Origin of the sequence: Fibrobacter sp. UBA7003 (assembly GCA_002449765.1) — a bacterium.
In the GTDB taxonomy this organism is placed as follows: Bacteria; Fibrobacterota; Fibrobacteria; order Fibrobacterales; family Fibrobacteraceae; genus Fibrobacter.
In genome coordinates this window covers 1-57,671 of record DJXN01000002.1, presented here as the reverse complement: position 1 = coordinate 57,671, position 57,671 = coordinate 1, and the positions used below count along the sequence as shown (strand labels likewise).

Here is a 57,671-nt window from a genome sequence, read left to right as displayed (position 1 = left end):
CGGCCATTATCGCAAGCATCGCTACAACTGTCTTTCCGCAGCCGACGTCGCCCTGCAAAAGCGCGTGGAACTGCTTTTTGCCGTTGAGCCCCGCGACAATCGTGTCGAGAGCCTCTTCCTGTCCGCGCGTGAGCGAGAACGGCAACCTTGCTTTTGCGGCCATTACCGTCCCGAGGTCGATTTGGCGCTCGTGACCGCGCAGTTTCTGGTTCTCGCGGCGCTTGACCATGCGCAGGCAGAACGGCAGTAGCTCGAGTACCTTGAGTTCGCGTTTCGCCTTGTAGATCGATGGGAAATCCTGCGGCTGGTGCAGCGTGCGGAGATTCGCCATGACGGGCGCGAAATGCAGGTAGTCGGTCAGTTCCCTGGGGCATAGCCCGGAGAGCGTGAGTCCCGGGAAGTTGAAAACCGTCTTGTAGAGACCGCGGAAGAACTTCTGTTCCATCCGGGCTTCGCGGCAGGCTTCGCTGATGGGGTAGATGGGCTGGATGCAGCCGTTGAATTCTTCTCCTTCGTCGATAGGCTGCAGGTCGGGATGCGTTATTTGCAGTCCGCGGTATTCACCGACCTGGCCCGTGACGAGCCAGCGGGTGCCGTTCTTGATTTTCCTGGCCCAGAAACTCGTGCCTCGGAAAAAAAGCAACTGGATTTCGCCGGAGCCGTCGGTGAGGGTGGCGATAAATCTGGAACTGCGCCCCCGCACGATTCCGGAACGGCTGATGGTGCCGATAAGCACGACCTTTTCGCCCGGATGGCAGTTGCCGATGGTTGAAACCTTGGTCTGGTCGAGGTAGGTGCGCGGTATATTGTAGAGGAGGTCCGCGATGGAGACTAGCCCCGATTTACGGAGAGCCTCGACGCGTTTGGGGCCGAGTCCTGGAAGCTGTGAAATTTCCATGGGTGGAGCCTTCTTGCTTGCGCGTTACTCGCTCTCGGCGGGGCCGGAATCCGGAAGGCTTTCTCCTTTTTCGGCACGGAGTTTCGCCTTTTCGCGGGCTGTCTTGCCGATAAGGTTCGTGTTCTTCCAGGTGAAGAGCCTGACTTCTTTGCCCTGGTCGTCGTACATCTTGACGCCCTTCGTGTCGATGGCGGCGATGAGCGCCTGCGTCTTCTTGACAAGGTCGTTCGCGCGGTCGACGAGGTCCTTCGTGTTCAGGAGCTTGTCCACGGCGGGGGTGCTCTCGATGGTTGCGATAATCTGTTCGGCCTTCTTCGTGCCTTCGGTGATGGCGTGGATGGCGCTGTCGGCCTGCGCAATTTTCTCGTTGAGGGCGTCCGTCGTCACCTTGACGGTCGTGTCCACCTGGTTTGCCATGTCGGCTACGGAATTCGCCGCTTGGTTCAGCTGTCCTACAAGCTGTTTGATGGCGGGGGAGAGCTTGTCGAGAGTCTTGTCGGCATTGTCGAGGATCCCTTCGGTCGTCTGCATCACGGTCTCGTAGATTTCCTTTACGGACTTGTGGGTGGAGTCGCCCTCGGTAATGAGCGTGATGACCTCGCGCACGTGGTTAAGCTGTTCGTTGACGTCTTCCATGTAGCGGAGCGCCTCGGCGATGCCGGGCTCGAAGTTGCCCTGGTGGATAAAGTCTTCGGGGAGGACCTTGCCGTTCTTGTTCGGGACGATTTCGAGCCTGCGCTGGCCCATGATGGCGTAGTTCACGTTGTTGAACTTCGTGCCCTCGCGGATGGTGCGGGGCTCGTCGAACTTGATTTCCACGCGGGCGCGGTCGCCCATCCAGGTCACCTTACCGATGGTGCCCACGGTGTAGCCGCGGATGACCACCGGGTCTTCGGGCTGTAGCGACCCGAGTTCCTTGAAGTCGACGTAGGCCTTGTAGGTGACCTTTTCGTGTGCCTCGAACATGCCGTAGGCGATGCCCGCGAACAGCCCGAGTAGGGCGAGTAGCGAAAAGTAGCCGATAGCCTTGTCCGAAATTTTCATGTGGTGAAATTTAACAAAAAAACGAGAAAAAGGCGCGATTCGCGCCCGAAAAAACATATATTCCTATGTAGTGAGGTGTGCTCTATGGGTCCAGGAAAATGTCTTTGGCGTTCAGTTTCGATTTTGGCTTTCGCGTGCACGGTTGCCTTTGCCGAGGAATCCCCGCGCGATACCTTCGGCATCGAGAAGTTCTATCCCACGAAGTCGGGTACTGTCGAATGGAATTCGGCGCATTGGGCGAACGGCCATGCGCGCGGTATCGAATGGGATGGCGATGCCGACGATCCGCTGGAATGGACGGACAACCGTAGCGCGGGCGACGCGTCTCCCTTCTTCAAGATAGACGGCAAGGGTGTCATGCAGATGATGAGTTCCGGCCCGCGGTTCCACATCAACAGTCAGACGTCTCGGGCCGCAAAGAAGCAGTTCTATCGCGACGTGGAGTTTACCGCCTACTACCGCAGGGGCGAGGCTTCCGCAAACGGCCCCGACTACGGCGGCATGGTGATCGGCGTGCGGAGTGGCGCGCTTGGGCATGCGAGCGGCGGGGGCAACAACTGCGACGCGAGTACTTACTACGCACGCTTCCGGCACGATGGCAAGTGGGATTTCGAGAAGGAATGGAAACACCCCGGCAGCTACTACCAGAGCGAGGGCGTGATGGGCAAGCAGACGCCTCTCTGGGGCGGCGCGAAGCTCCCGACGGGGCGCTGGATCGGCATGAAGTTTATTGTGTACAACATAACGGATGCATCCGTGAAGCTCGAACTCTACATCGATTCCACCTCGAACGGCGAGCCCGCTAACGCGAAATGGGAGAAGGTCGGCGAGGCGCTCGACGAGGGGAAGGACTGGTCCGGGGCTTCGGGCGGGGCCGCGAAAATCGACGGCTGCAAGGATTATAACGGTCTCGAGGACGCCCTCGCGCCTATCGTCGAGGGCGGGGGAATAGCCCTGATGCGCACCGACGGCAACCAGAGCAACGTGGTCCAGGGCGAATATAAATATGTAAGTATCCGCGAAATCGACCCGGAGGGCTCGTTCGGGGATGGTCCGACCTCCATCCGCCGTTCCCCCTACACGTACAGGGGCGTTTTTCCCTCGAAAGCGGCCAAGTTCGACCTCAAGGGCCGGTCCGTGTTGACAAAAAGGCCTCGTTTTCTATATTTGCCGCACCGATTTTAGTCGGAACCCTCCCGGAGCCAATGTCGGTAGCCGGGCGATAGACCAAAGGGACTCATTATGAGACAATACGAAACGATGGTTATCATCGACGCTATGATCTCTGACGACGCCATCAACGCTGAAGTCGAGAACATCGGTGCCATGATCACCAACGGCGGCGGTGAAATTCTCCGTCGCGACGACTGGGGCAAGCGCAAGCTCGCCTACACCATCAACAAGCGCCAGCACGGCTACTACGTGATTTTCTACTACAAGGCCGAAGCCTCTGTGGTGGCGAACATGGAAGCTGCCCTCAAGCTGAACGAGAACGCTCTCCGCTGGATGACCCTCGCTGATTATCCGATGAGCGAAATCGTCTACAACCAGGATATGGCTCAGTCCACCGAGGAAATCATCCCGGTCGACGCAGAAGAAGGGGAGGCTGAATAATGGCTTTTGAAGACAAGAAACAGGCTCCGCGTATCCGCCGCAAGAAGACTTGCTGGTTCACGGAAAACAATGTCAAGTTCATTGACTACAAGGACGAGAAGACTCTCCGTCGCTTCATCTCTGAACGTGGCAAGATTATCCCGCGTCGCATCTCCGGCACGTCCGCCAAGTACCAGCGTATGCTGAACGAGGCTATCAAGCGCGCCCGCCAGATGGCCATTCTCCCGTTCGTTTCGGACAGCCTGCGCTAAGGAGGAACTAGACTATGGAAATTATTCTTAAAGCCAATGTTCCCCACTTGGGCAAGATGCTCGACGTCGTGAAGGTGAAGGACGGCTATGCCCGTAACTTCCTCTTCCCGCGCAAACTCGCCGTCCGTGCTACCAAGGAAGCCAAGGCCCAGATCGAAAGCAACCGCGCCGCCCTCGAGGCCCAGTTCCAGAAGGAACTCGCCGCCGCCGGTGACGTCGCTGCCAAGCTCTCCCAGGTTTCTGTCAACCTCGAACGCCGCGTCGTGGAAGGCGAACGTCTGTACGGTTCTGTGACCGCTGCCGACATCGCCGATGCCATCACCAAGCAGGGTGTCAAGGTCAGCCGTGCTCAGGTTGCCCTCGAAGAGCCCATCAAGCAGCTCGGTGTCTACACTGTCACCATCAAGGTGTTCAGCGACGTAGAAGCTCAGGTCAAGGTTTGGGTGGTCGCTGAGAAGTAATAATTCTCGCAACTACAAAAACTTTTAAAAGTCGCTCCTGTTATGGGGGCGATTTTTGCTATTTTAAGGCTATATGCGTAAGTTCGCTCTTTCATTTGTGGCCTGCGTGGCCAGTGTCTTTGTGGGCCAGTCCCTTGCCCAGCCCCGCGACCTGTTCGCGGAGTTCGAGGCCGAAAACGAGGCTGCCCAGGAGGTTTCCAGTTCCTCGGTGGTGTTATCCTCGTCGAGTGTCGCCGTTTCTTCTAGCGCGGTTGCCTCGTCTTCCAGCGTACCCGTTTCGCCGTCGAGCGCCCCGCTCTCGTCTTCTGCCGAACAGCCTGCCGCTCCGGCTGATTCTGCTGCCCCCGCGGTTGCCGACACGACCGCCCCCGCTGTGGCGGACACGGCTGCTCCTGCCGATACGGCGGTTGCCGACTCCGCTGCCGGCGATTCCGCGATGCAGATGACTCCCGAGGAGGCATACGCTGCAGAGATGAAGAGGCTTTCCGAAGAGAACCGTATCCGCGATTCGCTTGCTGCCCTCAGCTCCAGCAGTTCCGAACAGCCGGCTCCGGACATCTCTTCCAGTTCCATGAGCCGCCGCGACCTTCTCGGTCCGGTGAAGGTGTCCAAGGTCTACGGCATTGACGAACTCAAGGGCCGTTACAAGAGCCCGCGCAAGGCGCTGTTCATGTCGCTCGTGGTTCCTGGTTCGGGCCAGCTCTACGTGGGCGGGTCCACGTTCACCTATGTCCGCGGTGGCGCCTACCTCGCGCTCGAGGCCGCCCTTTGGACCAGCTGGGGCTATTTCTCGGTCTACAAGTATAACGACCAGGTCGACAAGTACAAGAAGTTCGCGAAGAAGCACTATTCCATTGGCCGCTACGAGGCCGGCATGCGCGAACTTTACGGCCAGCTCTCGGACGAGACGGAAGAATCGCGCTTCGAGACCCGCTACATGAACAGCCGCGAGGCGTTCTGCGAGGCCATCTATGGCGATGCGGGCAACTCGGGATGCTACACGGCGGGAAGGCTCTTCTATAAGGACAAGGCGCATACGGACCGGTTCTCCGTCTCGAACGCGTCGGCGCTGGAAGATGCTTCGCTTGGCGATGAGACCAAGGCGGTGGGCGCATTCTTCGATGCTTCCGCCCTGTTCCAGCAGATTTCTGACAAGACCTATGTGCTCGGCTGGGACGATGTGGAAGACCCGGCGGTGGCCATCAACCTTGGGCTCGAGGACGACGAACTGGAAGACGGAATCGTCCCGCTGGGAAAGTCGTCCAACATGGACAAGTACCGTTCCATGCGCAACAAGGCGAACGACTACGCCGATTTGCAGGTGTGGTTCTTTGGAGGTCTTATCCTCAACCATATTATCTCGGCGGTTGACGCTGCGTTTACGGCCAATGCGCACAACAAGGCGCTCTATTCCGAAGAACTTTCGTGGTACGACCATCTCCACTTCGACAGCTACGTGAACATATTCAACGGACTCGACGTGGGCGTGCAGGCTAGCTGGGGATTCTGATGCGGCTGATCCTGTCGGTTCTCCTGGGAGTCCTCGTTGCCTCGTCTGCCGCTTTTTCGCAGGTCGTGATTTCGGTCGACGAGAGCGTGAGCAAGAACCAGGACAAGAGTCTGTGGTTGGCGTTGGGCGCATCTGCTCTCTTGCCAGGCATGGGCGAACTTTACTTGGGCGAGAAGTCTCTTGTGCGGCCTTTTGTATGGACTGATGCGGCCCTCTGGCTTACGACTTTCGGTTCGTATTTTATTGGCGAAAAATACATCGCTTCGGCGCATTCCTATGCTGTCCGGTATGCGGGACTCACGAGTTCTAGCAAGAAAATCTCGATGCTCAATACGGTGGGCGACTACCGGAGCCGTGGTGGCGTTGCGGGGCAGAATTCCTCGCCCGACATGGACGAGGACTACAACCAGGCGATGATCCGCGCGGGCAAGGATGTCAACAGCGAACTCGACGAGAGCATCCAGTGGGACTGGGGAAGTTCTGACAATCCCGAGACGACGGAACATATCGACGAGTTCAAGAGTCGTTTGCGCCATTACCGTGTTAGCCGCATTATTTTCCAGGTGTCGGTGGGGGCGCTGGTGCTGAACCGCGTCGTCTCCATGCTCGATGCCATGCGCATCTACCGCGCGACGTCCTCCAAATCGTTCACGGAGCGCTTCAAGGTGACCCCCGAGTTCTATGAAGACGGCAGCGGGCTTCTTTTCAATGTGAAATTTTGACCGGGGAATTTCATTTAAATGCAACCATTAGTACCCGATATGCATCTAAATCGCGTGAAAAAGTTTATTGTATTCGTTTTTGTAGCCCTTTTCCTTGCCGCCTGCGGTGGCGAAGATTCCGCTGCGAGCGGTGCGAAGGGTGCTGGTGCTCCGGGCAAGGGCGGCCCGGGCGGGAAAGGCGGACCGGGAGGCAGGCCCGCGCGCGAAATTGCAGTCGAAGGCTATATTGCCGAAGCCCACGAGGGCGGCAAGACGTTCTCTGCGATGGCGACGCTTGAACCCCTCAACAGTGTGGAACTGACCGCGGCAACATCCGGCAGGCTCATGAACCTTTATGCGAAGGACGGCGCCCAGGTGCAGAAGGGCACGCTCCTTGCAAAGATTGACGATTCCGAACTCAGGGCGCAGCTCAAGCAGGCGGAATCGAACAAGCAGCTCGCCCAGCAGAAGTACGACCGCGCGAAGGGGCTCTACGAGAAGGATGGTGCGACGAAGGCCGACATGGAAGCGGCGGAAGCGTCGCTCAAGTCTGCGGAAGCGTCGGTGGAACTCATCAGGGCGCAGATTGCGAAGACCGAAGTTCGTGCCCCGTTCGCTGGCAAGCTCGGCTTTGTGAACGTGTCCGTGGGCGCCTGGCTTACCACGGGGACATCCATTGCAACCCTCAGCGAAGTGAAGAAGTTGAAGGCGAAATTCGCCCTCCCGCAGCGCTATGCATCGGCCCTCAAGCCGGGCGATGCCGTAGAACTCAAGGACGAGGAGCGCAATATTTCTGCAAACGGCAAGGTGAAGGCCCTGGAAGCGGGACTTTCGGAAAGTAGCCGTACCCGCCAGGTGCTGGTGGAAGTCAATAACGCAGGGGGCGAACTCCTTGCGGGTTCTTACGCAAAAGTGAACGTGACTATGCAGGCGGGAGTCGCAAAGAGCATCCCGATTCCGGCCGAGGCGTTCACGCTGGACAAGGACGGCGCCTACGTGTTCGTGGCTACGGGCGGGAAGGCGAAAATCAAGCACGTACAGACCGGGCTCCGCACGCCGATTACGGTCGATGTGACCGGAGGGCTCGACGAGGGCGATACCGTGATTACTTCGGGCCTCATTAGCCTGCGCGAAGGCATTTCTGTGCGCATCCGTGAAATCCGCCACAACGCCGATTACGAAGTGGAGTAAACGCGGATGAGTGTCGCGAACCTTTCCGTACGTCGTCCGGTACTCATGACGGTGATGGCGCTTGTCATCATCCTGCTCGGTGCGTTTGGCGCAAGCAACCTGGGCGTGCGCGAATACCCGAACGTCGACTATCCCTTGATTCAGGTGCGTACCTCGTACCCGGGCGCGAACGCCGCGGTGGTGGAGGCCGAAGTCACCGAAATCTTGGAAGCATCCATCAACAGTGCGTCGGGCATCAAGGCGCTTACCTCCACGAGCCGAGACGGCTTCTCTTTCATCAACATCGAGTTTGAAACGGGAATGGACTTGGAGGCGGCCGCGAACGAAATCCGCGACCGCGTGAGCCGCGTGCGCCGCAGACTCCCTGACGATGTGGACGAGCCGACGGTCTATAAGTCCGATAGCGACAACGACCCGATATTGATGGTGAGCCTCGTGAGCGACAAACTCGACCCGATGGAAGTTTCCGAAATCGCGAACAACTTTGTGAAGGAACGCCTGCAGACCATCAACGGTGTGTCTGAAGTTGCCATCTGGGGCGAAAAGCGCCCGACGGTGCGCCTGTGGATTGACCCGGTGCGCCTGCAAGCTCTTGGCGTTTCGGGAGCCGAGATGTCGGCGGCGCTCAAACGCGGCAACCTGGAACTGCCCTCCGGTTCTATCGAGGGTAGCGAGACGACGCTTTCTATCCGCACGCTGGGCCGCATTCTTGACCCGAAGGCGTTCGAGAACATTGCGGTAAAGACCGCTGCTGACGGTACCGTGATTCGCATCTCCGATGTGGCGGATATCCATTACGAACCGAAGGATACGCGTACCGGGTTCCGCCGCAACGGCAAGAACTCCATCACGCTTGCCCTGATGGCGCAGCCGGGTAGTAACCACGTGGAAATTGCGAACGAGTTCTACAGGCGCGTGGAGGATATCCGCCGCGAGATTCCCGAGGGCGTGCAGGTGCTTTATGGGCGTGATACCTCCATCAACATCCGCGCTTCCATCAAGGAGGTGGTGGAGACCATCTTCATCGCGTTCCTGCTGGTGATTGCGATTATCTTTGCCTTCCTGCGGCAGGCCCGCACGACGCTCATCCCGATGGTGGTGGTGCCGGTGGCCGTTATCGGAAGCTTCTTCGTGCTGTACTTGTGCGGGTTCAGTATCAACGTGCTGACCTTGCTTGCGATGGTCTTGGCGATTGGCCTTGTGGTCGACGACGCCATCGTGATTGTGGAAAATATCTACCACAAGATTGAACGCGGAATGACGCCCAAGCAGGCGGCGGTCGCGGGTACAAACGAAATCTTCTTCGCGGTGATTGCGACATCTGTGGTGCTCATGGCCGTGTTTGTGCCGGTGCTTGCGCTGGGCGGTACTACGGGCTTACTTTTCCGCGAGTTCGTGGCGGTGATGATCGGTACGGTGTTCCTCTCGACGCTCTGTGCGCTCACGCTTTCGCCGATGCTCTGTTCCAAGTTCCTGAGCCGCCAAAAACAGGGCTGGTTCTTCCGCGTTACCGAGCCGTTCTTTGACTGGCTCAACCGCATTTACGCTGTGCTTCTCGGTGGGTTCCTCAAGTTGCGATTCTTGCTTTTCCCGGTAGTGGCGGGCCTCCTGGCTATTGCGTACCTCTGCTTCAACAACATGAGTAGCGAGATGGCCCCGACGGAAGACTCCAACGCGGTCATGGTGAACCTGAACATGCCCGAAGGCGTGACGCTCACGCGCACCAAGCGCATGGCCGATGCCTTTGCCGAAGAAGTCATCGCGCTCATGGATACCAACGAGTATACCGAAATTCAGGCGGGCGCTTGGAACGCGGGCAACTCCAGAATGCGCATATTCCTGAACGCTGACAAGAAGGCGCGCCGCCCGCAGAGCGAAATCGCCCGCAGCATCCAGGTGCTCGGTAATGAGTACCCCGATTTGCGCGTGATGGTTTTTGAACCGCAGAGCATCAGCACGCAGCGCGGTGGACTTCCGGTGCAGTTCGTGTTGCAGGCCCCGAATATCGAGATTCTCCGCACGCTTGTGCCCAAGTTCGAGGAAGAGGCGAGCAAGAGCCCGGTGTTCAGCGTGGTGAACACGAACCTGAGATTCACGAAGCCCGAATTGCATATCGAGATTCTGCGCGACAAGGCGAACGAGGAAGGCGTTTCGGTGAACGACATCGCGCAGGCGGTGCAACTTGCGATAAGCGACCAGAGCTATGGCGAATTTTACAAGGACGGACGCCAGTACGATATCATCGGTGCGGTGGGTTACCAGTACAGGAGCATGCCCGAGAACATCGCGATGCTCACGGTCAAGAACGCGAAGGGCGAACTTGTGAGTCTCGATAACTTCATTACGTTCAGCGAGCAGTCCGCATCGCCGTCGCTCCCGCGATTCAACCGTTTCAGTGCGGCCACCATCCAGGCAGGCCTTGTGCCCGGCAAGACGATTGGCGACGGCGTGGAGGAGATGCGCCGGATTGCGAAGCATTTGCTGAAGGAGTACCCGAGCGTGAGTACCGCATTGAGCGGCTCCTCCAAGGAGTTCGAGGAAAGTTCCAGCGGTCTCTATATCGTGTTCCTGCTTGCGCTTGCGCTTGTGTTCCTGGTGCTTGCGGGGCAATTCGAAAGTTTCCGCGCTCCCTTCGTGATTTTCTTTACGGTGCCTCTCGCACTTGCGGGCGCGCTCGCCTGCCTGTTCATTACCGGCCAGACGCTCAATATCTTTAGCGAGATTGCGCTCATCTTGCTTATCGCGCTCGTGACGAAGAACGGCATATTGATTGTGGAATTTGCAAACCAGATTGCGGCGAATACCGGGTGCTCTAAGCTCGAGGCGGCTCGGCTAGCGGCAGAACGCCGCTTCCGCCCAATCCTGATGACAAGCCTGTCAACAGTATTGGGCGCGGTGCCGCTCATCATGACCGGCACGCCCAGCCGCATCGCGATGGGCATCGCCATTGCGGGTGGCCTCACGTTTGCCACGTTCCTCTCGCTGTTTATTGTGCCTGCGGCCTACAGCTTCTTTGCGGGCAAGGTCGATGCGACCAATACCACCGACGCATCGAAGATGGCATAGGGAAAGCTATTCCTTACAGTCGGTCCTGATCTTGAATGCCATGATGGCGAATGCGCCCGCGACGTTCATGCTCGCCTTGCGGCCTGCCATCGGGATGGTCACCTTCATCGTCGCTTCGGCCATGAGCTCGGGGGCGATTCCCAGTTCTTCGTTTCCGAGGAGGATGAGTCCCTTTTCGGGCCACTTCACATCGTTGATGCTCGGGATGTCTTCGCCGGTTTCGAGCGCGATGATTTCGTAGCCGTTGTCCTTGTGCCACTTGACGCAGTCGAAGGGGGAGTCCCAGCGCTTGATGGGAATCCATTCCTGGCATCCGCGGGCGGCGCTTTTTACCGTCACGTGGTCGGGTCCGCAGCTGTAACCGCTCAGGTGGACTCCTTCGAGCCCAAAACAGTCGGTGCTCCGGATGATGGATCCCACGTTAAAGGCGCTGCGCAAGTTGTGGACGAGCACCGCGAAGGGGAGGGGCTTTTCATTCGGGGTTTCGCGGTCCCCCGGTTCCTGTTCCAGGTAGACGTCGCGTTCGAATCCGAGGCCCGCCCTTGTGCGGAACGTCTTGTACAGGTCAATCATCTGGGCCTGGTTTTTGCCTACGAGACGCTCTGTTTCGGGGAGCTTCATCCATCCGGCGTAGGTCTCGAATTCGCGCCTTGCGCGAGCCACGTCGTCGCCCAGTTGGAGTATGATGACGCGCAGGAGTTCCGCCATGCGTTTTGCCTTGGAGGTCTCCTTCATTGCGAGGAATTTCGGTTCGGTATACATCACGTAAAAAGCTAGAAAAATATGCTGATTTTTCCTTAAAATTTCCTGTTTTTTCTATATTTCCGATGACATGCAGAACACGCAAAAACCACGCGTCCTCATCTCGAACGATGACGGGATAAAAAGCGGCTATATGCTTGCTTTGGCGAATGCTCTTGTGCCCATAGCGGAGGTTTACGTGTTTGCTCCCGAAGAAGAACAGAGCGGTGTCTCGCATGCCTTTACGGTACGTCGCGGGCTCTCGGTAAAAAAGGTGAACCTGGGGAAGGATTGTTCCTCTGTTGAAGCCTATTCGATGTCCGGGACTCCTGCCGATTGTGTGAAATTTGCCCTCGGGCATTTTGCCTCCCATGGTCTTTCTACCGAGGGGGCCGGTCCGGGGCCCTTTGACGTGTGTTTTTCGGGCGTGAACCAGGGTGAAAATTCCGGAGTCTCCTCGCTTTACTCGGGGACGGTTGCCGGTGCGCGCGAGGCTGCCCTCTGGGGGGTTCCTGGCATTGCGCTTTCGCTGCACGGGGTGACGCCGAACATGCTTGAATTTGCAAAGGTGTTTGCGGAGCGGGTCGTCCAAAATCGCCTGTTTGAAAAAATCCCCGCAGGAGTCTTCTGGAACGTGAATTTTCCAAAGGCCACTGCCGAAACATTCAGGGGTTTCAGGGAAGCAAGAATGGCCCTTGGAATGTTTACGGACCACTACTCGCATGAGGGTGGACTTTGGCAACTGGATGGCGACAAGTTGTGGGAAAAACAGCCCGAGGATAGCGACGATTACTTGCTCCATCAGGGCTACGCGACGATTACGCCGCATCGCATCGACCAGACCGATGAAAAAAGTTTAGAAGTGATAAATAAAATGCTTGCCGGGAACGGCTAGGCAATAACTAGAGGATAGAGAATGTCAGAAGAATTGGTTCCAGGATCGCAGTTCAAGAGCCTGATTGAACAGGACATGCAGGATAGCTATCTGCGCTATTCCATGAGCGTGATTGTCGCGCGTGCGCTTCCCGATGCACGAGACGGCTTCAAGCCGGTGCACCGCCGCGTGATGTTCAGCATGCACAAGCTGGGCGTGGTCCCGAACAAGTCGACGGTGAAGAGCGCCCGTATCGTGGGCGATGTCATCGGTAAGTACCACCCGCATGGCGACTCGGCTGTCTACGAGACCTTGGTCCGCATGGCCCAGGACTTCTCGCTGCGCTATCCGCTGGTATTCGGCCAGGGAAACTTCGGCAACATCGACGGTGACGGTGCAGCCGCCATGCGTTACACCGAAGCGAAGATGAACAACGTGGGTGCCCTGATGCTCGAGGATCTCGAAAAGGATACCGTCGACATGGGCCCGAACTTCGACGAAACCCTCGAAGAACCGCTGGTGCTGCCTTCCGCGCTTCCGAACATGCTCGTGAACGGAACGACGGGTATCGCCGTGGGTATGGCGACCTCGATGGCTCCGCACAACCTGCGCGAAATCGCCGCTGCAATCCATGCGGTTGCCGAAAATCCCGAAATCCCGGGCGAAGATCTGCTCCAGTACGTGAAGGGTCCGGACTTCCCGACGGGCGCCATCATCTGCGGTCGTTCCGGTTTCCGCGAAGCTTACCTCACGGGTCATGGCCGCGTGCGCGTGCGCGCCCGTACCGAAATCGAAACCGATTCCAAGGGCAAGCCGCGCATCATTGTGACCGAAATCCCGTACATGGTGAACAAGTCCGAACTCTGCAAGAAGATAGCGGACCTCGTTCGCGAAAAGCGCGTGGACGGCATTACCGACATCCGTGATGAATCGGCGAAGGATGTGCGCATCGTGATTGAACTCAGGCGCGACGCGGTGGGTGAGGTTGTCCTGAATAATTTGTTCAAATACACGCAGTTGCAGACGACCTTCAGCATCTACAACCTCGCGCTCGTGAACAACCTGCCGAAGCTTTTGACCCTCAAGGATCTCGTCCAGATCTATATCGATCACCGCATGGACGTGGTGACCCGTGCTACGCAGTTCGATTTGAACAAGGCGAAGGCTCGCCTGCACATCATCGAGGGACTTCGCATCGCGACCCAGAATATCGACGAGGTCGTGCAGATTATCAAGTCGAGCAAGACGACTGAAATCGCGAAGCAGAGCTTGCAGGATCGCTTTAACCTCGACGAAATCCAGTCGCAGGCGATTGTCGATATGCGACTCTCCCAGCTTACGGGCCTCAACCTCGAAAAGTTGGAAGCGGAATACAACGAACTCATCGCGACGGTTGCCGACTTGGAAGATATCCTTGCCAAGCGCGAACGCCGCATTGCGATTATCCTCAAGCGCCTCGATGAAATTGTCGACAAGTACGGTGACGAACGCCGCACCACGATTGGCGAATCTGTGGACGATAGCGACTACGAAGACCTGATTGCCGAAGAGGAACAGGTGATTACCCTGAGCAAGGAAGGCTACATCAAGCGTCTTCCGATCGATACGTTCAAGGCCCAGAACCGCGGCGGCAAGGGCATCATCGGTGCCACCCTCAAGGAAGAAGACAACGTGGATCAGATTTTCACGGCGTCTACCCACAGCTATCTGCTTGTGTTCACCAACAAGGGGCGCGCCTACTGGACCAAGGTTTATCGCTTGCCCGAAGGCACGCGTAACGGCAAGGGCCGCCCGATAGTTAACTTCGTGGGACTTGTCGAGGGCGAGAAGGTACAGGCGATTGTTCCGGTGCGCAAGTTCGGTGGCTATTTCTGCCTCGTGTTTGCGACCAAGAAGGGCGTTATCAACAAGATGGATTTGACGCTGTTCAGCCGTCCGCGCAAGGCGGGCGTGAACGCCATCAGCCTCGACGAAGGCGACGAACTCGTGAAGGTTCAGCTCGTTGGCATGTCCGAAGAAGAATACAAGGCTTCCTTGAATGCCGGTGAAGGCGACGATAACGCGCCCGAAGCCGAAGTCACCGATGCGCCGGAAGTCGAAGGCGACGACGCCGACGATTTGGAAGCCCGACCGATTCCTAAGGACTTGCTGATGCTTGCGACCCGCAATGGTCAGGCCGTTACATTCCCGATCAGCTGCTTCCGCGCCATGGGCCGCGGCACGCACGGTGTGAAGGGCATTACTTTGGCCGAAGGCGACGAAGTGATTTCTCTCCTGTGGCTCAAGGCCGGCAACAAGATTGTGACCATCACCGAAAATGGCTACGGCAAGCGCAGCGAACCTTCGACCTACCGCATTACCCGTCGCGGTAGCAAGGGTGTGCGCAACTTGAACGTGACCGACAAGGTGGGCGCCGCCGTGTTCGTTGAAAGCGTTGCAGACGACTACGACTTGATCATTACCAGCCGCGAAGGCCAGGTGATTCGAATCAAGGCTGCCGATATCCGCCTCACGGGCCGTAACGCCCAGGGCGTCAAGGCGATTAGCCTCCGCGATGGTGACGTGGTGCAAGATGCGACTGCGCTCCCGAGCGTGGAAGACATCGAGCAGGATAGCGCCGAGGCGAAGGAAACCTTCGATCACGTGGAGGGTGTCGAAGTCGACGACGACTCCGTCGAGAAGGTTGACCCCGCCGATGCCGCTCCCGAAGTTCCCGTCGAAGAATAACTCCGGCAATACATGTAACATATATTAACAAAGGCGCCTCCGGGCGCCTTTTGTCGTGAAATAAGTTTACAAAAACTGCCCGAATTTTGAAAAATTCGGCGTTGAAATTTACAACAACGCTTTGTATATCTTGTGTAAAAGAAAAGAACGTTTTCAATATAAATTACAGTTAAGGGATCGCGTCGATTCTTTATAGGAGTAATTATGATGAAATGTTCTTTGGCCGGTATCGGCCTTGCCATGACGCTGGGGTTAGCGGTATCGGCTTTCGCTGCTGATGCCTGCAACGACAACATGGGTCATACAGGAAACGGCTCACAAGTGAGCGGCAACAGGGTGGGTTCTATCAATGGGACCCCTTGGGGCTTTGAACAGTGGTATCAGGGTGGCAACGCCTCGATGACCTACTACAGCAATGGTACGTTCAAGGCCAACTGGAGTGGTTCTAGCGACTACCTGACTCGCGTGGGCTACCAGTACAACGGCAACGGCATCAGCCACAAAACAAAGAACTTTGCGGTCGACTACAAGTACACCAAGAGCGGTAACGCCCAGTACGGTTACATCGGCGTTTACGGCTGGACCAAGAACCCGGAAACGGAATACTACATCGTGGACGACTGGTTCAGTAAGCCGAGCGAACAGTATGTGGGTGAAAAGTTCGGCGAAATCACGGTGGATGGCGCCAAGTACTCCATCCACGCGTTCCTCCGCCAGCAGGAACCCTCCAAGTCGGGTACTTCTACGTTCGTGCAGTTCTTCAGCATTCGCGAGACTCCGCGTCAGTGTGGCCATATCGACATTTCTGCCCACTTCAAGAAGTGGGATGAACTCTTCACCGGCCAGCAGAAGCAGCTTCGCGGTTCGAAGGGCGGTGGATCTGCTTCGCTCAAGTTCGGTAACGTGACCGAAGTGATGCTCATGACCGAAGCGGGTGGCAATGCTACGGGTTCCGTGGACTACACATACTTTAATATGGTCGACAATGCTACGCCGTCGCCGACTTCTAGCGCCTCGTCGAAGTCTAGTTCCTCCGTGGCAAAGTCTAGCTCTTCTAAGGGTGGGACTGCAGTTTCGGGCACCATCGACGCCTGCAAGGACGCTATGGGCCATGAAGGCCAGAGCAAGACAGACAATGGCCGCAATAACTCAAGCTCTACGGGCAATATCGGCTCCACTGGTTACCATTACGAAATCTGGTACCAGGGTGGCAACAACTCCATGACCTACTACGACAACGGAACCTACACCGCCAAATGGAGCGGCACAAACGATTTCCTTGCCCGCGTAGGCTTCAAGTATGATGAAAAGCAGACTTATGAACAAGTTGGTCCCATCGATGCTTACTACAAGTGGAGCCACCAGGGCAGCGCAGGCGGTTACAACTACATTGGTATCTACGGCTGGACAGTTGACCCGCTCGTAGAATACTACATCGTGGACGACTGGTTCAACAAGCCGGGCGCAAACCTCCTCGGCCAAAGAAAGGGTGAATTCACGGTTGACGGCGATACCTACGAAATTTACCAGAATACCCGCTACAACGCCCCCTCTATCAAGGGCGACCAGACCTTCCCGCAGTACTTCAGCGTGCGTAAGAGTGCCCGTCAGTGTGGCCATATCGACATCACGGCTCACTTCAAGAAGTGGGAATCCCTCGGCATGAAGATGGGCAAGATGTACGAAGCCAAGGTACTCGTAGAAGCGGGTGGTGGAACGGGTTCGTTCGACGTGACCTACTTCAAGATGACCGACGCCAAGCATCCGCTCCCGCAGCCGGAACCGGAATCTAGCTCCAACGTGGCCAAGTCCAGCTCCAGCGGTAGCGCTAAATCCAGTTCTAGCCGTGGCGGGTGGAACTGGGGCCGCAGCAGTAGCAGCACGGATGCTCTCCCGTTCATGACCCAGGCTCTCGCGACTATGGATGGCCAGTTCATGGTGTTCGACATGCAGGGCCGCTCTCTTGGCGCAATTGATGTGCCGGCCGGTTCTACGGTTGCATCTGCCATCAAGGCGAAGTTCAAGAATACGGGCATCTACCTCGTGAAGCAGGGCAAGACCTTCCTCCGCGTGAAGGTGACTCCGTAAAAAACGCTTAATCTTCAGATACTCCTGAACGAGATTCCCTGCGAAAGTGGGGAATTTTCGCTAAAAACGGCAATTTTTTGCTCGTTGCGTGTTGTTTTTTGCAACAACGCCTTTTTGTTGGTTGTATTCCAGTTTAGAGTGTTCTGATATATCTTTAGGGCAGAAACCTAAACATTCAGGAGTTAGAAAATGAATAGGAGTATTGCAAAAATTACGAAGATGGGGATTGCCATAGCCGCAATTATGTCTTCCGTTTCCTGGGGGCAGACCACCCTTAACTGCTCTAATGGCCAATCCCAGAAAATGGGTAGCGGCGCTGGCTATGATTACGAACTCTGGAGCCAGAATGGTGCCGGCAACGCAACTATGACGCTTAACCCGAGCACCGAAAATGGTGGTGCATTCTCCGTTGAATGGAGTGGTACTATCAACATGTTGGCCCGTTCCGGAAAGCGTTGGGGGTCTAACTCCACTGTTACCGTTCAGAATGTGGGTAATATTACCGCCGAATTTGAAGTGGAATGGAGCTCCACCGACAACGTGAAGTATGTCAGTGTCTATGGCTGGGGTTATTACGACCAGCAGGACATTCCCAGTGGTTTCAGCAACGAAATTGAATACTACATTGTCCAGGATCGCGGAAGCTACAATCCTACCCAGGGCGGTAAAAAGTTCGGTTCTGCAGTTATCGATGGTATTAGCTACGATTTCTATACGACCGACCGTATTCAGCAACCTTCTCTTTCGGGTACCAGCACCTTTAAGCAGTATTGGTCCATCCCGTCGAATACGAGCCAGCATCGCACCAAGGGCACCATTTCTATTTCCAAGCACTTCAGCGAATGGGCTAAAGTGGGTATGAAGATGGGTAGACTGTATGAAGTTGCTTCCATGAAGATTGAATCCTACACTGGAAATACGGGCACTGCAAAAGGTCATGCTACCGTTAAGAAGAACCTGCTGAAAATCGGTGGCAGTGCCGATGAACTTGCCCTCAATGTAACTGCATCTCCGGCTGCTGCAGGTACTGTGACAAAGAGCCCGAGCGCTAACTATTATGCTCCCAAGACAACTGTTCAGCTCACCGCCAAAGCCAACGAAGGCTGGAAGTTTGTGGGTTGGGAAGGTGCTGTTACCGGCACTACCGAAACCATTTCTGTAACTATGGACAAGGAAAAGGATGTGGTCGCCAAGTTTGAATTGGTTGGCGAAACCACAGTGAACCTTCTTAAGGATGGTGATTTCCCGAGCAGCAGCGTGATTTCTACAAACCAAGATGCATCTTGGTTCCTAGGTCAGGGTTCAAACTGGGGTAACTCTGCTGCAAAGACTTCTGTTTCTGGTGGCACGGCTACGGTTGACGTTACCACTATTGGTTCAGAACCTTACCAGCCGCAGCTTGTTCAGTACAATCTGGCTCTTGATAAGGACATGACGTACAAGCTGTCCTTTAAGGCTAGCGCTGATGTAGATCGCAAGATTGAAGCTACTTTCCAGCAATCCGTAGACCCCTGGGGTGCATACGCCACTAAGGAATTTGACATCACCACTACGGAAAAGGAATACTCATTCATCTTTACTATGGAAGAAGCTTCTGATGATGCCGCTCAGTTTGCCTTCAACTTGGGACAAGCTACAGGTTCGGTCAAGTTTAGTGACGTCAAGTTGGTCTTCACCACTGCTAAACCGGGTTCCGAAAACGGTCCGGGCGACGATACGACGACTGTTATTGCCCAGCAGCTCCGCATGGACTATGCGCAGACGGTCAGTGTCTTTGACATGCAGGGCAAGTTCATGGGCAAGGTGGAACTCTCTGCGGGCACGTCGCTCAAGGATGCCGTCGCTGCAAAGTTCCAGAAGTCCGGCATCTACATGGTGAAGGGCGCCATGGGCGTCCAGAAGGTCCGTGTGGTGAACCGCTAGTTTATAGCATACTCCCTCTTTCTTTTGAAAATCCCTGCCTTCGGGCGGGGATTTTTAAGATTATGGGGGATGCCTTTTATTTTCAATGATTAGCTATTGACGGCAAGTAAAAAAAAACTTAAATTCAGAATAGCTTTATACCCTTTTCGAAAGAGGCGTGTATGAAAAAAATATCGACTTGTTTCCTGGCGTTGCTGGCGACGCTCGTTTTCGCTGTTGCAGGCTTTGCCTACGATCTCACGGGCGGCGGATACGGCCAGGTCCAGAAGAATCGTCCCTCCATTGCGTTCGTTCTCACCACGTGGGAAAAGAAGGGAATCGCCATTTCCAAGACGACAACCCAGGATACCAAGGTCCAGGGCTCCCGCGAGGAAGCTTCCGAGGATGGATTCGACGGCTCCAGGACCGATATCGAGACGAACAATCGTACCCAGACCGATGTCACGATTGGAGTCTTTACCGAAAATATCTGGAAGAAGATTCCTGACGCCCAGATTGTTGACAAGTTCCAGCAGCAGTTCGTGAAGCAGCAGTTCAACGTGAAGGCTTCCGATCTCGCTCGCAACATCGCGCTTGCGCCCTCGCTTGCCAAGACGGGGGTGGATCCTTCGGATCGTGCTGCCGTTCGCAAGCTTGCCGAGAAGGAGGGCGTGAATTTCGTGGCCCGTGGCGAAGTGGCGGTCATCAGCTACCAGCGCGCATCGGGCAACAAGATCAAGGCTTCGCTGCAGATTGGCGTCGAAGTGGTCAATGTGAATTCCGGTGAGATTGTAGCCACGTTCTCCAATGCGGTGCACACGGTCGCATCTACCATGGAAGTTGCCCGTAACGGCGGCATCAACAAGGCGGCAGTCGTCGCTGCCCGCACTCTTTCCGAACAGGTCCTGGAGGCCTGGATTAGTGCCGCGGACAATGGCTCGCAGTACACGGTCGAACTTCGCAACATGAAGTCGGCCCGCAGCCAGAGGATGCCGTTTGAAAAGGCTCTCAAGGGTATCGCGACGCTCAACTCGCAGACGCAGCCTCAAAAGGATATCGTGACCTACGCCGTGACGTTCAGGGGCTCCAAGAGCGACCTCGGCATGGCGATTCTTGAAGCGATTGGCGACAAGCCCGGCTTCGACGAAAAGTCCTTCGAGGGTCCGAACGACGACGAAGGCAAGATTGTATTTGAATTCCTAAAATAACGGAGTATCCTCAGAATGAAAAAGACATGGCTAGCCCTGCTCTCTGCAGCCACATTTGCTCTCATATCTTGCGCCGCGACAGGTCCGCACGTAGATGCTTTCAACCGTGCCCAGAAGGCGTATAATGATGGCAAGGACGACAAGGCTATCGAAGAGGCTCTCAAGTCCTTGAAAATCAAGCCCGACTATCAGCCTGCTATTGACTTCCTCAACAAGACGTTTGACGATGTGGTTTCTGCGAAGAACGACACGATTGCGATGTTCAAGAAGCGCGATGACCCGAACCCGAAGCGCTGGGACAAGATTGTTCACATGGAAGAACAGAAGGCGGAATACGCAAAGCAGATCAAGCTGATTGCCCGCCGCAACGAGAAAATCAAGTTGAGCGTGGACTTCAACCCGAGGGATCTTAAGGTTGCAAAGGATAGTGCCGCTGCTTCGCACTATGCTGCGGGTCTCGAAAAGATGAACGGCCGTAACAAGTCCGACCAGCAGCAGGCCGCCATCCATTTCCGCAAGGCGTTTACCTACCACGATGATTACGAGGATTCCAAGAGGCTCTATGCGGAATGCAAGAAGCGCGGAACCGTACGTGTGGTCGTGGACCCGTTCAAGAACGACTACAGTGGCCGCATGGACGCAGCCCTTATTTCGGAACTCCAGAAGAACAAGGAAGCTTCCGAGTTCCTGCTGTTCCTCACGCGAGCCGACCTCGATCGCCTGCTCGACGAACAGAACCTGAGTTCTTCGGCAGACTTCCAGGATAGCGAAGGCGAGGAGATGATGGGCAAGCTCCGCAGTGCCGAATACCTCATCGCGGGTTCCATCGAGAAGCACGTCTGTTCCGATGATGAACGCGACGTGGAACGCGATCGCGAAGAGAAAGAAAACACCGCGCGCGTCCAGTATGGCAGCCACCAGGAATGTGAAACTCTGAAGAGCGGCAAGCGCCGTTGCTACAACGTGCCCGACTACAAGACGGTCTATGCGCACATCGTTATCGACTCCCTGACCAAGAAGGCTTCGACTTCCGGCTTTATCCAGATCCTCGATTTCGCGACGGGTGAAATCAAGAAAAAGTCAGACATTCGCGTGGGCGTGCTCTCGTCGGGAATCGTTGCCGGTTGCACGGGTGCGCCTGAAGCGTACAAGCCGGTGTGCAAGCATACGACGATTACGCTCCGCGCTTGCAGCGAGATGAACGACCAGATGACAATCGACTTCGCGCGCAAGTCCGTGAACGAGATTGCGAAATTTACGAAAGAATTCAAAAAGTAACATTGGTTCCGAACAACCTTTTTCTAAATTTTACATTCAACAACAATACCCCCCCTTTAAGGAGAGATCATTATGAAGAAGATGTTCCTGTTCCTTGCTGCCGCAAGCCTTGTTAGCGCGACGGCATTTGCTCAGGATGACTATGACTACGGCGAGGACTACGGTTCTTCAGAATCCGCACCGGCGTCTGAAGACGGCTATACTGACATGGGTAGCAGTGACGAATCGACCTCCGACAATTCCGGTTCTGACGTCGAATACAAGAGCATGGACGACGAGAGCAAGAAGACCAGCCGCACCGAAGGCGAAGGCGGCTCCGTTTTCGATAAGCCCTACAACCTCGGCTGGAATGTCGGTGTCGGTTTTAGCGGCTTCTTCAGCACGGAAGTTTGCATTCCCAATATTCCGGGCTCCTGCGATGACTACGGTGGAGACCTCTTCGGTGGCGCAATGGAGTTCGGTGGATCTTTGAACTACCACTTCAACAACAACCTCAGCTTGATTGCCGAAGCGAACATCGACATTCGCTTCTACATGGCCAACCTCGGTCGGTTCAGCATCTATAATAGCTATGGATATTCCTACGACAGCGACGTGACCTTGGATGCCTTTGTCTTTGGTCTCCAGGTTCCGGTGCTTGCCCGTTACAACTTCACCCCGACCATCTATGCCGAAGCCGGTCTGCAGTTGGAACTCAACCTCGGCACGGGCATCAGCTTCTCCGACGAAGACGGCACGGAAGTGACAGGCATGACGGAAGCGATGATGAAAGACAAGTGGATCTACAATTACTTCGATGCCCAGTCCTTCGTGGCTTCGATTGTCATCGGTGGCGGTACCACGATCGATGTCGGCAAGTTCTATACCGATGTTGGTGTCCGCGTCATCATCGACTTCCTGCCTTACATCAAGCTTGATGACATATTCACCAATTCTGGTTACGAAGAAAGCTCCGCCAAGTCCTGGCAGATCCAGTTCTACATGAACCCCTGGTTCAAGTAATCGGCTAACGATTCAGGAATTCGGCTCCGCTTCGGCGGGGCCTTTTCGTTTGCTGTTGCGATGGTTTTTGCTGCAATAAAAAACACCCTCGCGGGGGCGAGGGTGTAAATATTTGCCTTGAAACGGCCCCTTACTTCTTGTTCTTCTTGGGCGGGTGCGCGGCAATCTTCTTTGTGCCCTTGGCCTTGGCTGCCTTTTCGCCGGCTTCGTAAACGGCCTGTGCCTGACGGAGAGCGTCGGTCGGGTCGATTTCGATAGCTTCGGAAGCTTCGTCCACGAGTTCGGCGAATTCGTCGTACCAGTCAGCGAAGATTTCCACTTCGAGGTGGTCGACGCCCGGAACTGTGAGGCGTGCACCGCAGGCTTCGCCGATGCGGTCGAGGAACTTCGCCATCTGCGGCTTCAACAGCGTGAGGTCGAGTCCGTCGAGGTCCTCGGGTTCAAAGTACACGGCGTCGACATCGCTGTCGTCGTCCTTCGCCTTCTTGCCCTTCTTGCACTTGCAGTCTTCGCCGCAGCACTTGCATTCCACGTTCTCGTTGCCGTAGAGCGCCATGTACTCTTCGTCGTCCATGCCGCTGTCGTAGTAGAACTCGTCGTCTTCGAGGTAGAGTTCTTCCACGAAGATTCCCTTTGCGCCGAGCGTCTTGGCCGCGGCAATGAATTCCTTGAGGTCGCCGCCGAAGTAGCGGGTCGATTCTGCTTCCTCGTTCAGGGTCTGGACGGGAATGGGGGAGAGCTTCTGCTTCTTGAGGTAGTCGCAGATTTCGTCAGTAATGGATTTCTGAATCTTAGCCATGGGGCCTCCTATATGTGATACTTCTTGAGGCTCGGGGCCTTTTCTTCGATAAGCTTCATGATGCGGGCGACAGCGTCGGCGCCGTTGGCCGTGTCCTTCACGCTCACGAGCGGCTGGAACAGCGGGCTGTTGAACAGCGTGCCGAGAGGAATCGGGTTCTTGCGGCAGAACGTGATGTCGATGAAGTCGCGTGCGTCCTTCTGCAGGTTGTGCGCCTTCTCCTTGTCGCCGGCCTGGAAAGCCTTGTAGAGTTCTACGAAGGTCTTCGTGGCCTCGGGGATGTTGCCCGAAGCGCTGATGAGGCCCGTGCCGCCCATTTCGAGGAGGTCGGCGAACAAGCCGTCTTCACCGCTCATCACGGCGAAGTCCTTGCCCTTCGTTTCCTTGATGACGCGCATCGTGTCTTCGTGGAATTTTTCGCCAAAGCCGAATTCAACAGCCTGCTTGAGGCCGATGATGTTCTTGTCTTCGGCAAGCTCGATGAGGGTGTCGGGATGCACGTAGCTGGAGGTGCGGCCCGGAACGTTGTAGATAACGATTTTGGCACCCGTCTCGCTGCTGAGCGTGCGGTAGTGCTTCAGGAGGCCTTCCTGCGGCGGGTTGTTGTAGTAGCCAGTCACGCAGAGGACTGCCACCGGGGCAATCTTCTGCACGTTCTCGATCATTTCGATGGATTCGCGGGTGCAGTTGGAACCGGCACCGGCAATCACGGGCACGCGGCCGTCCACGTAGTCGAGCGTAAACTTGATGACATCGAGGTGCTGCTGCGGAGAGACCGTCGCACTCTGACCCGTGGTCACGGCAGGGAGCACGCCACTTGCGCCGTTTGCAATCACGTCGTCGATCATCTGTCCCATCTTCTTGTAGTCGATGGAGTTGCGAAGGTTCTTGGGATCGTCGTTCTTGAGCGGGGTGAACAACGCGGGGAAAACACCGGTAAGTTGAGAAGCGTTAGTAATCTGCATAGTGCCTTAAATATACTAAAAGGCGAGAGTCGCGGCAAAAGCTATTTTGTTTTTGATATGGATGGCCGCGAAAAAAACTATATTTGTCGCCTGATTACAATAACGGGCTTTTGAACCATGAACGCAGAAATTGAGAAACGCCGCACCTTCGCCATTGTCAGCCACCCGGACGCGGGTAAGACCACTATCACCGAGAAGTTCCTGTGGTACGGGAACGTCATCCGCGAGGCGGGCCACGTGCGCGCGAAGGCCAACCGCAGCTACACCGTGAGTGACTGGATGAAGATTGAACAGCAGCGCGGTATCTCGGTTTCCTCTTCTGTTTTGAATTTCCCGTTCGAAGGTTGCATGTTCAACCTCGTCGATACCCCGGGGCACCAGGACTTCTGTGAAGACACCTACCGCGCCCTGACCGCCGTGGATGCGGCCCTCGTGCTTATCGATAGCGTGAACGGCGTGGAAAAGCAGACTATCAAGCTCATGGACGTGTGCCGCATGCGCCACACCCCGATTATCACGTTCATCAACAAGATGGACCTCGATGGCCGCCATGTGCTCGACCTGCTCGACCAGATTGAAAATGTCTTGCACATCAAGACGGCTCCGTTTACGCTCCCGATTGGCGTGGGTAAGCTTTTCAAGGGCGTCTATTCCATCGCCGAGAATACGTTCCATACCTTCAACAAGGAAGAAGGCCATCAGGAAATTATCCAGATGGAAGGCCCGGACGATCCGCGCCTCGTGGAAATGTGCGGCGAGAACTGGGTGAACCAGTTCAAGGAAGAATACGAGATGGTTACCGGCGGTATGGATCCGTTCGACCACGAGAAGTTCCTGAAGGGCGAGATGTGCCCCGTGTTCTTCGGTTCTGCGGTGAACAACTTCGGTGTGCGTCAGCTTTTGAACGCTTTCGCAAAGCTTGCGCCGCCCCCGATGGTGCGCGAGACCGACAAGCGCCCGGTGAGCCCCGACGAGGATGCCTTCAGCGCATTTGTGTTCAAGATTCAGGCCAACATGGACCCCAAGCACCGCGATCGCACGGCTTTCCTGCGAATTTGTTCGGGAAGCTTTACCCGCGGGGAGAAAGTTTTTCACGTGCGTACCGGTCGCGAAATCCGCCTGGCCGCCCCGACGGCGTTCCTCGCGAAGGACAAGGAAGTCATCGACCACGCCTGGGCGGGCGACATCGTGGGTATCAACGACCCGGGACTGTTCCGCATCGGCGACACGCTCACGGACGGCGAGAAGATGAACTTCACGGGCATTCCTGACTTCGCTCCGGAACACTTCGCCCGCGTTACTTTGTTGAACCCGCTCAAGTCGAAGCAGATGGCGAAGGGCCTTGCCGAATTGAGCGAAGAAGGCGCAACGCAGTTGTACGAACCGCTCAAGTCCGCGATTCCGGTTATCGGCGTGGTGGGCGAGCTGCAGTTCGACGTGCTCAAGTTCCGCCTGCAGAGTGAATACGGCGCCGACGTCTCGCTGGACCGCGTGCCTGCCCACGGAATCCGCTGGGTTTCTGGCCCCGAGAAGGACGTGGGCAAGTTCGCCGAGGAATACGCGATGGACTGCATGATGGACAAGGAAAGGAACCTCGTGTGCCTCTTCCCGAACGAGTATCGTCTGAACCTCGCGATGAAGAACTACGAGAATTTGAAGTTTGCCGAGACGTCGCAGGGTTAACCCTTGCGGGTTCCGGTGGTCTAGAGCCGCTGTTCTTTACTATATTGTTGGGTGATTGGTTTAAATAAAGGAGTTCTCTATGAAATTGAGATTTTTTGCAGCGGGTGTAGCCGTTACGGCGGTTGCCCTGCTGTCTGGTTGTGCCGGAAGCGTAAATGCGACACGGTCGATTGAATATGCATCTGCCAATAAGGCGATTGCCGAGGAGGCGAAAGCGGATCCCGCACAGGTCGAATCGACAAATGCGAAACTCGATTCCGCAAAGGCCTTGCAGGCAAGTGGAGAAGACGAGCAGGCTGCCGCCCTTGCCGAACAGAGTGCCCTTGAATACAGGCTTGCCGTTGCGACGGCCGAGCGCGATGCGGCAAAGAAGGAAGATGAACGCGTCGAGAAGGAACTTCGTGGCGATGTCGAACGCAAGCTCATCTACCAGAACATTCTTGACCAGGAAACGAAAAAGGCGGAGGCGAAGTAATGAAGACAAGGAATCTGTTTGTTATTACTGCCCTGGTGGCATCCGCTTGCTTTGCTGCCGAAGAAGCCAAGGCCGAGGCTCCTGCTGTTGAAGCCCCTGCGGCCGAAGCCCCCGCTGCAGAACCGAATGCCGTTGAGGCGTGCAAGGCGTCTATCGATGCGGCGTCCAAGGATGTTCCCGCAAATGCCGTTTCTGCAAAGTATTCTCTCGCAGCCGCAAAGGCTACTCTCGCCGACCTGGAAGCGGCGTTCAATGATGACCCCGAATCCGATGGCGTAAAGGCTCTTGCGAACAAATGCGACAAGACGGCGAAAATTGCTGCGGTCCAGGCCGAAACGCAGGCTCTCCGCAACCATACCGCCGAGAACTGGGAAAAGCGTGCAGCGACAGCGCGCTCCATTGAAGCCATCCAGGAACAGATTGGCCAGGCCCGTAGCGGTAAGGTAAACGACCTCGAGGCTGAAAAGGCCAAGATGAAGGACCAGGAAGCCCGCCTCCAGGCCGAAATGCAGCAGAATCAGGAAAAGTTCCAGGCTGAAGCAGCCGCCAAGGAAGCGGCTCTTAAGGCCGCCAGCGAACGCGAAGCCAACCTCCAGAAGCAGCAGGCTGCCTTGCAGCAACAGCTTGAAGCTGAGAAGAAGGCCCTTGCCGAGGAGCGCGCGAAGGCTGAAGCTCGCCAGGCCGAAGCCATGAACAAGCTGAACGAACTCCAGTCCAAGCTCATCCAGGTGACGAAGGACGCCCGCGGCATTATCCTGTCCATGTCCGACATCCTGTTCGACGTGAACAAGGCTTCCCTCAAGGCCGACCTCAAGACGAGCCTCGCGAAGGTTGCGGGAATCCTCTCCGTGTACCAGCAGTTCAATGTCTCCATCGAGGGTAACACCGACAACACGGGTTCTGCCGAGCATAACATGAAGCTCTCGCAGCAGCGTGCCGACAACGTGAAGAACTTCCTCGTGGAACAGGGCATCGACGCAGGCCGCCTTACCGCCAAGGGGCTCGGGATGACCATGCCCATTGCCGACAATAAGACGAAGGAAGGTCGCCAGAAGAATCGCCGCGTGGACCTCGTCATTCAGGACAAGGCCCTGCAGAATGCTGAACCTGTGGCTGAACCCGCCGCTCCTGCCGAAGGTGCCGCTCCGGCCGCTGAACCTGCAAAGAAGTAAGGTTCCGTATGGCAAAGACAGTCACCGCCATGGAGGCGAGGCAAAACTTCGGCAACTTGCTGAACCAGGTCTCGCTCTCGCAAGAAGAAATCGTGATTGAACGTGCGGGCAAGCCGCTTGCGCGTCTCGTGAACGTTTCATCTTCGCGTTCCGGCGGTGAACTGGACTTTCGCGATATCGGCAAGCTCCCGAACGGCATCTGGGAGGAACGTTAGATCGCGGGCGTCTTGAAGCGACCCCTTGCCACGTAGCCCAAAACTTTGTATATTCTATGGCATGAGAAAGAACCTTAACCTTCGACTTCTACTTGGTATCGCGCACGGAGCGAGGTTTTAGGCTATTTCGTTTTAAATAGGAATTAACTTAAAGGGCCCGCTTCCGTGACGAAGCGGGTTCTTTTTTATGGCAAAATGCTATTTTTGAACAGGAAAAGGAACTTTGCGGCGCATGGAAGTCGGCAAGGAGATGAAAAATGAGCGAAAATAAGAACACGATTGAAAGACAACCTTTCTTTTACGATGTCACCCTGCGTGACGGCAACCAGGCGCTCCCGAAGCCCTGGAACAACGCCCAGAAGAAGGACGTATACCTGCAGCTCTTGAAGCTCGGCGTGCAGGGTGCCGAAGTCGGCTTCCCGGCTTCGAGCGAGATGGACTTTGAATCGTGCAAGGAACTTGCCCAGCTGACCGCCAAGATGGCTGAAGAAGGCGACGAAGTCGCAAAGCGCATCGTGGTTTCGGGCCTGGCCCGCTGTGTGGAAAGCGATATCCAGCGCTGCTGGGAAGCGGTGCAGTACGCTCCGCACCCGCGTATTCATACCTTCCTCGCCACAAGCCCGCTCTCGATGGAGTACGTGCTGCACCTGACCCCCGAACAGGTCAAGGAGAAGGCGGTGCATTGCGTGAAGTTTGCAAAGTCGCTCGTAGGTAGCAAGGGCGATGTGGAATTCAGCGCCGAGCATTTCGGTGACTGTCTCGAAAACATGGATTTCGTGATTGACGTGCTGAAGGCCGTGGTCGAAGCCGGTGCGACGACCATCAACCTGCCGAATACGGTGGAACGCTACCGTCCGTTCCTGTATGTGAACCAGATTAAGCAGGTGTACGAGGCGCTCCCGAAGGACGTCACGATTTCGGTGCACTGCCATAATGACCTTGGCATGGCGACGGCCGCCACCGTCGAAAGTTTCTTCGTGGGGGCAACCCAGCTGGAAGTCGCGCTGAACGGCTTGGGCGAACGCTGCGGCAACACGAATTTTTACGAAGTTGCGGTCGCGCTGCACAACTCCGGCGTACAGACCGGCCTGCACATGGAACGCATCTACGAGACGGCCATCTTGATTTCCCAGTGGTCCGGCATCAACATCTACAGCCGCGCCCCGCTGATTGGCGCCGAAGCCATCGTGCACCGTAGCGGCATCCACCAGGATGGCGCCTCCAAGACGAAGGACATGAAGAAGGGCGCCTACCGCCCGATCGACTACTCCATCATCGGCCGCCACCAGAACGACGCCCTGAGCTTCACGAGCCAGAGCGGCCGCACCGCCGTGTACGAGATTATCACGAAGTTCGGCTACAAGATGACGCTCGCCGAAGCCGCCGAACTGCAGCCGATCCTGAAGTCCTACAGCGAAAAGGAAGGCGAACTCAGCGCCGAGCGCGTGCTGGACGTGTTCCGCGAGCAGCGCGTGAACGTGAACGGCCGCCTGGTGTTCAACAACATCGAGGTTATCCCCGACGAGAACCGCTTCATTTTTCACTTCAAGAAGGACGGCGAACCGCTGGTGAGGTCCATTACGGCAGAAGGCCCGATCGAGGCCGCCCTCATGCTCATGCGCGAAATCGGCATGCCGGTGGAACTCGTGAAGTACCGCCAGCTTGTGGTACCTGAAAAGGACAAGTTGTGGGCTGGCCGCGGGCTTAGCCGCATGCTCCTGAAGGCGGGCGATGTTGAGGTCGAAGGCCGCGGCGTCAGTAGCGATACGCTCAAGGCCAACATGCGCGCCCTCTTCGGCGGCGTGAACCTCCTGTACAAGAAGGCCTAATTGTCATCCCCGCGAAGGCGGGGATCTTTTAAGAAAAGGAAATCCACATGCTCGAACAACTCAAGCGCCCGTTCAAGAAGCGCTACAACAAGTACCGCGGTAAGCTGGAAGGCTTTGTCGGGCCTGTCAGGGAATCGGCGTCGAAGTTGCTCGCGATGATCCCGAAGGGGGAGGCCTTCGCGGGTTCCGAAGATTTGGGCGAGGAATCCGGCGAAGCAACTCCGGGCAAGAAGCCCGGGCTGCTTGCCAAACTCAAGGATTTCAAGAAATCGCTGAAGGGACTTTCTGATTTCCAGAAGCTCATCCTGTTGACCATCGCGGTCGTGCTCCCTGCGGGCATCCTCATCGCGGTGGCGTTGGCTGGCTTCCTGCGCCGTAAGAAGTAGTTTTTTTTGTAAAGAGGAGGAGAAAAAATGAAGTCGGTTTCAAGGTTGTCTTCGTGGAAGTTGCTGGCCCTAGTCGGGGCTTTTGCTTGCACAATGCTTGTCGCTTGCGGAGACGATGGAAGCGATGTCTTCCTGACGCGCTCTGACACGGAGTCTTCGGATGTTTCGTCATCTTCCGCCCAATCATCCTCGTCTTCGGACAGGTATTCTTCGAGCGTGAGGTCTAGCAGCGCTCGCTCCAGCAGCAGTATAAGCGTGGCTTACGCGGAACCTTGTAGAGACGAGTACTTTGATGATTGCGAATACGGAACCCTGGTTGACGAACGTGATGGGCAATCCTACAAGACCGTAAAAATCGGTGACCAGTGGTGGATGGCCGAGAACTTGAATTTTGCCTACCTGCAGCCGACCGAAACTCGAGATTCCTCCAGTTTTTGCTACGATGACGATGCTTTGAATTGTGAAAAATATGGTCGCTTGTATTTATGGGGCGCAGCGATGGACAGTGCCGCTATTTATAGCGATGACGGCATAGGATGCGGGTATATTCACGATTGCAATCCCGCTGAGAGGGTGCAGGGTGTTTGCCCTCAGGGTTGGCATGTGCCTACAAGGGCTGAATTCATGGTTCTTTATGAATCCGTAGGCGGTTATGACGATAATGATGTTGCAAAGAAAAAATTGATGGCGGTCGATGAATGGCGCGACTGCGGTGCTGGGTGTACAGACTCCTACGGGTTCACTGTTCTGCCCGTAGGCTATTTCGATGAAAAGTATGAGGACTTGGGCAGCAATGCGCTTTTCTGGAGTTCTACTCCATATGATGAGGGGTCTTCTACTGATAACGCCTACTATATGTATGTCAATTTTTATATGGGTTTTGGTACTGCTGACAAAGATGATGCCAACTCTGCGAAATCGGTCCGTTGCTTAAAGGACTAAACTTGATGCTCTCTTCCCGTTTGCCTAAAGATCTTTCTCCGTCGCCGTTTTTTGTGTTCTGTCTAGCTATTTGTTCCATTGTCGGAATAAAGTAACGCTCAGTAGTGAACTTATTGTATATTTACGGAAAAAAGGAGGATTTTGTGGAAAAAAGTCTTTTGCTTCTTGGAACCGGCATCTTCTTGACGGCGCTTTTCTCCGCTTGCGGCGATAACGGTTCGTCTACGGATGTTGACGATTCGTCTTCCAGTGTCGCTGACGACAACGGATATTCGTCATCTTCCGTTTGGGCATGGGATACCCTTCCAGCGGCACTGCAATATATGGCAGATTCGCTACCCGAAATGAATCCGACGACGCCACCTTGCAAGACGGATAGCACGGATACTTGCGAATATGGATCCTTGACTGACGATCGTGATGGTCAAACTTACAAGACCGTAAAAATTGGTGACCAGGTCTGGATGGCGCAAAACCTGAACTTCGAAACGGGGAACAGCGTTTGCTTTGGAGACGCCGATTCCAATTGCGTTGAGTACGGGCGCTTCTATACATGGGCGGAGGCGATGGATAGCGCCGCCGTTTTCAGTACGAATGGTGAGGGTTGCGGGCATGAGCATGAATGTTCGCCGACTTACCCCGTACAGGGCATTTGCCCCGAAGGTTGGCATTTGCCTACAAGGGATGAATGGTGGATTTTGCTTCGAGCTGTGGTTGACACGAGTTTTAGAGGTAATCAGTTGGATACCGCAGGTTCCATGGCAGGAATGGTGTTAAAATCAACGAGTGGCTGGAACGCTAGCGAATATGGCGGATGGTACATCCCCTGTAATGATTCGATTTTTTGTTTTGTTCCTAGTGGAAACGGAACGGATGAATATGGGTTCACGGCATTGCCTGTAAGCAAACAGTCTTTGTTGGGGGAATGGGAATATGGTGATGATGCCTCCTTCTGGAGTTCTTCGGAGTCTGATGAAACTCCTGGTTGTGCTGGTGTAATGGGGCTGACAGGTGCGTATTTTAAGGCTTCGCTGTTCGACTCTAGAATGTATAATCGAAAGAGTATTCGTTGCCTTAAGGACTAGCTATTAATCACTTCCTATGCTTTCTTCCCGCTTGCCTAAAGATCTTTCCCCGTCGCCGTTCTTTGCTGAACTGGAACGCGTGAAGGCGTGTGCGAAAAAGGATGCTGCCGAGGGTGGGCTCCCGTTCATCGACATGACGGTAAGCAGCCCGGTGAAGGCGGGATTGCCGATAGACTTGAATGCGGCGGTGGAGGATGCTCGCAAGGATTTCGGTTGCTGGAATCCGGATGCGGCGGGGTGGAAGTCTGCACGCGAGGCGGTGGTGGAGTACTATCGCGAACGCGGCGGCAACTTTACGGCGGGGCAAATCATTTTGACCGCAAGTACGAGCGAAGCGTATTCGGTGCTGTTCAAGACATTCTGCGATCCGGGCGATGTAATCCTCACGCCGATGCCGGGCTATCCGCTGCTCGATACGCTTGCGCAGTTGGAACACCTGGAATGTGCGCCGTACTTTTTAAAATTGCAACGGGAGAAGAAAAAAAAGATCCCCGCCTGCGCGGGGATGACATCGGGCGTGGATTTTCGATTCATACTCGATACCGACAGCCTGCTGGCAGCTCCTGAGAAAGCGAAAATCTTGCTGCTCGTTTCGCCGCACAACCCGACGGGGCACTGCGTTTCCCGCGAAGAATGGAATGCGGCGGTTCGTTTTTGCGAAGAGAACGACATGATTCTCGTGGTGGACGAGGTTTTCGGCGATTACGGTTTTTCGCCGGAGGTCCGCCGTAGTTGGGAATACCTGATGGGCGGAAAGAGAGATTCCCGCCTGCGCGGGAATGACTGTTGGCGAGAGTCTCTTTGGGATGCGGGCGGCGGCGATTTCATCAACCTTCCCGAAGACGGCCCCAAGTGCCCCATATTCTGGCTGAACGGCTTAAGCAAGGCTGTAGGTTCCCCGCAGCTCAAGCTCGGTTGGATGGTTTTCTACGCGCCCCGCGAACGCTTTGAAGAAATCCGCGCGGCACTCGAATTCGTGGAAGACGCCTACCTGAGCGTGTCCGCCCCGGCGCAGGCTCTCGGCACCGCGCTCCTCAAGCAGTCCGCCGCCTACGAATCGCGCGTCAAGGGACGCCTTTTGCAGAACTGGCAGACCCTTCGTGAAGCCTTCCCGTCCAAGTACTGCCCCGAGGTCCTCGGCGGCTGGTATGCGGTTATCCGCCTGGGCGAAGACGACGAGGAACTCACACTCCGTTTACTCCGCGAAAAGCACGTGCTGGTGCAGCCCGGGTTCTTCTTCGACTTTGACGAAGATGGCTGGGTGGTTATCTCGCTCCTGCAGGAACCGGCGCTGTTTAAGGAAGCAGTAGCGAGGATGCGCTCGCTTGCGGATTCCTAGTACCTGAAAATTTGTATATTACACGCGGAAATTGAACAGGTCGTAACGTGGAAAAGAAAAAGATTTTGCTTATCAACTGGCGCGACATCAAGAACCCGGAAGCGGGTGGCGCCGAACTGTACTTTCACGAGTTTTTCAAGCGCATCAACACCCGCAACTACGAGGTGACGGTCCTTTCGCATAGCGTGAAGGGCCTGCCCGACGAAGAGGTGGTCGATGGCATGCGCACCATCCGCACGGGCAACAAGTTCCTTTTCAACTACACGGCGCACCGCTATGCCCACAAGCACCAGCACGAATACGACCTCATCGTGGAGGACCTGAACAAGATTCCGTTCTTCACGCCGTGCAACACGAAGGTCAAGCGTCTCCACATGGTGATGCACTTTTTCCGCAAGTCGATTTTCCGCGAGACGTTCTTCCCGATGGCGCTGTACGTGTACTTGATGGAACGTGCGGTGGCGCTCTTCTACAAGGGCGAGAACTTCCTCGCGATTTCGCAGAGCACCGCCGACGAGATTGCCGACATGGGAATCAAGCCCAGGTGGACCGAGGTGGTGGAGCCGGGCATCGATACGGTGTACTTCCATCCGACACAACCCAAGGCTGACCCTCCGGTGATTTCTTACGTGGGCCGCCTCATGAAGTACAAGAACGCGCAGTTCGTGATCAACGCCATGCCGCGCCTCCGCGAACTGGTGCCGGGCGTCGTACTTGAGGTCGCGGGTGGCGGGGACTACCGCGCCGAACTCGAAAAGTTGGTCGATAAGCTTGGCGTGCGTGATTCCGTGAAGTTCCTCGGACGCGTATCCGAAGACGAAAAGCGCGACCTCCTGAGCCGCTCCTCCCTTTTCATAAACCCCTCGTTCAAGGAAGGCTGGGGCATCAACAACATCGAGGCGAACCTCTGCGGAACGATCTCGATGAGCAACAACGTCGCTGGCCTCAAGGATTCGGTGGTGGACGGCGTGACCGGCCTCCTGTACGAGAATGACGATCCCGAAGGCTTCTGCGAGAAGGCCGCGGCCGTTCTGCATGACAAGGCCCGCCTTGCCGAACTCGAAAAGAACGCCCGCGAGCGTGCCCTGACCATGAGTTGGGACGCAATGGCCGAAAAAATGGAAAAAGTTGTTGAAAAAGCGTTTGTATAACGTTTTTTGACACAAAATTTTGTTAAATTTCCGCCCGTGATTGCCCCCTGCGGTTCATCGCTGCGGCGAAAACCGCCCTGCTCCAGATTCCTGAGTCGGACTCAAGTCCGCTGGATAGGAGCCCCTGGCCGTCAAGCTTCCCTAGAAGCGCTATTAAGATGGCCCTAAACTACACACACTCGCAATCACCCCTACGGCGGGTCTTTTCCAGCCTTCCGTTGTGGCTTAACCCTTATTTATGAGGTGCCCAGATGGAAACATACATCGCAATTGCTCTGTCGCTCGTCGCAGTGATTCTGAGCATCGTTATCCTGACTAAGGTTAACAAGGTTCTCGACAATCTCCATACTCCGATTGTTAAAAAGCTCACCCCGGACATGAACTTGAAGCCGAATTCCCGTCGCCCCGTAAGCGCACAGGACATGGCTCAGCGCGGTGACCGCAACAACAAGGACCATGGCAAGGATCGTCAGAACAACAAGGAAGCTCGCGGTGACAAGCAGGCCCAGCCCGCCCAGAACCGTGACCGCAACGAACAGCGCTCCGACCGTGGCCCGCGCCGTGACCGCCGTGAAGGCCGTCCCGACCGTCCGCGTCGTGAATTCAACAAGCCGGCTGCCGAAGCCGCAGCTCCTGCCGAGGCCGTCCAGGCTCCGGCCGCCGAAACTGCCGCTCCCGTTGCAACCGAAGCCCGCCGTCCGCTCGCTCCGCGCATCCCGGTTGAAACTCCGGCTGCCCCTGCCGCTCCGGCTGTCGAAGCTCCTGTGGCCGCTCCCGCAGCCGCCGAAGCTCCGGTGATTGCCACTCCGACCGAGTTCGACCCGAACAAGGTCCGCTATGGCCGTCGCAACGTGATTAAGAAGCTCCCTGAGCTCGCTGACGAAGCATAATCGCGGTAGCCAAGCGCACAACAGGCGAAAAGCTTGAAAAAAGTCCCCTGGTCCTAGACCGGGGGATTTTTAGTTTGTGCGAAATACGGTGGTGTAGGCTACAGGCGCCTGCGGGCCTGCGCGTTAGAATTTTTCGTCGTAGCGGTCGCTGTAGCCGTCGTCGTAGCCGTCTTCATAATCGTCGTCGTCCGGGAATCCCGATTCGAGTTCCGTGAAGCTCGGTTCTTCGATGGAGACGACCTCCACCTCGAAGGTGAGGTCCTTGCCCGCAAAGGGGTGGTTCCCGTCTACGAGTACGGAATCGCGGTAGATTTCCTTGACGATGAAGATGCCGTCGCTTTCGTCGCTGTCGAGGTTGAGGTCTTCAACGAATTCGTCTGCGGTATCGGGCAACTGGAATTCGCGGATGTCGTTGTCCATGAACATCTCGAGCTCCATCCCGAGCCAGAGTTCACCCACGTCCTGGAGTTCTGCCTTGGGCACCTTCATGATGAGGTCGTCGCGGTAGGGGCCGTACCCGAGGTTTGCGGGAATGTCGACAGAAAACCTTTCTCCGAGCTTTCGACCGGCAAGAGCGGATTCGAGCCCCGGGATGATGTTGTTGTACCCGTGAATGTAGACAAAGGGGTAGGAGGCGGGAATTTCTTCGAGAATACGTCCCTTTTCCTTGAGTACATAGGCGATACTGACCTTTGTCCTGTCTTCGATAACTTCCATACGCGCGCAAATATAGATTTTTTTGCTACATTGCTGCCATGCTTTACGGAATTTGCTCTGACATTCATTCCAACGCGACGGCGTTCGAGGCGGTGCTTCAGTCCATGGAAGAAAACGGGGTCGAAAGGCGCGTCTGCCTGGGCGACCTGGTGGGCTACGGTGCAGACCCTGACGAATGTGTAAAACTCGCTCGCGAAAACATGGATATCTGCCTTATCGGAAATCACGATAGCGTGGCCATCAAGTACGAGTCGAGCGTCGGGTTCAACCCTTATGCGAAACAGGCAATCGACTGGACACAGGCGCACCTGAGCGAAGAATCGGCGGATTACTTGAAGGCGCTTCCTTATATCCGTGAAGAAAATGACATCACGTTCGTGCACGCCTCTCCGCTTTCGCCTGCGGACTGGGTCTACGTGACCGACCTCGAGGAGGCGCTTGAGGCGTTTGACCATTTTCGTGGCACCTACTGCTTTATTGGCCACACGCACAGCCCTGTGATTGTCGCGAGCCGCCCGATGGCCATCCCCAAGATTTTGGACGAGTACGAATACACCATCGTGAATACGGAGCGTTTGCTCGTAAACGTGGGAAGTGTCGGGCAACCGCGCGACCGCGACTGCCGCGCCTGCTGGTGCCTTCTCGATACCGAGACCAAGTGTGTGAGGCTCATCCGCGTAGAATACGATGTGTTCCAGACGCAGGAACGCATGCGCAAGGCGGGAATGCCGAGCTTCCTCATCGACCGCCTGAGCGTGGGCCGCTAGCGCCATGAAATGGGTCCTCGCTGTTTTCGGTAAGGCCGGTTCGCCGTTTATCGCGGACGAGGTGGACAAGTACGTGAAGCGCTTGCGGGGCGGCATGTTCCCGCTCGAGGTCGTGGAACTCAGGGAATCAAAACTCGATGACCGCGTGCAGTCGCTTGCGCAGGAGGCCGCGCTATTCGAGAAAAAGTTCCCGAAGTCGGAATACCGCCGCGTCATCCTTTCCGAAGAGGGCAAGCTCATGGATACGGTAAAGCTTTCGGACACGCTCCGTGACCGCTTCCCGGGCAATATCGTGTTCTTGATTGGGTCTGCCTACGGGATCGACGAGAGCCTGAAAAAGACGGCGGACCTGCTGCTGTCGCTTTCGCCCCTGACGTTCACGCACGACCATGCCCGTGTGATTATGGCAGAACAGCTCTACCGCGTGCAGATGGTGATGCAGAACCACCCGTACCATCACCGATGATACGGGCTTGATACACTTGCTACACTTTGATATTTTTATAAAACACTTCTGTTTTTTCTTGTAAACGAAAAAAGGCATTTTATAGGGTGAACGTTGGTTTCCACAATCTATATTGTGCTAAAAAAGAGGTTTACTATGGATTTTTCGAAGACTGCGGCTGCCCTGGCTCTCTCTGCCGCTTTTCTCGCTGCGCCCTCGATGGCGAAGAACGTGCTGAGCAACGGCGATATGGAATATGGAGACGGGGGCTGGTACCTGTGGAACAATCCCGACGGTCCGGCGAAGGTTGAGATGCAGCTTGCCAAGCCCGGCCTTGGATTCGACGGCTCGCAGGGCGTTAAGGTGGTGGTGAAGGATCTTCCTAAAATTTGGTGGGGACTCCAGCTGCAGCCGCCACAGTGGCTGGCCGATTCAGCCTATTACACGCTCACCTTCAAGGCGAAGGGCAACATGCCTATCAATGCGGTGGTGCAGGGCGGGCCGCCCGACTATCGTCAAAAAGAAAGCGGGAGCTTCCAGCTTACCGACAAGTGGCAGACGTTCTCGATGACCTTCCTTGCCGACCAGAAGGGTTATGGCCTCAACAATGTGACGTTCCATGTAGGCCTGCAAAAGGGCTGGCTACAGATGGACGATGTGGAAATCGAAAAGTCCGAGGCCATGGATACGGCCTGGTACAATAATGCGGAAACCCGCATCGACAGCCTGCGCAAGGCGGACTTTACGGTGAAGGCGGCTCCGGGTTCCCAGGTGTCCGTAAAGCTTGTCGAACATGCGTTCCCGTTCGGAACCGCCCTCAACATTACCACGAGCGACAAGAGTGACAGCATCGAGAACTGGTACAAGGGCGAAGCGAAAAAGCTCTTTTGGCATGCGGTAAGCGAGAATCAGTTCAAGTGGCCGGAATACGAACCCAAGAAGGGCAAGATTCTGAAGGACGAGATGTACCGCTACGTGGATTTCACCAGGGAAAACGGCTGGAAGCTGCGTGGACATGCGCTCATGTGGGGCCACCAGGGCTATGGTTTCGACAAGCATTACTCCAACCCCAAGAATGCGAAACAGTGCAAGGATTTCGCGAAGTTCCTCAAGGCCCGTATCGAGCGCGACCTCAAGGAATACAAGGGGAAAATTACGGAATATGACGTGTGGAACGAACCTCTGCATGAATCTTACACGTTCAATACTTGCGGCTGGGGCATCCTTGACAGTGCGTTTGTCTGGGCGCACCGTGCCGACCCGGACGCGAAACTCTACATCAACGAGTATAATGTCGTCGCGGCAGGGGAGACGGACCGCTACGTGAGCCTCATCAAGGGAATGCTCGCCCGTAAGGTCCCTGTCCATGGAATCGGCGTGCAGTGCCATTTTGGCCTGCGTCCGGTTGTGCCGGGTCTCATCAAGGAACGTCTCGACAAGCTTGCGAGCCTCGGGCTTCCGATCAAGGTGACCGAATTTGACGTTGGCGACTGGCAGGTAGGCATGAATGACCCCGAAGAAGTGCAGGCAGAAAAGTTCGAGACCTTCATCCGTACTGCGTTTAGCCACCCCGCTATCAACGGAATTGTGCTCTGGGGATTCTGGGACAACCGCCACTGGGTCAAGAACGGAGGCATCGTCGCCGCTGACGGCCGCGAAAAACCAGCCGCCAAGCGTGTCTACGACCTGTGGCACAAGGTGTGGACTACCGAGGCGACGGTGAAGGCCGGTGCGGACGGTGTCGCGAAGTTCCGCGGGTTCAAGGGCAGGTACAAGGTAACTGCCGACGGCAAGACGTTCGATTTGGAAGTGAAGTGACATCGCTTCATTTGCGGAAAAACTATATTGTGGGGCATGAAGCATCTTCCCGGCATTCTCTTTCTGCTCGCCATGCCCTGCTCGGTTTTCCTGTTTATCAAGGTTTCCGACAAGACTGGTTCCGATATCCTGGCCCTTGTTTCGGCGGTGGCGCTCTACGTTCTTGTCGGGCTCCTGGTTGCATTTGTCATGAACCGTAAATCTTCGGACAAGGAGTAGCCATGTCTATCGAAGAACGTTCCACGCTCGTTTTTGCGACCGGGGTCGGCCGCGTCAAGGAAGAAAAGCCGAAGGTCGAGCGCCCGCAGGGCGACGGCGTCGTGCGCATTCAGTTAAAGCGCCTCGGGGGCGGCAAGATGGCAAGCGTCGTCTCCGGAATTCCGCTTGATGAAGACGAACTCAAGGATCTGGCTCGCGGTCTCAAGCAAAAATGCGGTGTCGGAGGCTCCGTGAAGGACTTCAACATCGAAATCCAGGGCGACAAACGTAATATTTTGAAAACAGAACTGGAGAAAAAGGGCTTTACGGTCAAGCTCTCCGGTGGCTAAACACGCTGTTTTTGCCCTGCTTTGCTCTTTTTCGGGGAAAGTTGTCTATATTTTATTCCTGTAAAGGAATTAAAAGATGACAAAGACCTTTTTAAAAGTTTGTGTTGCCCTGGCTGCGGTTGTCGCTGCGGCACAGGCTCAACAATTCAGCTCGAAGTATTTTGACTGCTGGATGGAGAACGTCGCGCACGTGAATGCGGACGAAATCCAGCGCCTTGGAATCAAGACCTATGGCGATGCGTGGATTTGCGGTTGCTTCAATGTCGAGGACACCGAAGGCGAGGACTGGCAGGAGGGCGAAGTGCTCACGAAGGTGAACAAGGTCTGGGACCTGCCGCCGTTCGAAATTTATCCCTGCCGCGCGAAGGACTGCAGCGATACGAGCGAGACCTACAACAAGAGTCTCGACCTCTGCGTCGACCACCTGAACAACAGCAGCTTCAAGCTGTCCGATTTCAAGGAGGGCGGCAAGGTTCATGATGCAATCGCTCAAAAATTCCCCGAGTCCAAGAAAAAGGCGAAGAAGGGGGAGGATTCCAATCTTACCGATTTCGGCAAGTATCTCGATGAACGCAAGGACCGTTCCGATAGCGTCCTCTGCTTTTTCCAGTATCATGAACGCCCGGGGACGGAACGTTTTCTGGACTGGGACAAGAAGGGGGTTTTCAGCATCTCCGGGCTCCCCGAAAAGCTGCTGCCTGAATCCATCGGGAGTTTCCCCGACTACAGCGATGTGCGCTGCAAGGACGGAAACGAATGGTCGGGATTCCTCGTGAACGGCTACATTGAGAACGTGATGCACGTGGATGCCGAAGGCAAGTTCCACGGTCGCGAGACGGGTTACGGCAACGACCTTACGCTCCCGGCGCGTCAGGGCAAGGATTTTGGCAAGGTCCTCTATACGGTGGACTATGTCCACGGAGTCAAGAACGGTACGGCCAAGTTCTACCGCTACAGCGCGATGGACAACCTTAGCGTGACCGACAAGAAACTCCATAAGAAGCTTGAAAAGTATTACTTCCTCCATCTCGAAGTGCCTTACCGCAAGGGCGCTGTACATGGCGTAGTCAACATGTTTTCGCACAAGGGCTTCCTCATGGCCGAGATCCCCTACTGGGATAACACGATTCATGGCAGGGTCGTGGTCCACTACCCGTTTGTCGAAGACGTGAAGGCGATTGAAGCTGCCGACAAGAAGGAACTGAAGCGCATTTCCAAGATCAAGAAGAAGAAAGACAAGGAAGAGGCCATGGAAGCCTTCAACAAGATGAAGGAAGAGCGCGAGAAAAACAAGCCCAAGGACAAGGTGACCATCGATTACAAGAAGGGCAAGCTTAACGGCCCGAACGACCTCGGATACTCCTTCGGCAACTACCGCGACGGTAAACTCGATGGCAAGTACATGACCTTTGCCGTCAAGGAAACTTGCTATGAATGGATTCCGGTAAACGGGGTTGAGGGAATCGATCCCGAAACGACCAACAAGGTTTGCTTGACCGAGAAACAGGACAAAAAGAGCTGGGGCACGTTCCGCAACGGCGAACTCCAGGGCCTTATCGAATGTGCGAACGGAATCAAGGGCAAGGAGAACGTCGACTGCGACCACGCTTACTAGGCGGACTTTCGCCCCGATGACAAAACGGGCGCTTTTAGTTATATTTGTCGCGAACTTGAAAGACCGCAAGGCCTGAAGGTTGCATGCCTGGTTAGTTTAACAGGATAAAACGCGTCCCTCCTAAGGATGAGCTCCGCGTTCGAGTCGCGGACCGGGTATTACGCTGGTGGATGATTCCACCAGCGTTTTTGTTGTCATCCCCGCTATACGATACTTGGCAACTTGTTGCCATAGTAGAGTTATCCTCTTTGGGGAGAAGGCGGGCGGACAGCACTTAGAGCTATGCTCTTTAGTGCGCGTGGCCACCATGGTGGGGATCTCGCAAATTTTTTTTCTAACTTTACATCGTGAAGAAAGTTTATCTCGTTATCGTAGTTCTATTTGCTTTGTTGTTGCTGCTGCCGTTTACGGTGCAGACCGTTGTGGATTTGCGTGGCGATAAACGGTTTGTTTCTTTCGATATTTTCAAGGATGTTCTTTATACGCCGTTTGTGCGCGAGTCGCGCATGGAGATGCTTTCGGCAAGGCTCGATAGCACCTGGAGGACCGCCCGTGAATCCATTGCTGCTGGTTCGGAAACCGCGGACGCTTTGGAACCGGTCATCGGTGCGCTTTCGGATTTGGAGGCGGTCGCGCTGACCGTCAACGCGTATGCGTCGCTCGATACCGTGGAGGCGGGCTACAAGTTGCTCAAGCAGGCGGACACGCTGCTGGCAAGCCTCGAGGACGAGCCCGAAAGTTTCAAGGTCGTCGATTCAACACTCAAGGCGGTGGTGGGCGAGTTCGGGCATTTCTCTGTTGTGCGGGCAATTTCGGGTGTCAAGCATTACGGCGTATGGACGAGCCGCTACCTGCGGGCTTTCGAGAAGAAGGTTGAAGACGAGAATGCGCTGGTGCTTGCGGTGCGCCCGCGTTACCAGCTCGCGGTGTGGAATATCTTTAACGATCCGGGCGAGAAGGTGGTTCTCGGTGCGGGGGAAGACCGCTGGCTATTCTACCGGCAGGATGTGGAATTCCTGGTGCAACCGTCCCCGCTGGATGTGCGCAGTGCAAAACTGGATAACCCGATTGCAGCGATTGAAAAATTCCGCGACCAGCTGAAGGCGAAGGGCGTGGAACTCCTGGTGGTGATTACTCCGGGCAAGCCGAGCATCTATCCCGAAAGGCTGACCGGCGCATCCCCGGTCGCAGGCTTTAACAGCACAGGCCACGGCAAGGCGATTCTCGATTCGCTCGCACGGCTCGGGCTCCATACGGTGGATTTGTACACGCCGCTCCTTGCCGCGAAGGCTGACGATGCAAAACTCGGGCCGCTCTACCTGAACGACGACACGCACTGGACTCCGCGCGGAGCTGAACTTGCGGCAGGCGTGATTGCGGGCAAGGTGCGCGAGATGGCGGACGCGGGCATCGTAGATATTGGCGAACCGTCTATGGAATACGTCGCATCTGATTCCGTTGCCGACCGCATGGGCGATATTGGCGAGATGAGCGGACTCAACAAGTTCGGCGTGTTCAAAGTGCAGAAGGTAATCGGGCATGTGGTTTCCGATTCTTCACATATTCCCTTCAAGGACGATTTCCGCAAGGCAAAGATTTTGATTCTCGGAGACAGTTTCAGCCGCATTTACCAGACCGATTCGCCGGTGAACGCCGGATGGATTGCGCACTTCGCGAAGGATATGAACCGCCCGGTAGCTTCCATTGTGAGCGATGGCGGCGCTTCGACCTTGGTGCGCGAGAAACTTGCCCGCAAGGCAGGCGTACTCAAGGGCAAGAAATTGTTAATTTGGGAATTCGTGGAACGCGACCTCCGCTTCGGTGCGGAAGGTTGGAAAGACGTGGAATTATAGAGGTCTTTATGGCAAGGCATGGAACCCCCACTCCGGGGCAGGCTATTCTGGAAGGTATCGAATGGCTCAAGATGGACAAGGCCGAATTCGCGCGCCGCATCGGGGTGCCGATGGAAACGCTTGAAGGCTTGATTGCGGGAACGGTGGAAATCACCCGCGAACTTGCCGAATCGCTCGAATCCGTGACAGGTAGCCCTGCGGCCTACTGGCGCATGCTTGCGTCTAAAGCAAAGAGGAATGCATAATGAATATTACCGATGCCGTTTCTTGTATGTGCGATCTCGCGAAGGGCGAGGCGGAACAGTTTGACATTATCGCTTCGAATTCGCATTCCGAAGGCTTGTCCGTTTTCCAGGGGCAGGTGCAGAATACCGAAATTTCCGATTCCGTAGGGCTTGGCCTCCGCGTGATTAAGGATGGCCGCCCAGGCTACGCGCATACCGAACGCCTCACGAAAGAGGCGATTGCGCAGACCATCAGGGATGCCGTCTGTCATACGCAATGGACCGAGCCCGTGAATATCAAGCTTCCTTCGCCCGCCAAGATTCCGGAAGGAAACCCAAACTACAATCCTGCGCTCGAAAAGCTTTCGCTTGCAGAGCTCAAGGATTTTTGCATTGAGCTGGAAAAGGAAACATTTGCACGTTCCAAGGAAATCGTGAACATCCCTTATCTGGGGGCGGACTTGAACCGCGAAATCTCGATAGTGGCGAACAGCAACGGGCTTTTCTACACCGACAGGGATAATTCGGTTTCGGTCGGGGCGGGGGCCGTAGCCATACGCGACGGCATAAGCAAACTTGGCAATTTCGTAAAGAGCAGCCGCGACTGGAACGAAATCTCGATGAAGGAAATCGCCGACAGGGCTGCGACGTATGCAACGGAACTTTTCGGGGCAAAAAAGATAGAAGGCGGCAAGATTCCGGTAGTGTTCTCGGAACGTATTGCGGGACGCTTTATGAACATGTATGCGTCTCCGTTTATTGCGGAATCCATGCAGAAGGGAACTTCGCGCCTTGCGGACAAGGAAGGCTTGAAAATTGCTTCGGACAAGTTTTCTCTGTGGAGCGATCCGAATTCCGAAAACTTCTGCAACAAGGTCTACTTCGATTCCGAAGGCTCGCTCACGCGCCGTGTGGAAGTCGTGAAGAATGGTATTTTTAACGAGGCCCTCTACAATCTTGAAACCGCAGCCAAGGCGGGTCGGTCTTCGAGCGGGAACGCTGCGCGCGGTTTTGGTTCCAAGATGGGCACGACTTTTTGGAACATGTTTGTCCCTGCGGGTGAGGCCTCGACGGCGGAACTTCTCAAGATGTTCCCGAAGTGCCTTCTGGTCGTGCGTCTCGAAGGTGGATCCGGCTGCAGCGCCGTTTCCGGCGAGCTCAGCATAGGGGCTCACGGGTTCTGGTGCGAAAATGGCGTTGTTCAGCATCCGGTTGACGGGGTGACGCTTTCCGGGAACTTCTTCGACATCATCCAGAATGTCGTTGGTGTCGGGAACGAGTATTATGACCGTTTCTCCGGAATCAAGGTCCCCGCTCTCGCCATTTCGGAACTGGCGGTTAGCTGCTAGATTATCGTTTTGGATTGTCGGTTTAATTTTTTAAATTTACTCTCGTATGCAAATTCTTGAAAGTATGGATTATTGGTTTTGGTCCCCGCTTCTTTTTTGGGTTGGGCTTTATTTCTGGTTTTATCGAGTTTCCTACCCGACATATCTCAAGAAGCAGATGAAAAAGGGTCACAAGTGGGCGTTCGTGCCCGAATGGAAGGGCTATTGGTTTGTCTTGGATGTCGTGTGGACATTGCTTGCTGCGCTAGCGTCTGTCCTTCCGGTCGCATGGGGACTGGTGAAACTGGGCGATTTGCCGTGGTTCTACGGCTTTGCTTCCGTCCCCCTGTTTTTGCTCTTGGGCTTAGTCCTTTGCGGCATGGCAAAACGCCGGACGGGGGAGCTTTTCCAGTCTGCATATTTCCTTGAATACCGCAAGGTGCGCTACGAGACCGAGATCAAGGGCAATTTCCGCAGCGAGGCCGATGTCCACAACCGTACCATCTGGAGCTTTACCAAGAAGCTCAAGAATGCAGAAGCGCACGGACGTCTTTGGAAATATGTGAACGCCATGGCGAAAACCAAAAAGATTCCGCCCGACGTATATGCGGAGACCACCTATGTCTAAGAATATTTTGGACACGCTCGGAATGGGCGAGGAAGTTTTGGACGGGAAAAAGGCCTGGCAATATGCCGAGGAGATTTTGCTTCTCGTATCGAGGACGTTTGCGCTCAACATCAACGTGTTGAAGGGAAAACTCCACAAGAGCATCCTGCTTGCCTACCTTTACCTCCGCATTGCCGATACGGTGGAAGACGACCCCGACATGAACGCATCCGAGAAGGAAGAATTGCTCGGGCTGTTTGCCGACATTTTCCGCACTCCCGACTTGAAGGAGGAGGCTGTTATCGCATTCGAGGCGGCGCTCCCCGAAAGCTGGCGCAAGTCCGAACACCCCTACATGAACCTCTGTCTGCATACGCATGTGGTGGTGCCTCTGTTGAAGGAATTGCCGGAGGTCTATGCGGCTCCGGTCCGCGATGTCACTATCGAGATGTGCCGCGGCATGGCGAAGTTTGCCTTGCGTCAGGAGGCGGCGCTGAGTTCGGGATGGTTTACGCTCGAAAGCGTCGCCGATCTGGACGAATACTGCTACTATGTGGCGGGTATCGTCGGAAAGCTGCTCACGAACTTGTTCGCTGCGGATACGTGCCTGATTGGAGACGCCCGCAAGGCTCAAATGCAAAAGCTCGATGTGAGCTTCGGGCTTGCGCTCCAGGTCGCAAACATCGTGAAGGACTGCGTGGAGGATTCTGCACGTCGCGTGTGCTTTGTTCCCGAAGAAATCTGCCGCCGTCATGGCTTTGCGCATTCATACGAGATGTTTGTTGCTCCGGCCGGTGTTTCTGAGGAAGTGAGGGCCGATTTTGATGCACGCCGCGCTGCCGTGATGGGCGAACTTGTCAAGAAGGCGTGGAAGCATCTGGACGATGCGATTGCCTATACGAAGCTTGTGCCGAACTTGAAGATGCGCACGAGGCTCTTCTGCCTTTGGCCGCTGTTCATGGCTGCCGAAAACATGAAGCTCATTGGTGACGGCTCGGGGCTTTTCGTTTCGGACAAGAAGATGAAGATTTCGCGAGATACGGTGAAGAAGATTATCAAGTCTACTTCGACGCATTTTTATTCGGACGGGTGGATTGAAAAATCCTACAGCAACTTGAAGAAGGAGGCGGGCGTCTAGTCGCCCGGTGTATTGATGAAGTTCTATAACAAGTGGCCGTTCCATATTGGTGTAATCGTTTTTAGCATTGTGGCAGACCAGCTCACGAAACTGTGGGCGCTTGCCCGGTTCACGAACGAGACGGGTGCGCCGAACCATGATTTTATCAACGTGATTGGTGAATTTGTGCGCTTCCAGCTGGTCTTTAACAAGGGGGCCGCGTTCAGCAGCCGTCCGCAGGACTTGATGCCGTTCTTGCCTCCTTGGCTGTTCTTCTTGCTGATTTCGGTTGTCGCGACTGTTGTGCTTTTATGGTTTTACAAGTCCATCGACAAGCGCGACTGGATGAGTCGCTTGGGCGTGGTGATGATTCTCGGCGGAGCCGTCGGAAACTTCATCGACCGCATGCGCCTCGGCATGGTTGTCGATTTTATCGATTGCGACTTGCCCGACTTTATCATGACACGTTTCCCGACGTTCAACGTCGCGGATTCCTTCGTTACGGTAGGTGTTGCCATCGTGATTCTGTCGCCTGTTGTTTTGAAGAAACTGCATAAGCAGATCAAGGAAGAAAAGGAAATAGAGAAACAGAAACTTGCCGATTCCAAGGCGCCCGAAGCTAACCAGGAATCGCAGGTGTCTGATGCAACCGAGCCGAAGGATTAGGCATGAACTACCTCGTACAAGAAAAACATTCCGGCGAGCGCATCGACAAGTTCCTTGTCGGCGCAATGGAGAACGTTTCCCGTACCGACGTGCAGAAGTTGATTGCCGCGGGGGAGGTGAAAGTCGGCGGTGCTCCGGCTTCCAAGAATTTCCGCGTGGAGACCGGCATGGTCGTCGTCGTGGAAAAACTTATCGAGAAGCCTTCGAGTACGCTCGAACCCGAGGATATCCCGCTAGACATCGTGTACGAGGACGAGGACATTGTCGTGCTGAACAAGCCGCGCAACCTGGTGGTGCATCCGGGGAGCGGTGTGAGCAAGGGAACGCTTGCCGCAGGGCTCCTGCACCATTTCAAGGACAATCTCTCGGCAGTCAACGGCCCGCTTCGTCCAGGTATCGTGCACCGCCTGGACAAGGATACGCCGGGCCTCATGGTGGTGGCTAAAAACGACGCCGCCCACAGGCATTTGGCGCACCAGCTCGAAACCCGCACGCTGCACCGCACGTACAACGCCCTCGTGTGGGGCTGCCCGCGCGATTTGGAAGGCTGCATTGATGCCCCTATCGGGCGTAACCCGAAAAATCGCCTGAAGATGGCGGTGGTGAAGGGTGGCAGGGAAAGCCGTACGCATTTTGTTGCAAAGCAGTTCTTTGCGATTGCTACTTTGCTCGAACTGCAGCTCGAATCGGGCCGCACGCACCAGATTCGCGTGCATACCCGCTATACGGGCCACCCGGTGGTAGGCGACCCGCTGTATGACGGCCGCGAGGAAAGCTTGAATCGTGTGCCGCCCCTGATGAAGGAAATCGCGGAGAAAATGTTGGAAATAGCTCCGGCGCAGCTCCTGCAGGCGGTGAAGATTGAACTCATCCACCCGCGGACAGGCAAGAAGATGAAGTTCAAGGTTCCGATGGAAGAACCTTTCGCGAAGGTGCTGAAACTCCTGAAGAAGGAATGCCCGGCAGATGCGCCCGTGTTCGACGAGGAAGAAGGATTCCATGAGTTTGATGCGGACATCCGCTTTGACGAAGGTTTCGATGACGAACTCGATGAGGAATCGCTCGACAAGTTCGATGAATGCGTCTTCCCGGAGCTGAAGGAGCGTAAAACCCGCGCCCAGCGTCATGCAGAGAAGGCTGCTACGGCCGCGCAGCGCAGGGCGAAGGCCGCTGAACGCAAACTCATCAGGCAGATGAAGTCCGCGCGTCGTAAAGGGATTTCTGCCGAGGACTTCGTGGAACCCGGTTACGAACCCACGATTGACCCGGATTTGCTTTAGTTTTTAAGGTCTTGGACGATGACTGATTCATATTTCTTTATCGGTGTTGCGGGCGTGGGCATGAGTGCCATCGCGCAGTACTTGGCGGGCAAGGGCGTCGCGGTGAGCGGGTCCGACCGTCAGTTCGGTGAATTCCTTGCGGGCAAGTGCGAAAAGCCGCTCGTGATGGGTCAGCTCGAAGATTGCGGAATCAAGTGCTTTGCGCAGGACGGCTCGGGCATTGTCGCGGGCCTCTCTGCCGTGGTGGTGAGTACTGCCATTGAGGATACGAACCCCGACTTGAAGCGTGCGAAGGAACTCGGCGTCCCCGTGATGCACCGTAGCGAGATGCTCGCGAAGATTTCGAAGGAAGCCCGCACGATTGCGGTGAGCGGAACGAGCGGTAAAAGCACCGTGACCGCGATGATTTACCATATTCTGGAATACGCCGGACTCCAGCCCTCCGTGATGACGGGGGCGGGCCTCGTGAACCTGCAGGCGCAGGGCAAGATCGGTAACGCCGTGAGCGGCAAGGGCGAGTGGCTCGTGGTGGAAGCCGACGAGAGCGACGGAACCCTCGTGCGCTACGAGCCGGAAATCGGCCTGATTCTCAATGTGGACAAGGACCACAAGGAAATGGACGAACTGCAGGAAATCTTCCTTAAGTTCAGCCACAATATCCTGGACAACGGAAAAATTCTCATCGTGAACGATGCGCACCCGCTGGCAAAGAAGTTCAGCGCGGGTCGCGAATTCGATTTCGGGTTCGAGAACTACGTGGGCGTGCAGGGTACGGACTTCAAGACCGCGGGTACGCATATCAAGTTCCGCGTGCGCCATAAGGCGGAACTCGTGAATTTCGAGGTGCCGCTCCCGGGCAAGCACAACATGGAAAATGCGCTTGCGGCGACCGCCGCCGCGCTTCGCGCCGGAGTGTCGCTCCATACGTGTGCCGACGCGCTTGCAACGTTCCCGGGCGTGTTCCGCCGCCATCAGATTTTAGGAACGTTCAATGGCGTTACCCTCGTGGATGACTTCGCGCATAACCCGGCAAAGATTGCGGCAAGCATCAGGAGTGCGCAGGACTTTACCGAGGGCCGCGTGATTGCCTGGTTCCAACCGCACGGCTTTGGGCCCACGCGTTTTTTGCGGCATGACCTCGTGGAATTCATCGCGAAGACGCTCCGCCCGAAGGATTTTGACTTCGATCGCGACAACGACATGATGTTCTTCAGCGAGATCTACTATGCGGGCGGTACCGTCACGCGCGATATAAGTGCGGGCGACCTTGCAGACGACCTCTTGCTGAAGGGCTGCGAGGCCATCTACATCGAGAACCGTGACGAATGCGCGAAGAAGATGGTGGAATGCGCCCAGCCCGGCGACACCATCTTGCTGATGGGAGCTCGCGACCCGAGTTTGCAGGCGTATGCGCAATCGGTACAGAAACTCCTTGAAAACAAATAAAGATCCCCACCTTTCGTCCACAAAGTGGATAACTCAACTAGGGCAACAAGTTGCCAAGTTTCGTATAGCGGGGATGACATTCAATGAACTGAAGCTTTGGCGGCTCTTTTTTCGATTACAGTAAATTGAACTTGCCGCCGCCGAGATTCTGACAGACGCGGTTCCTTCCGTTTTCTTTAGCCTGATAGACCGCCTGGTCGGCGCGTTCGATGAGGCTTGCGACGGTGTCCCCGTCAACGCGTTCGGCAAAGCCGATGCTCACCGTAACAGGGATGACGTTTCCGTCGGGGAGCACCACGCTCATGTTTTCCATGTTGCTGCGGATGCGTTCGGCGATAACCTTCGCGTTTTCGGTCGTGGTTCCGGGGAGGAATACGGTAAATTCTTCGCCGCCGTAGCGCACGGGCATGTCGGAGGGGCGGAGGCTGTGCACTAGGGTCCTTGCTACAGAGATAAGCACCTGGTCACCGGCGAGGTGGCCGTAGGTGTCGTTCACGTTCTTGAAGTGGTCGACATCGATCATGAACGCGGTGAGCGAGAAGTTGCCAATGTTGCTGCGGTTGATTTCGCGCGTGTACATCTCTTCGAGCCAGCGGCGGTTGTGGAGCCCGGTCATGGGGTCGATTTTCGCGAATTCTTCCATGCAGCGGATGTGGTACTGTTCCTCGCAGACGACCTTGTTGTTGTTGCGGAGCCTCTGGCTCAGGATATGCAGGAAGTTCAGGCAAAGTTGGTGTGATGCGTGGACCATGACCGTTGCCACGTCTGCCGGGATGATAAGGAGCTTGCTTTTTTCCTTGGCGCTTACGGTTGCGCTAGGCTTGATGTCGTCGAAGATGGACATTTCCCCGGCGCAGTGTCCGGGTTTGATGGTGTCGGTGAATTCTCCGCCCTGGGATTCGAGCTTGACTTCGAGAAGGCCTTCCAGGAGGATAATCAGGCGTTGATTCTCGAGTTCCGGGTAGATGAGCTTGGTTCCCGGTTCGACAATTTCAGTCGAGCAGGAAAGGAGATAGCCCGCCAGTTTTTCGAACTGCACGTTCTTGAAGATATCCAGATTGTAGAAGGTATTTCTGGAAATGGGTAGTGTTTCGAGTTCGTCGTAGTTCATAGGATTATTATATATTTTATTTTGCGATATAGAATAGCATGGTATATAAAAATAGGCTTTAAATTGAAAAAAATACTTTTGAAATCGGCCCTGGTCGAGACGGAATGCGATAAAACGTCGCGAAAGGACATTGTTATAGGGGACGGGCGGTTCCTGAAAATAGCGGATGCGGCTGCTCCGGCAGATGCCGATGGGGCCGAAATTGTCGATTGCTCGCATTTTGCCGTGCTCCCGGCGTTTTACAACGGGCACACGCATGCGGCCATGACCCTTTTGCGCGGGTATGCCGATGATATGCCGCTCCAGAAGTGGCTGCAGGAATACATCTGGCCGTTCGAGGCCAAACTTACGGGTGACGATATCGACGTGGCTTGTCGACTTGCCCTTCTCGAGATGATTAAGTCGGGTACGGTTTTCTTTGCCGACATGTACTGGCATCGCGAACGTACCATCAAGGTTGTCGGGGAGATGGGCATACGTGCTGCAGTGGGCGTGACGTTTGCGGAATCTCTCATGTCGCCAGAAGCGATTGAGGGCAATTTCAAGTTCCTTGCCGCGCATACCGGTGAATCGGAACGCGTGCGCCTTGCGGTTGCCCCGCATTCCGTATACACAGTGGGCGAGACGCTGCTGAAGCGCTGTGCCGACTTTGCCCGTTCCGAAAATTTCATGGTCCATACGCACCTCTCCGAAACGAAAAAGGAACTGGAAGATTGCGAAAGGCAGTACGGGTGCAGTCCGGTCCGCCTGCTGGAACGTGCGGGAATGCTCGGTTCGAACCTCGCTGCGGCGCATTGCGTTCATCTCTCGGATGACGACATGAAGGCATTCGTGGATTCGGGCGCGACGGCGGTATTGAACCCGAATTCGAACTTGAAACTTGCAAGCGGTATCCCGCCGATTGACCGCCTGTTGCGTGCCGGTGCAAATGTCGCCCTCGGTACGGACGGCGATTCTTCGAACAACAACCTCGACATGCACGAGGAGATGAAGCTTGCGGCGTTGCTTGCGAAAGTGCAGGGCGGTGCCGAAACTTTGCCTGCGCACGACGCGCTTAGAATGGCGACGGTGAACTCTGCGCGCGCCTACGGGCTAATGGATGCCGGCGAAATCAAGGAAGGCTACCTCGCGGATTGCCTGCTGGTCGACCTGAAGAACGAGCGGATGGTGCCTGGTCACAACCTGGTAAGTAACTGGGTGTACGCTGCCGACAGCAGTTGCATCGATTCGGTTATCTGTAACGGAAAGTTCGTAATGCGTGGCCGCCACGTGGATGGCGAAGAAGAAATTGTGCGTGAAGCCGAAGCCTGTGCGAAACGGCTAGCCTATTAAGGCGTGCCGCTTACTTGTCCGCCTTTTCCTTGACCTTGGAAACGGCGGAGTCTTTTTTTGCGTCAATCTTCTTGACTAGGGAATCCTTCTTTTCTTCGATTGCCTTTACGGCGGCTTCCTTGGCCTGCTCTGCGGCCTGGACGGAGGATTCCTTGACCTTTTCGACGGCTTTGTTCGTTAATTCGTTGCTGAGCTTCTTTGCCCTTTCTTCGGCCATTCCCACGAGGTCAACTTCCTTGGACGAGAATCCGAACAATTCGATGTTCCTTTTGTAAAGGCTGTAGGCGATAGCGTCGTTGCGAGCCTCGCGCAGGTCGCCGGAAACGGGCAGGATGTGGAGGATGGTCAGCAATACGAAACAGATGAGCCATCCCTTGCATAAACCCAGGATGCCGCCAAGGATGCGGTTTGCTTTTCCGAGCGAGGTGTCCTTGATTTTTTTTTCGAAGAAATGCCCGACGACGAACAAGGTGAGAAACGGGATGAGGAACCCGAGGCAGATGCAGACAATCCTGACGGTGAAACTGCCGATTTGCAGGTTGGACGCAATGGTGTTTCCCAGGAGGTCGTACGAGAAATATGCGCCGGCGATGGCGGTGGCCCAGGCGAGCACGCGGAACAACCCTTTCAGGAAACCGCGCCACACACCGATGAGTGTCAAGACGAGAATGCAAATGAGGCTGAATATGTCAATCCAATTCATAGTGACCTTTAAGTTCTTTTAGATGCTTGAAATGAGCAAGAATGCGCCTGCTGTAACTGCGATGGAGGACAGTGCGGTAATCGCGATAATCAGTTTGGACCTGTTTGCATATGTTTCCGGCTCGATGGTTGTTTTTTCGCCCTTCATGGTGGAGTTGACCCAGTCGGCGAGGTAGGGGGTAAGGTCGCGCGGGTAAATTCGCATGATGCGGCTGAGCTCTGCGGCTGCGTCGGCTGCCGAAAGAGGCCTCTTGGAGGGCTTCTTTTCAAGAAGACGCGTGATGAGCTTTACCAGTTCCTTTGGTGTGTCCGGCGGGAAAGCCTTTTTGCCAATGACCATCCTGCGGATATTCTGGAATGTCTCGTTTAGCGACTGTCCGCGGAATACGTTCTCGCCAAGGAGCATCTCGCTTGCGATGATGCCCATGCTGAAAAGGTCAGAAGCGGGCGTGGCTTCGTCTCCGACGGTCTGTTCGGGACTCATGTAGGCGCCGGTGCCGATTTGCGAGCCTGCCATGGTGAGCGTCATGTCGTCTTCGTAGCGCTTGTCGACGTGTGCGACGCCGAAATCGAGCAGGCGGATTCGGCCGTCGCGGTCAATCATCATGTTCGCGGGTTTCAGGTCGCGGTGGACGATGCCCGCACGGTGCACGGCGCTCAATGCGAGGAATATCTCGTGGAGGATCGCCATCACGACCCATACGGGCGGACGCTTGCACACATCGAGGATTTCGCGCAGGTTCTTTCCCATCACGAATTCCATCGAAAGCGAAAGCTGGCCGTCGGCTTCTTTCCAGAGGGCGTAAGGAACGACGATGGCGGGGTGGTTGAGGTGGGCGAGGATGGTCGCCTCCTGCTGGAAGCGGTAGATGAAGGAATCCTGGTCCAGAAGCTTCGGGACCATCTGCTTCACGATGACCATGCGGTCGAGCGACTCGTCGTGACAGAGCCATACGTTTCCCATGGCTCCGTGCCCGAGCATCTGCGTCGGCGTGTAGCCTCCGATTCGCTTCGGCAATGCGTCCTTTGTCTTTTTTGCCACAGCCATCTTGTCTGCCCTACTTCTTGTCGTTCAGGTAAATCGTGTGGTGTTTCGTTTTCGGGTCGGGATTCGGGTAATCGAGGATGTAGTGTAGTCCGCGAGATTCCTTGCGGTGGAGCGCCGCAATCAGGATCATCTTCGAAACCTGGAGAGCGTTCAGGAATTCGATGAAGTAGAAGTTGTCCGTCTCCTTGTTCTTGACGGCGGCGTCCACGTCCTTTTCAAGCCCTTCGATAATTTTGAGTCCCTGGTTGAGTCCTGCGACGGTGCGGACGATTCCGCAGTGTGTCCACATTGTATCCTGGAGGATTTTTTTGCGCTTGTGCCAGTAGGCGCCCTTCGTGAAGGTGACGTGCTCTTTCTTGTTGGATTTTTTCACGTCGATCTTCGCATTGAGAAGTCCGCTTTCGAGGATGTTGTCGACGGCGCGGATGGCAAAGACGACGCTTTCGAGAAGCGAATTCGAGGCGAGACGGTTTGCGCCGTGGACGCCCGTCGCGGCGACTTCGCCGCAGGCGTACAGGCCCTTGATCTCGGTCCTCGACCAAGTATCGACCAGTACGCCTCCGCACATGTAATGTGCGGCGGGCACCACGGGAATCCACTCCTTCGTGATGTCGATGCCTGCGTCGAGGCACTTCGCGTAGATGTTCGGGAAGTGGCTCTTGATATCCTTCGGGGTGCGGCCCGAGAGGTCGATAAACATGTTGGGCTTGCCGAGCCGTTGCATCTCGCTGTGTATGGCGCGGGCCACGATGTCACGCGGCGCGAGCGAATGGAGCGGGTGCACCTGGTTCATGAATTCTTCGCCCTTGTAGTTCTTGAGGATGCCGCCGAATCCGCGCACCGCTTCCGAAATCAGGAAGGGCTTCTTGAGTTGCGGGGCGTAGAGGCTTGTCGGGTGGAACTGCATGAACTCGATATCCTGCAGGCCGGCGCCTGCACGGGCCGCAATCGCCATGCCGTCGCCACAGCTGTCGGGCGGGCAAACGGTGTACTGCCAGATACGGCCAGCACCGCCGGTCGAAAGGATGGAAGCCTTTGCAAGCAGGTCTTCGACAAGGCCCGTCTTCTGGTGGATGATCTTTGCACCCACGCAGCGCTTGTTCTTGCCTTCGCCCTTGCAGATGAGGTCCTTGATGTAGCAGTTCTCGATGTAATGGATGTTCTTGTGCTTGTGGAGCTCGGCGAGGAGCGCCCGCATGATTTCCTTGCCGGTGAGGTCCGCCGCATGCAAGATGCGGTGGTGGCTGTGGCCGCCTTCGAGGTGCAGGTCGAACTGTGTCTTGTCGGCGGGCGAGGGGGTGAACTGCACGCCCCACTTGACGAGTTGCTTGATGGTCGCGGGTCCGCTCTTGGTGAGGATGTTCACCGGCTCTTTTTTGCAGAGGCCGGCTCCCGCTTCGAGCGTGTCGTCAATATGGAACTTGAACTTGTCTGTCTTTTCGGTGACGGTCGCGATGCCGCCCTGTGCGTAGTTCGATGAACCATCCGGCTTTGCGCCCTTTGTTAAAATAACGACCGAGAGGCCTTTTTCTGCCGCGTGGATGGCGGCGGAGAGGCCGGAAATGCCGGCCCCGAGGACTAGAATATCGTACATGACCAAACTCCGTTGGTTGGTTTTATGTCCCAACGATAGAAAAAAAGAGCCTTCTTGATTATATATCGCATTTATTTGTTATATTTTGCCCCGACAAAAATTTCTATGGAGTCTAATCTATGTTAACGTGGATTAATGAAAAAGCTAAATGGGTCATCGTCATTTTCGCGGTGGGTATCGCTGTCGGTCTTCTTGCCATGGACCGCGTCCCCAAGACGGCGCAGAGCTATCCGATTGTGGAAGTGAACGGCCACAAGGTGTCTTCTGTCGAATTTGATACCCGTATCAAGATGATTCAGCAGAACCAGAATGGCGAACAGCATCTCGATGACGAACAGTATGCCCAGCTTCGTAATGATGTCCTTCGCTCTTTCGTCCGTCAGATCCTGCAGGACGAACAGATTGAAAAAGCCGGACTGGCAGCCTCGGTTGTTGAACTCAAGGCCGAATTCAAGAACAATTCCAATGCTGTCCGTAGCCGCTTGGTGCAGGAAGCCCAGTACCGTCTTGCCGCTATCCAGCAGCAGGCGACTTCCCAGGAAGACTTGATGCAGCGCAGCCAGGCCTACATCGCCAGTCTTCCCAAGTTCATGGTCGATACCGCGGCCACCAAGGAAGATTACGAAGCTTGGCTCGAAACTCCCGAAGCTTTCAAGTGGGGCTCGATGCTCCAGATTGAAGAAGAACTCAAGACCAAGAGCGTTCCGATGCGTCAACTTCAAGTGCTGGTCGGGGCTTCCGTCCATCCGACTTCGCTCGAAGCCAAGTGGTCGGCCAACCGCCGCCTGACCGATTTCGATGTTGATATCGCTTTCGCTTCCAATAGCGATTTTGCCGTTGCCGACGATGTCGTCGATACCGCCATGGTGAAGGGCTACTTCAACGCTCACCAGGATAGCTTCTTTGTCGAAAACGATGCCGTGAAGTTCAATTACGTCGTGCTTCCTGTTGCGGCGACCGCCGGTGACGAGGAACGCATCCGCGAATACGCGATGACGATTTACTTCCAGCTTGCCGACACGTCCTCGACGGCTGATTTCGAAGAAATGGCCCGCATCTCTTCCGAGGACCCGGGCAGCGCAGCCAACGGCGGCATCCTGGATCAGCCCGCTGGCAAGGGCCTCTTCGTGCCTGAATTCGAAAAGGCCGCTCTCGCCCTTGATTCCGGTGCCATTTCCGAACCGGTTCGTTCCCAGTATGGCTACCATATCATCAAGAGCTTCGGCAAGACGACGGATTCTACCGGTGCCGTGACGGCCAAGGTCGGCCACATCCTGCTTGTCGTGAACGCATCCTCCGAAACGATTGACAGTCTCGAACGCATCCTGACGGGGATCAAGACCGAAGTCGATGCCGGAAAGGATTTTGCCGCTGCCGCCAAGGAACGCGGACTTGAAGTCAAGGAATCTGAATGGATTGGCCACAACGGAAGCATTTCCGCTGTCGGATACCTGAGGGGTCTTGTCTCGTATGCTTGGCCCAACGAAAACCTCCCGGACGAAAGCGGAATCGCTTCTCCGGTTCTCAAGAACAGCAAGTATGTCGCTTTGGCTGTGAAGGCTAAGGAACTCAAGGCTGGTACCCGCGATCTGGATATGCATTTCGATGCTATCAAGAACAACCTGAAGGCCAAGAAGTCTGCCGCTGCCGCTGCCGCCTATCTCAACTCTGTCGCCGCCAAGGTGAAGGAATGGAAGGGCGCTGCCGATTCTACAAAGATCGAGAAGGTTAGCCTCCAGAACCAGAAGTCTTCTGCTGAAGGTTTCGTTCCCGGATTCGGTTATGCGAGCACGAACCTCTACAAGGTGCTCAATGGCCAGAAGGTTGGCGAATGGGGCCCGGTCATCGAAACGGAACTCGGTGCTGTCATGGTCCGCGTGAACAACAAGATCGAACCGGAAGCCTCCGCTGTCGAAACGGCCGTCAAGGACGAAGTTGAAAACAGCAGCCGTTTCGTCGGCATGAC

52 protein-coding genes and 1 tRNA gene (1 of these 53 running past the window's edge) are annotated in these 57,671 nt (G+C 55.6%); 43 read left to right on the top strand and 10 right to left on the bottom strand.

Annotated elements, in window-relative coordinates; translation table 11 throughout:
* Both B2952_RS00745 and B2952_RS00740 read right to left on the bottom strand, forming a co-directional pair.
* Window positions 1-898, bottom strand: the 5' portion of a protein-coding gene (locus B2952_RS00745) for an ATP-dependent DNA helicase RecG (protein WP_290728186.1). Its footprint begins 1,181 nt before the window's first position; only the first 898 of its 2,079 coding nucleotides appear in the window; the start codon lies at window positions 896-898; the stop codon falls past the left edge of the window.
* Between the two features lie 24 nt (window positions 899-922).
* Window positions 923-1,942, bottom strand: a complete 1,020-nt coding sequence (locus tag B2952_RS00740; protein WP_290728184.1) for an MlaD family protein — start codon at window positions 1,940-1,942, stop codon at window positions 923-925.
* A 123-nt stretch (window positions 1,943-2,065) separates the two neighbouring features.
* On the opposite strand from B2952_RS00740, the gene B2952_RS00735 reads away from it, so the two are divergent.
* The 8 genes from B2952_RS00735 (at window position 2,066) to B2952_RS00700 (ending at window position 10,736) form a co-directional block, all read left to right on the top strand.
* Window positions 2,066-3,127, top strand: a complete 1,062-nt coding sequence (locus B2952_RS00735) for a hypothetical protein (protein WP_290728182.1) — start codon at window positions 2,066-2,068, stop codon at window positions 3,125-3,127.
* A gap of 57 nt (window positions 3,128-3,184) precedes the next feature.
* Window positions 3,185-3,556 (top strand): 30S ribosomal protein S6, encoded by a 372-nt coding sequence (gene rpsF, locus B2952_RS00730; RefSeq protein ID WP_173366109.1) that lies wholly within the window; start codon window positions 3,185-3,187, stop codon window positions 3,554-3,556.
* Window positions 3,556-3,807 (top strand): 30S ribosomal protein S18, encoded by a 252-nt coding sequence (rpsR, locus tag B2952_RS00725; RefSeq protein ID WP_173366110.1) that lies wholly within the window; start codon window positions 3,556-3,558, stop codon window positions 3,805-3,807. The genes rpsF and rpsR overlap by 1 nt, the downstream gene beginning before the upstream one ends.
* 14 nt (window positions 3,808-3,821) lie before the next feature.
* Window positions 3,822-4,268, top strand: coding sequence for a 50S ribosomal protein L9 (gene rplI, locus B2952_RS00720; protein ID WP_173366111.1), 447 nt, complete (start codon window positions 3,822-3,824; stop codon window positions 4,266-4,268).
* Window positions 4,269-4,341: 73 nt separating this feature from the next.
* Window positions 4,342-5,778 (top strand): hypothetical protein, encoded by a 1,437-nt coding sequence (locus tag B2952_RS00715; RefSeq protein ID WP_173381482.1) that lies wholly within the window; start codon window positions 4,342-4,344, stop codon window positions 5,776-5,778.
* On the top strand, window positions 5,778-6,500 hold the full coding sequence (locus B2952_RS00710; RefSeq protein ID WP_290727129.1) for a hypothetical protein: 723 nt from the start codon (window positions 5,778-5,780) through the stop codon (window positions 6,498-6,500). Before B2952_RS00715 ends, B2952_RS00710 begins: the two co-directional genes overlap by 1 nt.
* Before the next feature lie 54 nt (window positions 6,501-6,554).
* A complete protein-coding gene (locus B2952_RS00705; protein WP_290736092.1) occupies window positions 6,555-7,670 on the top strand; it encodes an efflux RND transporter periplasmic adaptor subunit in 1,116 nt (371 codons plus the stop codon).
* A 6-nt stretch (window positions 7,671-7,676) separates the two neighbouring features.
* The gene (locus B2952_RS00700; RefSeq protein WP_290736089.1) at window positions 7,677-10,736 is read left to right on the top strand and encodes an efflux RND transporter permease subunit; all 3,060 of its coding nucleotides are present in this window, start codon (window positions 7,677-7,679) and stop codon (window positions 10,734-10,736) included.
* A 6-nt stretch (window positions 10,737-10,742) separates the two neighbouring features.
* On the opposite strand, the gene B2952_RS00695 is transcribed toward B2952_RS00700, so the two are convergent.
* Window positions 10,743-11,498, bottom strand: coding sequence for a TrmH family RNA methyltransferase (locus tag B2952_RS00695; RefSeq protein ID WP_173381484.1), 756 nt, complete (start codon window positions 11,496-11,498; stop codon window positions 10,743-10,745).
* Between the two features lie 70 nt (window positions 11,499-11,568).
* Between B2952_RS00695 and surE the strand changes: the two genes are divergently transcribed.
* From surE to B2952_RS00660, 7 genes are all read left to right on the top strand, one after another.
* Window positions 11,569-12,372 (top strand): 5'/3'-nucleotidase SurE, encoded by an 804-nt coding sequence (gene surE, locus B2952_RS00690; protein ID WP_290727132.1) that lies wholly within the window; start codon window positions 11,569-11,571, stop codon window positions 12,370-12,372.
* A gap of 21 nt (window positions 12,373-12,393) precedes the next feature.
* Window positions 12,394-15,078: a DNA gyrase subunit A gene (gene gyrA / locus B2952_RS00685; protein WP_290727133.1), complete on the top strand. Its 2,685-nt coding sequence runs from the start codon at window positions 12,394-12,396 to the stop codon at window positions 15,076-15,078.
* 204 nt (window positions 15,079-15,282) lie between these two features.
* Window positions 15,283-17,166, top strand: a complete 1,884-nt coding sequence (locus B2952_RS00680) for a glycoside hydrolase family 11 protein (RefSeq protein WP_290728172.1) — start codon at window positions 15,283-15,285, stop codon at window positions 17,164-17,166.
* A gap of 303 nt (window positions 17,167-17,469) precedes the next feature.
* Entirely contained in the window at window positions 17,470-19,089 is a 1,620-nt protein-coding gene (locus B2952_RS00675) for a glycoside hydrolase family 11 protein (protein WP_290736086.1), read from the top strand.
* Between the two features lie 161 nt (window positions 19,090-19,250).
* Window positions 19,251-20,276, top strand: a complete 1,026-nt coding sequence (locus B2952_RS00670; RefSeq protein WP_290736083.1) for a hypothetical protein — start codon at window positions 19,251-19,253, stop codon at window positions 20,274-20,276.
* Window positions 20,277-20,291: 15 nt separating this feature from the next.
* Window positions 20,292-21,554 carry a CsgG/HfaB family protein gene (locus B2952_RS00665; protein WP_173381491.1) on the top strand — a complete coding sequence of 421 codons (1,263 nt, stop codon included), beginning with the start codon at window positions 20,292-20,294 and terminating at the stop codon, window positions 21,552-21,554.
* A gap of 72 nt (window positions 21,555-21,626) precedes the next feature.
* A complete protein-coding gene (locus B2952_RS00660) occupies window positions 21,627-22,556 on the top strand; it encodes an outer membrane beta-barrel protein (RefSeq protein WP_290736080.1) in 930 nt (309 codons plus the stop codon).
* A 130-nt stretch (window positions 22,557-22,686) separates the two neighbouring features.
* Here B2952_RS00660 and B2952_RS00655 read toward each other — a convergent pair whose 3' ends face one another.
* Both B2952_RS00655 and dapA read right to left on the bottom strand, forming a co-directional pair.
* Window positions 22,687-23,355 (bottom strand): hypothetical protein, encoded by a 669-nt coding sequence (locus B2952_RS00655; protein ID WP_290736077.1) that lies wholly within the window; start codon window positions 23,353-23,355, stop codon window positions 22,687-22,689.
* 8 nt (window positions 23,356-23,363) lie between these two features.
* The gene (gene dapA, locus B2952_RS00650) at window positions 23,364-24,320 is read right to left on the bottom strand and encodes a 4-hydroxy-tetrahydrodipicolinate synthase (protein ID WP_290736075.1); all 957 of its coding nucleotides are present in this window, start codon (window positions 24,318-24,320) and stop codon (window positions 23,364-23,366) included.
* A gap of 117 nt (window positions 24,321-24,437) precedes the next feature.
* On the opposite strand from dapA, the gene B2952_RS00645 reads away from it, so the two are divergent.
* From B2952_RS00645 to B2952_RS00595, 11 genes are all read left to right on the top strand, one after another.
* Complete coding sequence (locus B2952_RS00645) at window positions 24,438-26,003, top strand: peptide chain release factor 3 (RefSeq protein ID WP_173381494.1); 1,566 nt, start codon at window positions 24,438-24,440, stop codon at window positions 26,001-26,003.
* A 79-nt stretch (window positions 26,004-26,082) separates the two neighbouring features.
* Window positions 26,083-26,478, top strand: coding sequence for a hypothetical protein (locus B2952_RS00640; protein WP_173381495.1), 396 nt, complete (start codon window positions 26,083-26,085; stop codon window positions 26,476-26,478).
* A complete protein-coding gene (locus B2952_RS00635) occupies window positions 26,478-27,650 on the top strand; it encodes an OmpA family protein (RefSeq protein WP_290736073.1) in 1,173 nt (390 codons plus the stop codon). The genes B2952_RS00640 and B2952_RS00635 overlap by 1 nt, the downstream gene beginning before the upstream one ends.
* Before the next feature lie 8 nt (window positions 27,651-27,658).
* On the top strand, window positions 27,659-27,865 hold the full coding sequence (locus B2952_RS00630; RefSeq protein WP_290727138.1) for a type II toxin-antitoxin system Phd/YefM family antitoxin: 207 nt from the start codon (window positions 27,659-27,661) through the stop codon (window positions 27,863-27,865).
* A 257-nt stretch (window positions 27,866-28,122) separates the two neighbouring features.
* Window positions 28,123-29,694: a 2-isopropylmalate synthase LeuA2 gene (gene leuA2 / locus B2952_RS00625; RefSeq protein WP_290728159.1), complete on the top strand. Its 1,572-nt coding sequence runs from the start codon at window positions 28,123-28,125 to the stop codon at window positions 29,692-29,694.
* A gap of 47 nt (window positions 29,695-29,741) precedes the next feature.
* A complete protein-coding gene (locus B2952_RS00620; protein WP_290728157.1) occupies window positions 29,742-30,080 on the top strand; it encodes a hypothetical protein in 339 nt (112 codons plus the stop codon).
* Window positions 30,081-30,107: 27 nt separating this feature from the next.
* Complete coding sequence (locus tag B2952_RS00615) at window positions 30,108-31,022, top strand: fibrobacter succinogenes major paralogous domain-containing protein (protein WP_290728155.1); 915 nt, start codon at window positions 30,108-30,110, stop codon at window positions 31,020-31,022.
* A gap of 158 nt (window positions 31,023-31,180) precedes the next feature.
* Window positions 31,181-32,107 carry a fibrobacter succinogenes major paralogous domain-containing protein gene (locus B2952_RS00610; RefSeq protein ID WP_290736070.1) on the top strand — a complete coding sequence of 309 codons (927 nt, stop codon included), beginning with the start codon at window positions 31,181-31,183 and terminating at the stop codon, window positions 32,105-32,107.
* Between the two features lie 16 nt (window positions 32,108-32,123).
* Window positions 32,124-33,446 carry a pyridoxal phosphate-dependent aminotransferase gene (locus B2952_RS00605; protein WP_290736067.1) on the top strand — a complete coding sequence of 441 codons (1,323 nt, stop codon included), beginning with the start codon at window positions 32,124-32,126 and terminating at the stop codon, window positions 33,444-33,446.
* Window positions 33,447-33,493: 47 nt separating this feature from the next.
* The gene (locus B2952_RS00600) at window positions 33,494-34,597 is read left to right on the top strand and encodes a glycosyltransferase family 4 protein (RefSeq protein WP_290736064.1); all 1,104 of its coding nucleotides are present in this window, start codon (window positions 33,494-33,496) and stop codon (window positions 34,595-34,597) included.
* Window positions 34,598-34,848: 251 nt separating this feature from the next.
* Entirely contained in the window at window positions 34,849-35,487 is a 639-nt protein-coding gene (locus B2952_RS00595) for a hypothetical protein (protein ID WP_290728147.1), read from the top strand.
* A gap of 123 nt (window positions 35,488-35,610) precedes the next feature.
* Here the strand turns inward: B2952_RS00595 and B2952_RS00590 are convergent, their stop codons facing one another.
* Window positions 35,611-36,204 (bottom strand): FKBP-type peptidyl-prolyl cis-trans isomerase, encoded by a 594-nt coding sequence (locus B2952_RS00590; protein WP_290727145.1) that lies wholly within the window; start codon window positions 36,202-36,204, stop codon window positions 35,611-35,613.
* Between the two features lie 38 nt (window positions 36,205-36,242).
* Here B2952_RS00590 and B2952_RS00585 point away from each other — a divergent pair, with 38 nt between their 5' ends.
* The 15 genes from B2952_RS00585 to B2952_RS00515 all read left to right on the top strand — a co-directional run bounded on the left by B2952_RS00585 (window position 36,243) and on the right by B2952_RS00515 (window position 49,918).
* Entirely contained in the window at window positions 36,243-36,971 is a 729-nt protein-coding gene (locus B2952_RS00585; RefSeq protein WP_173365448.1) for a metallophosphoesterase family protein, read from the top strand.
* A 4-nt stretch (window positions 36,972-36,975) separates the two neighbouring features.
* A complete protein-coding gene (locus B2952_RS00580; protein WP_290736060.1) occupies window positions 36,976-37,437 on the top strand; it encodes a 23S rRNA (pseudouridine(1915)-N(3))-methyltransferase RlmH in 462 nt (153 codons plus the stop codon).
* Between the two features lie 135 nt (window positions 37,438-37,572).
* A complete protein-coding gene (locus tag B2952_RS00575; protein WP_290728143.1) occupies window positions 37,573-39,234 on the top strand; it encodes an endo-1,4-beta-xylanase in 1,662 nt (553 codons plus the stop codon).
* A 36-nt stretch (window positions 39,235-39,270) separates the two neighbouring features.
* Complete coding sequence (locus B2952_RS00570) at window positions 39,271-39,453, top strand: hypothetical protein (RefSeq protein WP_173365451.1); 183 nt, start codon at window positions 39,271-39,273, stop codon at window positions 39,451-39,453.
* 2 nt (window positions 39,454-39,455) lie between these two features.
* Window positions 39,456-39,782, top strand: coding sequence for a stress response translation initiation inhibitor YciH (locus tag B2952_RS00565; protein WP_290727149.1), 327 nt, complete (start codon window positions 39,456-39,458; stop codon window positions 39,780-39,782).
* A gap of 76 nt (window positions 39,783-39,858) precedes the next feature.
* The gene (locus B2952_RS00560; RefSeq protein WP_290736057.1) at window positions 39,859-41,397 is read left to right on the top strand and encodes a hypothetical protein; all 1,539 of its coding nucleotides are present in this window, start codon (window positions 39,859-39,861) and stop codon (window positions 41,395-41,397) included.
* 85 nt (window positions 41,398-41,482) lie between these two features.
* Window positions 41,483-41,555: transfer RNA gene (locus tag B2952_RS00555), tRNA-Arg, on the top strand.
* A 189-nt stretch (window positions 41,556-41,744) separates the two neighbouring features.
* Complete coding sequence (locus B2952_RS00550) at window positions 41,745-43,250, top strand: alginate O-acetyltransferase AlgX-related protein (protein ID WP_290736054.1); 1,506 nt, start codon at window positions 41,745-41,747, stop codon at window positions 43,248-43,250.
* An 8-nt stretch (window positions 43,251-43,258) separates the two neighbouring features.
* Window positions 43,259-43,495 carry a helix-turn-helix transcriptional regulator gene (locus B2952_RS00545; RefSeq protein ID WP_173365455.1) on the top strand — a complete coding sequence of 79 codons (237 nt, stop codon included), beginning with the start codon at window positions 43,259-43,261 and terminating at the stop codon, window positions 43,493-43,495.
* Window positions 43,495-44,823, top strand: a complete 1,329-nt coding sequence (locus B2952_RS00540; RefSeq protein ID WP_173381508.1) for a TldD/PmbA family protein — start codon at window positions 43,495-43,497, stop codon at window positions 44,821-44,823. The genes B2952_RS00545 and B2952_RS00540 overlap by 1 nt, the downstream gene beginning before the upstream one ends.
* A gap of 157 nt (window positions 44,824-44,980) precedes the next feature.
* Complete coding sequence (locus tag B2952_RS00535) at window positions 44,981-45,430, top strand: hypothetical protein (protein ID WP_173381509.1); 450 nt, start codon at window positions 44,981-44,983, stop codon at window positions 45,428-45,430.
* Window positions 45,423-46,547, top strand: a complete 1,125-nt coding sequence (locus B2952_RS00530; protein WP_290736048.1) for a squalene/phytoene synthase family protein — start codon at window positions 45,423-45,425, stop codon at window positions 46,545-46,547. The genes B2952_RS00535 and B2952_RS00530 overlap by 8 nt, the downstream gene beginning before the upstream one ends.
* Window positions 46,548-46,562: 15 nt before the next feature.
* Window positions 46,563-47,192, top strand: a complete 630-nt coding sequence (gene lspA / locus B2952_RS00525) for a signal peptidase II (protein ID WP_290728132.1) — start codon at window positions 46,563-46,565, stop codon at window positions 47,190-47,192.
* Window positions 47,193-47,194: 2 nt separating this feature from the next.
* Complete coding sequence (locus B2952_RS00520; protein WP_290728130.1) at window positions 47,195-48,472, top strand: RluA family pseudouridine synthase; 1,278 nt, start codon at window positions 47,195-47,197, stop codon at window positions 48,470-48,472.
* 18 nt (window positions 48,473-48,490) lie between these two features.
* Window positions 48,491-49,918, top strand: coding sequence for a UDP-N-acetylmuramate--L-alanine ligase (locus B2952_RS00515; RefSeq protein WP_290727159.1), 1,428 nt, complete (start codon window positions 48,491-48,493; stop codon window positions 49,916-49,918).
* 115 nt (window positions 49,919-50,033) lie between these two features.
* Here the strand turns inward: B2952_RS00515 and B2952_RS00510 are convergent, their stop codons facing one another.
* Window positions 50,034-51,029, bottom strand: coding sequence for a diguanylate cyclase (locus B2952_RS00510; RefSeq protein ID WP_290728128.1), 996 nt, complete (start codon window positions 51,027-51,029; stop codon window positions 50,034-50,036).
* A gap of 63 nt (window positions 51,030-51,092) precedes the next feature.
* On the opposite strand from B2952_RS00510, the gene B2952_RS00505 reads away from it, so the two are divergent.
* Window positions 51,093-52,361: an amidohydrolase gene (locus tag B2952_RS00505; RefSeq protein ID WP_290781455.1), complete on the top strand. Its 1,269-nt coding sequence runs from the start codon at window positions 51,093-51,095 to the stop codon at window positions 52,359-52,361.
* Between the two features lie 10 nt (window positions 52,362-52,371).
* On the opposite strand, the gene B2952_RS00500 is transcribed toward B2952_RS00505, so the two are convergent.
* Genes B2952_RS00500 through nadB form a run of 3 tightly spaced genes read right to left on the bottom strand, consistent with a single transcriptional unit; the run spans window position 52,372 to window position 55,705 of the window.
* Window positions 52,372-53,064, bottom strand: a complete 693-nt coding sequence (locus B2952_RS00500) for a CvpA family protein (RefSeq protein WP_173381512.1) — start codon at window positions 53,062-53,064, stop codon at window positions 52,372-52,374.
* Between the two features lie 18 nt (window positions 53,065-53,082).
* Window positions 53,083-54,111, bottom strand: a complete 1,029-nt coding sequence (locus B2952_RS00495; RefSeq protein WP_290736045.1) for a serine/threonine-protein kinase — start codon at window positions 54,109-54,111, stop codon at window positions 53,083-53,085.
* A gap of 10 nt (window positions 54,112-54,121) precedes the next feature.
* Entirely contained in the window at window positions 54,122-55,705 is a 1,584-nt protein-coding gene (gene nadB / locus B2952_RS00490; RefSeq protein ID WP_290728122.1) for an L-aspartate oxidase, read from the bottom strand.
* A 119-nt stretch (window positions 55,706-55,824) separates the two neighbouring features.
* On the opposite strand from nadB, the gene B2952_RS00485 reads away from it, so the two are divergent.
* On the top strand, window positions 55,825-57,671 hold a 1,847-nt coding region (locus tag B2952_RS00485; protein ID WP_290736042.1), incomplete at its 3' end, for a peptidylprolyl isomerase.

Bases quoted from the DNA above. Each gene is read 5' to 3' on its own strand.
- B2952_RS00740 (WP_290728184.1), bottom strand. From the start codon at position 1,942: ATGAAAATTTCGGACAAGGCTATCGGCTACTTTTCGCTACTCGCCCTA.
- rpsF (WP_173366109.1), top strand. From the start codon at position 3,185: ATGAGACAATACGAAACGATGGTTATCATCGACGCTATGATCTCTGAC.
- rpsR (WP_173366110.1), top strand. From the start codon at position 3,556: ATGGCTTTTGAAGACAAGAAACAGGCTCCGCGTATCCGCCGCAAGAAG.
- rplI (WP_173366111.1), top strand. From the start codon at position 3,822: ATGGAAATTATTCTTAAAGCCAATGTTCCCCACTTGGGCAAGATGCTC.
- B2952_RS00715 (WP_173381482.1), top strand. From the start codon at position 4,342: ATGCGTAAGTTCGCTCTTTCATTTGTGGCCTGCGTGGCCAGTGTCTTT.
- B2952_RS00710 (WP_290727129.1), top strand. From the start codon at position 5,778: ATGCGGCTGATCCTGTCGGTTCTCCTGGGAGTCCTCGTTGCCTCGTCT.
- B2952_RS00700 (WP_290736089.1), top strand. From the start codon at position 7,677: ATGAGTGTCGCGAACCTTTCCGTACGTCGTCCGGTACTCATGACGGTG.
- B2952_RS00695 (WP_173381484.1), bottom strand. From the start codon at position 11,498: ATGTATACCGAACCGAAATTCCTCGCAATGAAGGAGACCTCCAAGGCA.
- surE (WP_290727132.1), top strand. From the start codon at position 11,569: ATGCAGAACACGCAAAAACCACGCGTCCTCATCTCGAACGATGACGGG.
- gyrA (WP_290727133.1), top strand. From the start codon at position 12,394: ATGTCAGAAGAATTGGTTCCAGGATCGCAGTTCAAGAGCCTGATTGAA.
- B2952_RS00680 (WP_290728172.1), top strand. From the start codon at position 15,283: ATGATGAAATGTTCTTTGGCCGGTATCGGCCTTGCCATGACGCTGGGG.
- B2952_RS00675 (WP_290736086.1), top strand. From the start codon at position 17,470: ATGGGTAGCGGCGCTGGCTATGATTACGAACTCTGGAGCCAGAATGGT.
- B2952_RS00670 (WP_290736083.1), top strand. From the start codon at position 19,251: ATGAAAAAAATATCGACTTGTTTCCTGGCGTTGCTGGCGACGCTCGTT.
- B2952_RS00665 (WP_173381491.1), top strand. From the start codon at position 20,292: ATGAAAAAGACATGGCTAGCCCTGCTCTCTGCAGCCACATTTGCTCTC.
- B2952_RS00660 (WP_290736080.1), top strand. From the start codon at position 21,627: ATGAAGAAGATGTTCCTGTTCCTTGCTGCCGCAAGCCTTGTTAGCGCG.
- B2952_RS00655 (WP_290736077.1), bottom strand. From the start codon at position 23,355: ATGGCTAAGATTCAGAAATCCATTACTGACGAAATCTGCGACTACCTC.
- dapA (WP_290736075.1), bottom strand. From the start codon at position 24,320: ATGCAGATTACTAACGCTTCTCAACTTACCGGTGTTTTCCCCGCGTTG.
- B2952_RS00645 (WP_173381494.1), top strand. From the start codon at position 24,438: ATGAACGCAGAAATTGAGAAACGCCGCACCTTCGCCATTGTCAGCCAC.
- B2952_RS00640 (WP_173381495.1), top strand. From the start codon at position 26,083: ATGAAATTGAGATTTTTTGCAGCGGGTGTAGCCGTTACGGCGGTTGCC.
- B2952_RS00635 (WP_290736073.1), top strand. From the start codon at position 26,478: ATGAAGACAAGGAATCTGTTTGTTATTACTGCCCTGGTGGCATCCGCT.
- B2952_RS00630 (WP_290727138.1), top strand. From the start codon at position 27,659: ATGGCAAAGACAGTCACCGCCATGGAGGCGAGGCAAAACTTCGGCAAC.
- leuA2 (WP_290728159.1), top strand. From the start codon at position 28,123: ATGAGCGAAAATAAGAACACGATTGAAAGACAACCTTTCTTTTACGAT.
- B2952_RS00620 (WP_290728157.1), top strand. From the start codon at position 29,742: ATGCTCGAACAACTCAAGCGCCCGTTCAAGAAGCGCTACAACAAGTAC.
- B2952_RS00615 (WP_290728155.1), top strand. From the start codon at position 30,108: ATGAAGTCGGTTTCAAGGTTGTCTTCGTGGAAGTTGCTGGCCCTAGTC.
- B2952_RS00605 (WP_290736067.1), top strand. From the start codon at position 32,124: ATGCTTTCTTCCCGCTTGCCTAAAGATCTTTCCCCGTCGCCGTTCTTT.
- B2952_RS00595 (WP_290728147.1), top strand. From the start codon at position 34,849: ATGGAAACATACATCGCAATTGCTCTGTCGCTCGTCGCAGTGATTCTG.
- B2952_RS00590 (WP_290727145.1), bottom strand. From the start codon at position 36,204: ATGGAAGTTATCGAAGACAGGACAAAGGTCAGTATCGCCTATGTACTC.
- B2952_RS00585 (WP_173365448.1), top strand. From the start codon at position 36,243: ATGCTTTACGGAATTTGCTCTGACATTCATTCCAACGCGACGGCGTTC.
- B2952_RS00580 (WP_290736060.1), top strand. From the start codon at position 36,976: ATGAAATGGGTCCTCGCTGTTTTCGGTAAGGCCGGTTCGCCGTTTATC.
- B2952_RS00575 (WP_290728143.1), top strand. From the start codon at position 37,573: ATGGATTTTTCGAAGACTGCGGCTGCCCTGGCTCTCTCTGCCGCTTTT.
- B2952_RS00570 (WP_173365451.1), top strand. From the start codon at position 39,271: ATGAAGCATCTTCCCGGCATTCTCTTTCTGCTCGCCATGCCCTGCTCG.
- B2952_RS00565 (WP_290727149.1), top strand. From the start codon at position 39,456: ATGTCTATCGAAGAACGTTCCACGCTCGTTTTTGCGACCGGGGTCGGC.
- B2952_RS00560 (WP_290736057.1), top strand. From the start codon at position 39,859: ATGACAAAGACCTTTTTAAAAGTTTGTGTTGCCCTGGCTGCGGTTGTC.
- B2952_RS00545 (WP_173365455.1), top strand. From the start codon at position 43,259: ATGGCAAGGCATGGAACCCCCACTCCGGGGCAGGCTATTCTGGAAGGT.
- B2952_RS00540 (WP_173381508.1), top strand. From the start codon at position 43,495: ATGAATATTACCGATGCCGTTTCTTGTATGTGCGATCTCGCGAAGGGC.
- B2952_RS00535 (WP_173381509.1), top strand. From the start codon at position 44,981: ATGAAAAAGGGTCACAAGTGGGCGTTCGTGCCCGAATGGAAGGGCTAT.
- B2952_RS00530 (WP_290736048.1), top strand. From the start codon at position 45,423: ATGTCTAAGAATATTTTGGACACGCTCGGAATGGGCGAGGAAGTTTTG.
- lspA (WP_290728132.1), top strand. From the start codon at position 46,563: ATGAAGTTCTATAACAAGTGGCCGTTCCATATTGGTGTAATCGTTTTT.
- B2952_RS00520 (WP_290728130.1), top strand. From the start codon at position 47,195: ATGAACTACCTCGTACAAGAAAAACATTCCGGCGAGCGCATCGACAAG.
- B2952_RS00515 (WP_290727159.1), top strand. From the start codon at position 48,491: ATGACTGATTCATATTTCTTTATCGGTGTTGCGGGCGTGGGCATGAGT.
- B2952_RS00510 (WP_290728128.1), bottom strand. From the start codon at position 51,029: ATGAACTACGACGAACTCGAAACACTACCCATTTCCAGAAATACCTTC.
- B2952_RS00500 (WP_173381512.1), bottom strand. From the start codon at position 53,064: ATGAATTGGATTGACATATTCAGCCTCATTTGCATTCTCGTCTTGACA.
- B2952_RS00495 (WP_290736045.1), bottom strand. From the start codon at position 54,111: ATGGCTGTGGCAAAAAAGACAAAGGACGCATTGCCGAAGCGAATCGGA.
- nadB (WP_290728122.1), bottom strand. From the start codon at position 55,705: ATGTACGATATTCTAGTCCTCGGGGCCGGCATTTCCGGCCTCTCCGCC.